Here is a 46,049-nt window from a genome sequence, read left to right as displayed (position 1 = left end):
GGGTCTGTAAATTAAACTCTGTCTGATGTTTCAATTCCTCTGGGGCTAGCCCCAGAGGAATTGGCGTTTATGTCCAGCGGTATCCGGTCTCCAAATTTAATATAAAATTGCTGAATCGTAAGGCTCCAATTATGCAAAGGAGCGGTCCATTTCTTCTCAATGTTTCGTGTGGCCAGGTAGACTAGCTTTAGCAGCGACATATCAGTGGTGAAAGCACCCTTGGTTTTGGTAACTTTCCGGATTTGCCGATGGAAGCCCTCTACGGCATTAGTGGTGTAAATAATCTTCCTAATGGGTTCTGTATACTCAAAATACTGGGATAGCTGTTCCCAGTTACGCTGCCAACTTTCAATAACTACAGGATATTTATTACCCCATTTCCCTTCCAGGTTCAATAGCTCATCTTCGGCTACATCTTTAGTGACAGCCCTATAGACCTTTTTCAGGTCTTTCATAAACTCTTTTTGATCTTTAGAGGCAATATACTTCAATGAATTACGGATTTGGTGTACAATACAAAGCTGAACCTGAGCCTTTGGATAAACGCTTAAGATGGCTTGTGTAAAGCCTTTGAGATTATCTGTACAGGCTATTAAGATATCCTGTAATCCACGGTTATGAAGGTCGGTTAAAACCTGTAGCCAGAAATTAGCACCTTCGCTCTCAGAGATATACATCCCCAGGATTTCCTTTTTCCCTTCTTTGGTAATACCCAGGATGTTATAAAGTGCTTTGTGGGCAATCTTTCCATCCACTTTAACTTTATAATGCATGGCATCAAGCCAAACAATACAGTAAAGGGGTTCTAAAGGACGACTTTGCCAGGCTTTGATATCAGGAATGATCTGATCGGTGATCTGGCTTAAAACCGTATGGGAAATATCGGTATCGTACATTTCTTTGATATGACCCGAGATGTCACGGTAGCTCATTCCAAGTCCATAAAGACCGATAATTTTTTCTGAAAGATTATCAGCCAGAATCGTCTGTCGCTTTTTAACCAGTTCCGGTTGGAAGCTACTTTGACGGTCTTCAGGGGTTTCAATGTCAAAAGAGCCAAAGCCACTTTTAAGCTTTTTCTTTCCCTTGCCATTGCGTTTATTCCCTTTGGAGCGTTCATCACTACTTAGATGAGAGTCCATCTCTGCCTGAAGGGCCTTCTCAATAACGTTCTTGAGCATCGGTGCAAAAGCACCGTCTGCACCAAAAAGGCTTTTGCCTGACATGAACTGGTCAAGCACCTTTTTCTCGAATTCTTGTTGTTCTTTTGTTGCCATAATTCTGTATGAATGAAATTAATAAATAATTCAATTCAGACAGAGTTTATTTTACACTCTCCTCAAAATCTCAAAATACTCACTTTATAACAATAGCCTATAAAAAGTTTTTAAGTCTAACTTAATTTCTGTGCTATGAACCCTTTCAATATATTTATCGAAAATTATAAGACTGCTACGGCCGGTTTTCCAATTTTAGCTAAAATTTTCATTTTGCTAATTCTTGCCTGGATTGTAATTGCTGCTATTTTTGCAGTTTTGGGAACATTAAACCTTATATTTTAAAGCTAAAGATATAGTATATAGCTTGCGTACCAGAAGACAGGCTTACTATGTATATTTTTCTGGCCTTAGTGCCTTCGTGAAAACCTGTATTCCCAATTATAGGTTTTTTAGTTTTGGGAATGCTTATCCCTAAATTTTTTTAAACCTACGGCTTGCCCATTTAACCTAAGCCTATATTCCATATTTTAAATTATAAACAACTATTTTTTAGGCTTATATCAAATTTTGAATGTTTCATTACCAAAAAAACACACCTTGTATCATTACTAGCTATTTCACATAGATTGCATCTTAACTTTAGGATATAATTAAAAACAAGCTTGTACCTAAACTGTTTATAAATCCTAAAATTAATTGTTATGAAAACACTAATCGTTATTTTGATGCTTGTGAGCTTTAACTTTAATAGCCACGCACAGCTAATTACAGAACTAGAAGAAACAAGAATAGACTATTCACCTCTTATTTATATAGAAACCAATAATCCTGATGAATATCTTTATAAAATAGAGGATGATCACACTATTGATTTTTTGAAAAACCCTATGGCATTTATGGAATCTTACTTTGATATCTCTCAATTTATAGAGCAGGTAAGGTATAAAGATTATGATTCTTATTTAGTGCGTTTTTCCACAGATAAAGGATTTCTTGAAGCAAACTACTCTAAAGATGGAGCGTTAAAGCGAACAAGGCAGCATTTTAAAAATATTGCGTTGCCTCTTGCGGTTAGAAATGAGTTGTGGAGGCAAACCAAGGGCTGGAGCATGGTTAAGAATTCTTATGTGGCCAAAGGTAATGGCCGTTTATTAGATAAAGAGCTTTACCGAATTAAAGTGGTGCAAAATGACAAAACTAAAATTATTAAAATTGATCCCAAAGAGTTGAATAAAGAGCCTGTTGCAGGTATGTAAGGGCTTTCAACCTATTCGATAATCCAGGCTTTATGTCCTTAAAACTTGTCTTCAATACAAAAAATCCATGTAATGCCTAAAAGGCTTGTTAGAAGGAAATAGCTGGAATAATGCCTGTAAAGTTATGATTTGGTTAAATAGAAAACTAAAAATCCTTTACAGGCATTTGCTATGTGTTTACTCTATATTCTTAATATTATACTCTTATACCTGCAGGTTTACTTTATAGCACATATTAGTTAGTTTACATCAAAATATAAAATACCTACAGCTAGAAATGTTCGTTTTACTGCATCAAAATATTTGTTTTCAGCTGTTTATATGTTGGAAAATCGGGGTCATCAGGAAAAATATTTATAAATTACATAGGTAAAGCCTTTAATGTAAAAATTATGAAAGCACTTATAGTAGATGACGAAGAACTGGCAAGAAAAAGAGTGCTTAACCTGCTTGCCGAAGTAGAGGAAATTCAGGTTTTGGGAGAATGCACAAACGGGAAGTCTGCTATAACACAAATTAATAAACTCAAACCAGAATTAGTTTTTCTTGATATTAATATGAAAGATATGAATGGTTTTGAAGTATTAAATAAGCTTCGTGTAATCCCCAAACCTGTAGTTGTTTTTGTAACTGCTTATGATAATTATGCCACAAAGGCTTTTGATGTAGATGCGTTCGACTTTCTCTTAAAACCATTTAGGGACGAGCGTTTTTTTAAAACCATAAAAAAGGTATTGCATATTTCGAAAAATGAAGCCCAGGAAAATTTTGAGAAACGTTTACAAACTTTGTTTCAGGTTTATAAAAAAGACCAGGCAAATACGAGTATTCCATTAAAATTGCCGGTAAGGCAGGGCAATAAAACAATTTTGTTAAAGCCCGAAGATATCAGTTATATATGCGCTTCCGGCTATTATGCCGAAATTTTCTCTAAAGACAACAAATATGTTCTTCGGGAGTCTTTAAATAACCTGAACGATTTTTTTAAAGACCATGCTTTTTTTAGAATTCATAGATCAGTAATTGTTAATCTAAATCATATCAAGGAGATTGTACATTCAGATTTTTCTGAAGTAGACGTAAGGATGAAAGACGATAAACTATTACGCATAAGTAAATCTCATAAAAAAGAATTATTCGAAAAACTTGGAATTTAAATACTTTGCTATGAGCCTTTCAACATTTAAAAATAAATATATAGATGGCAAGCTTATTTTGCTCTTAGCTGCATTTTATACTTTATTTAATTTTGTCTATTTGGGTAAATTGGCCTACATGCGTGCCTTTGTTTACAAAGAAATTGTAGAGTCCTGGCACGATATTATAGTTCACAACCTTCTTATGGATTGGTTTATAGTTATGGTTTATATGACTTTAATAGCCATAAGTACTAAACGTTTATTAGATAAAAATTACTCCTGGATAAAGATTTTTTTGCTTCATACCTTGTTTTCAATTTTAATAGGATTTGTAATTAGGTTTTTTTTCGACCTCTATGGAATTATATTGGGGCGCATGAGTTTTGCCGATTATAGCTTAAAGGCAAGTATAGACCGAATGATATTTGTAATAGATCTTAATTTCCTGATCTATTTTGCAATGATTTTTATTATTTACACCTATTACTATTTAAAGCAAGTTAAGGAAACCCAAAAACAAAAGGCATTGTTAGAGTCTCAGCTTACCAATACACGAATGAAAATGTTGTCTTCTCAACTCCAGCCACACTTTTTGTTCAACACTTTAAATTCAATTTCGGTATTGGTAGAGATGGATGCCAAAAAGGCTCAGGATACTATTGCAGATTTAAGCGATTTACTTCGGGAAATTTTATATAGCGGCGATAATTATAAAGTAACTTTAAAAAAGGAATTGAGAATGTTAGAATATTATTTGAACATTCTTATGCTAAGGTTTTCAGATCATTTAACCATTGAAAAAAAGATAGATGAAAAGCTCTTAGATCATTTAGTACCGTCTTTGCTCCTGCAACCTATAATAGAGAATTCTGTAAGGCACGGTTATTCATACCATAATACACATTTAAAGATTGTAATTAAGATATTTAAAGAAAAAAGCTACCTGGTACTTAGTGTTTATAATAATGGTAAGGCACTAACCAAAAAACAAGAAGCACTATTGGATAAAGGGATAGGGATTTCTAATACCCGGGATCGTTTAAAAACACTTTATGGAAAAAAGGCAACTTTTAAAATTCAAAATAAAAATTCAGGTGTGGAAACCTTAATTAGAATTCCGTTTTCCAAAACCTGATTTTAATTTTATGAGCGCCAGGCATGGTAATCTCAAAAAGTAAAGATAGGTTTAACTATTTTTTAAAGCTTGGTTTTCAAAGCTTAACCTGAATTTTATTAATTTAAGCAAAGATTTTAAAAAATAATAATTATGAAAAAAATACTCTTTTTAACCGGAGATTTTGCCGAGGATTACGAAACCATGGTGCCTTTTCAAATGTTGGTAATGCTTGGATATAATGTTCATACTGTTTGCCCGGAAAAGAAAATGGGGGATAAGGTAAAAACCGCTATTCACGATTTTGAAGGAGACCAAACTTACACTGAAAAGCCGGGCCATTTATTTGAGCTTAACTATAATTTTGATGATATAAATATAGAGGATTACGCGGGACTTGTAATGGCAGGTGGTCGCGCTCCAGAATATCTTAGGTTGAATAAAAAGGTAATAGAATACACCAAGTATTTTTTTGAAAAAGATAAGCCAGTTGCAGCCATTTGTCACGCTATTCAAATTCTTACAGTGGCAAATGTTTTAAAAGGAAGAACGCTTACAGCATATCCAACTATAGGGCCTGAAATTGAATTGGTAGGAGGTACGTATAAAGAAGTTGATCCTACTGAAGCAGTAGTAGATGGTAATTTAGTGACATCGCCTGCCTGGCCGGGGCATTCGGCTTTTATTAGGGAGTTTGTAAAACTTCTGGGAGCTAAAATTGAGATTTAAATAGTTATTTTCTATTCTCAAAGAACATCTAATTTAGTACGCTTATTTTCCAGCTGTAAACTCTCTGTATTGAAATACAATAAATGGCCTCTACTGTAGTATACTACCTATAGGGCCTTTTAAGTATTTATTTTAGATTCAATAAAGTTTTGAATGGTTTCAACAGGTGTTTTATAATTAAACCAATTGGTTTCCTTGTCTTTTTTAAACCAGGTTAATTGTCTTTTTGCAAATCTACGTGTGTTCTTTTTAATCTCTGAAATTGCAGTTTCCAGAGATTGGTTTCCTTCTAAATAAGCAAAAAGTTCTTTATAGCCAACCGTATTTAGAGCGTTTAATTCACGTTTTTGGAATAGGTTTTTAGCTTCTTCCATTAAACCTTCTTTTATCATAATATCTACCCGTTTGTTTATGCGGTCGTAGATGATATTACGGTCGGCATCAAGTCCTATGCTTATTGCGGTAAAATTACGGGTTTTCTTAGGTTGGTTTAGGTATGAGGAATAAGGTTTTTTGCTACTTATACAAACTTCCAGTGCCCTAATTAGGCGATGAGGATTTTCTATATCTACAATTTTAAAATAATCTGGATCCAGTTCTTGTAGTTTATTTTGTAAAGGAGTGAGGCCTTCTTTTTCAAATTTTAGGTTCAAATCTTTTCTAATTTCTGAAGAAACCTCGGGAAAATAATCTAAGCCTTCTAAAACACTTTTAGTGTAAAGGCCACTACCTCCCACCATAATTACGATATTTCGCTCCTTAAATAATTCATCTAACTTTTCAAGGGCTTCAGTCTCAAAATCTCCTACATTATAAGTGTCTTGAATAGAGATATGCTGAATAAAATGATGCTTAGCTGCTTCTAATTCCTCTTTCGAAGGAACGGCTGTACCAATGGTCATTTCTTTATAAAACTGCCTGGAATCTGCTGAAATTATTTCAGTAGCAAACCTATTTGCCAGTTCTATGGCCAAAGAGGTCTTACCAATGGCTGTGGGACCTACAATATTTAAAAGATAATTAGTGTTCATTAAGTGGTTTTCCGCAGTTATGGCAAAATTCGGCATTGTCTAAGTGTTTAGTTTCATTACAATGTGGGCAAGCCTGGGTGTTTTTAGGAATTTTACCTCTTTGCGAACGGGTGATTTCTGAAGTTACGATTCCTGTAGGAACTGCAATAATGCCATAACCTACTATCATTATAAATGATGCTATAAAACGACCCAGGGGGGTAATAGGATGAATATCTCCAAAACCCACTGTAGTAAGGGTTACAATAGCCCAATAAATGCTAAGGGGTATATTATCAAAACCGCCTTCTTTACCTTCAACTAAATGCATTACCGTACCCATTATAATACAGATTATAAGGACAGCAAATAAAAAAACAATAATTTTGGGCCTGCTATTACGCAGCGCCAGTAAAAGTCGGTTAGATTCACCTATATACCTGGTAACTTTTAGTACCCTAAATATTCTAAGTAACCTTAAAGCTCTAACAGCAAAAAGTAAATTGTGGCCTCCAAAAAGAAAGGCGAGATAGGTTGGTAGCGTTGAGAGTAAATCTACAATGCCGTAGAAACTAAAAATATAGTGTTTTGGTTTTTTTATAGAGATTATCCTAAGAATATATTCTACACTAAAAATAAAGGTGATAATCCACTCAGCTATATAGAAATGCCAGTAGTATTTTGTGTTAAGGGAGTCTACACTTTCTAGCATTACAAGCACTATACTTATGGCAATTACAACAAGTAAGGCTACATCAAAAAACTTTCCGGCCGGGGTGTCGGCTTCATAGATAATTTCGTGAAGCTTTGCTTTCCAGCCTGATTTTGGTTCTATTTTTGGCAAAAACTTAGTGATTTAGTAATTATTCAAATTTAAATAAATTAGTCAAGCCAGTCACTAATTTGGAGGTTATTTAGCCAATGGGTTTAGTGGAACTATTTTTAACCTGGAATTTCGGCGCAAATAGCTTTGGATAATGTGCTGGGAGTCCCGGTCGTTTTTCATGGGAGTAATTATAGACCTCACAATATCTATATTGTTAATTTGATGATTCAGGTTAAAATAGCCAATTCCCTTAAATTCACCATCTTCAACCAATAGAACGCTTTTTTCATCTACTTCGCGCCCACGATCTATAACAAGCATATTTTGATTCTTGTATGAGTGCTGGTCTATGAGGAGCTTAACTTTTTGATTATAAGTTTCAAAAGATTCTTCTTCAATGCAGGCACCTTTGCATTTTTCTATACTATAATTAAAACAATTTCCAGTACCTTTTTCCAGATGGCAAAGACGGCGACAAAGCTCATATTCTTCTACCCACTTTTCCAGAACATTTTTGGCCCTCTTTAATGAAGAAAAGCTGGTAATACTATTCTTTTTTCCCGCTCTTGCTATATATAGGTTTATATATCCATTTTCATTGGTAGAATGATAAAGTGCGTGACTAAAGATATTCTTTTTTAGCGCTTTGTTATATTTAGGCTTGTTTTGCTTTATCTCCCGGTTTTCCTTTAAAAGTGCGGCGAGTTCGTTCCCTGTAGCTTCATAGCTTACCGAAGTAACTTCGTTTTGCATTTGCCTTGCTTTGCGATGTTCGCTGGTAAAATGCTGGGTAACCCTTTTTTTAATGTTTTTACTTTTCCCAATATATATAATATCACCTTCGGCGTTATGAAAGTAATAAATACCCGTGATGCCGGGTAAGTCTTCCAAAATGTAAACCAGTCGTGTATCTACCTGCCTTTTAGGTTCTAACTTTACAGCGTCTTTTAAAATGTTCTTCTCTACGTCTTTGTCTAATAACATTTTGAAAAGCTTTACCGTAGCCTGGGCATCTCCGCTAGCTCTATGCCGGTCGCTTAATGGAATTCCCAAGGCCCTAACCAGTTTCCCCAGGCTGTAGGACTCCTGACCCGGAATAAGCTTTTTGGAAAGTTCAACCGTACAAAGCGACTTTCTTTCAAAATTAAAACCTAATCTTTTAAATTCGGTACGAAGTATACGATAGTCAAATTTTGAATTATGTGCTACTAAAACACAATCTTCGGTTATTTCTACAATGCGTTTAGCAACCTCATAAAATTTTGGGGCATTGCGAAGCATATCGTTGTTTATACCGGTGAGGTTAACCACAAAAGGCTGAATGGCTTTTTCGGGATTAACAAGGCTTATAAACTGGTCTACTATTTTTAAACCATCAAACTTATAAATAGCAATTTCGGTAATTCCTTCTTCGTTATATTTACCTCCGGTAGTTTCTATGTCTACAACTGCGTACAAAAAATATGCTTCTGTTTTAATTAATTTCTAGCTCCAAAAATATGGCTTCCTATGCGCACCATATTGCTTCCTGAATTTATGGCAATTTGGTAATCGCCGCTCATCCCCATGGAAAGTATTTTCATATCTGTATAGCGTTCCTTAAAATCTTTAAAAACCGATTTGAGGTGATCGAACTCTTTTTTTACCTGTGCCTCATCATCTGTAAAAGTAGCCATTCCCATGAGTCCTTTTACTTTTACATGATCTAGTTTTTTAAATTCATCTGAATCTAAAATCTCTTTAGCTTTTTCAGCCGAAATTCCATATTTGGTATCCTCTTCTGCAATTTTAATTTGCAACAGGCAATCTATGCACCGACCATTTTTGTCGGCTTCTTTATGAATTTCTTTCAATAATTTTAAACTATCTACTGCGTGGATTAAAGCCACATAGGGCGCCATGTATTTTACTTTGTTTCGCTGCACATGCCCCACCATATGCCATTTAATATCCTTAGGAAGTTTTTCCCATTTTTCTGTCATTTCCTGAATCTTATTCTCACCAAAATCTCTTTGGCCCGCTTCATAAGCTTCTAAAATATCGTCTACGGGCTTGGTTTTTGAGATAGCAATAAGCTTTACATCTTCGGGTAAATCTTCCTGAAACTTTTTTATGTTATCTGAAATGTTCATGCAACTATTTTTTGTTGATTTCAAACTCGTAAATGGTTAATCCGTTTAATAATTTGGGTTCAATATAAGTGCTTTTTGGTGGCATAGTTAAACCTTCATCTGCGGTTTCTTTAATTTCTTCTATACTTAACGGAAGCATTCCAAAACCTACGGCAAACTCTCCTTTATCTATACGGGTTTTAATTTCTATAAGATCATTTTTACCGTGAATATAAGAAATACGCTTGTCATTTCTTAAATCCTGGATTCCTAAAATTGGCTGAAGCACTTTTTTATAAAGAATGTAAGGGTCTAATTTACTTAAGGAATTATCAAATTCATAGTTTGTTTTGCGCAAATAAAGGGAATAAAATTCCCCATCTAAATACATATTAAAATGATGTTTGTGCATGGGTTTATAAACTTCCATACCGTGATTTTCAATTCGGAAATATTGATCTAACTCAATAAGGAACTCTTCTTTGGTATGCCCGTTTAAATCTGTTATTAACCTACTAAACTCATGAATCTTTAAATTGCTTTCTGAAATTAGATAGCTCATAAAATAGTTGTAAGCTTCTTTTCCCGTATGGTTCTCATTGGCCTTTTTGGACTCCTGGGCCAGCAAGTAGGAAGAGGCGCTTCTATGATGCCCATCGGCAATATACAGATGGGGCATTTTATCAAACTCTTCTTTAATTTGCGCTACTAAATTTTCCTCATCAATTTTCCATAAATAATGAATTTCCCGGTTGGCAGTGGCAAATTCATATTCGGCACGAGTTTTCATAACCTTGTTAATTACTTCATCTATCCTGGTGTTGTCCTTATAGGTTAAGAGTACCGGTTCGGTATTAAAGCCTACCACTTTAAGGTAATCTTTGAACATTGTCTCTCGATGGGCAATGGTTTCTTCGTGTTTTTTAATAAGGTTATTTTGATAATCTTCAGCACTGGCGGCAGCAATAATTCCGCAGCAACTATTTTCCCTGCTTACTATTTTATAAAGATAATAGGCTGGTTTTTCATCTTTTATAAACGAATTTTCTTCTTTAAACTCTAAATAACGATTTTTTACCATTTCAAATCGCTGTCCACCGGTAATCTCGTGCTGGAATTTATAACCCGGATTTAAAATGTGTAAAAAAGAATAGGGATTATACTGTAAGATAGCCCTTATTTCAGCTTCGGTATAATCTTCAAAAGATTTTGTAGCTACAAGTCCGGCTTTTGCCCGTTGCGGTCTAACTGCTCTAAATGGAAGTATTTTGGTCAAAAGTAAATATTGAAATTCTACTTATTTAATGGGGCTTAAATAAAATCTAAATTCGTCAAGCTAAACTGCCCGTCCGGTCTGGTGGGCCTGTTTTAGCTTGACGATTAAAAATTAATAGAAAACCCCATTAATTGGTTGCTTTATTTTATAATTATTTCCTCAAGAAATATTAGCACTTAGCTAAATTGTGAAGAAACTTTTTCGGCTTTTTTGCTTTCAGAATAATCATAAAAGCCTTCTCCCGATTTTACGCCAAGCTTTCCTGCCATTACCATATTGGTTAATAAAGGGCAGGGTGCATATTTTGGATTTTTAAAGCCATCATACATTACTTCCAGGATAGAATGGCAAACATCCAGGCCAATAAAATCGGCTAGTTGAAGTGGTCCCATGGGGTGTGCCATACCTAGTTTCATTACGGTATCAATTTCTTTAACCCCGGCAACATTATTGTAAAAAGTTTCAATAGCCTCGTTTATCATTGGCATTAAAATACGGTTGGCCACAAAACCCGGATAATCGTTTGCTTCAACAGGAACTTTATTTAAGCTTTCAGAAAGCTCCATGATACTTTTAGTAACCTGGTCGCTGGTATTGTAACCGCGAATAATTTCAACCAATTTCATAATAGGGACCGGATTCATAAAGTGCATTCCAATAACACGTTCCGGGTTGGAAACTACCGATGCGATTTTTGTGATAGAAATTGAAGAAGTATTACTCGCTAAAATTGTTTTCGCCGAACAGTTTTCGTCTAATTGTTTAAAGATTTTAAGTTTAAGGCCCTCATTTTCTGTAGCAGCCTCTACAACAAGATCTATTTCTTTTACACCTTCAGCAATATCAGTGAATGTAGTGATGTTGTTAAGCGTTGCTTCTTTGGTGGCTTCGCTTATTTTTTCTTTAGAAACCATTCGGTCTAAATTCCCCGAAATAGTTTTCATTCCTTTATTTAGGTTTTCTTCAGAAATGTCTATAAGCTTTACCATATAGCCAAATTGGGCAAAGGTATGGGCTATTCCATTACCCATAGTGCCTGCTCCTATTACTGCAATATTCTTCATTTTGTGTGGTTTTATATGAATTGTAGTTTATTTTAAGCAACTAAAAATTTACTCGATAATTCGGGTTTATTCCAATAGTTATCGGAACTCCGACGCTTGCCTCGAAATCAAAAAACTTTGCATTTCATGCCTGGTTGGCTTGCCACGAACTAATTTACTTGCTAAATTTTTCAATTACTCCATTGGCAACCCGAAGGGCTTCGGCAGCCTGTTCTAGAGTTACTACCGGGGTAGTATTATTATGTATAGCATCGGCAAAGGTTTCTAACTCGTCTAATATGGCGTTGTTTGGGGAAACCTCAGGATTATCAAAATAGATTTGTTTTTTTACGCCTTCGGCATTTTGTAAGATCATAGCATAATCATCAGGTGTTTCCGGGGCATCCTTCATTTTTACAATTTCGCATTTCTTTTCTAGAAAGTCAACCGAAATATAAGCGTCTCGCTGGAAAAACCTTGATTTACGCATATTTTTCATTGAAATTCGGCTGGCAGTTAAATTGGCTACGCAACCGTTTTCAAATTCTATCCTGGCATTGGCAATATCGGGGGTATCGCTAATTACTGAAACCCCGCTGGCATTAATGTTTTTTACTTTAGATTTTACCACGCTTAGAACCGCATCAATATCATGAATCATTAAATCCAGAACCACGGGAACATCTGTTCCGCGAGGGTTAAATTCTGCAAGGCGGTGGGCTTCAATAAACATAGGGTTTTCAATTTTTGAAGCTACGGCCCTAAACGCCGGGTTAAAACGCTCTACATGCCCAACCTGGCCTTTTACACCATGTTTTTTTGCTAATGCAATAAGTTCTTCGGCTTCGGCAAACGTATTGGTGATGGGTTTCTCTATAAAAAGGTGCTTCCCTGCTGTAATGGTTTTTTTAGCTACTTCAAAATGGGAAAGGGTAGGAGTAACAACATCTACTACATCTACTGATGCGATGAGGTCTTCTATGGTATCAAATTTTTTATAACCAAATTCCGCTGTGATCTTTTTAGCGTTTTCTGAGCTGGCATCATAGAAACCTACCAGTTCATACTTTTTAGATTGATTGAGTAATTTTAGATGTATTTTGCCAAGGTGTCCCGCACCAAGTACGCCAACTTTCAACATATTTTTTAGCATTTTTCACAAAAATAGTATTTTGATAGCAAATAGGTTAGCAATAAGGCGGTGAATCTCTCCCGATTTCAATTGGTAACTTTGACTTCTATTGAGTACTTTTGCACGTTAAACGAGAAATTAAGTGATTCAGGACAATTTTAGACATAAAGGAAAGAGGCAGCAATTGGTGAAAATCGTTAAGAAGAAGGGGATTACCGATAAAGCGGTTTTAGGTGCCATTGGGAAAATACCCAGACACTTGTTTATGGATAGTAGTTTTGAAGATCACGCATACCAGGACAAGGCTTTTCCTATTGCTGCAGACCAAACTATCTCACAACCTTACACGGTTGCATTTCAAACTGAAAAATTACAAATTGAAAAGGGTGAGAAGGTTTTGGAGATTGGAACAGGAAGTGGTTATCAAACCGCTGTTTTGTGTGAGTTGGGAGCCAGGGTTTATAGTATAGAACGTCAACGTGAGCTATACAGGAAAACAAAAATGTTCTTAAATAAAATAGGTTATCGTCCTAAACACCTAAGTTTTGGAGACGGCTACAAAGGAATGCCGGAATATGCACCTTTTGATAAAATTATAGTAACTGCGGGTGCTCCTTTTGTACCCAATGACCTTCTTGGGCAATTGAAGGTTGGGGGCAGAATGGTGATTCCGGTGGGAGAAGATGTACAAACGATGACGCTTTTTATAAGGAAATCTCCAACAGAATTTGATAAAACAGAGTTTGGACAGTTTAGATTTGTGCCCTTACTAGGAGATAAGAATTAATAGAGGTTTTTAAAAAGCTTTTCAATTTACCCTCATCCTAAATTCATTTCAGGATTTGAAATGACTTATTTTTTCCAGCTTAATAGATCCTGAAATGAGTTCAGTATGACGTAGTAAACTACCTTGGGCCAAGCCCACGAGGCATTTGTTGAAAAACAATTTTTAATTTCGAGGCAAGCCTCGGGGTATTATACCTTTTGGCGTTACCAATAAAAAAATCCGGTTTAAAATATTTTAAACCGGATTTTTTGTGTTTAAGCTTTTTTGCTTATTTCTTTTTCTGTTGTTGCTTTTTTTGTTGTTCTGCCTGCTCCATCATTTCCTGCATTTTCCTGGCAAATTTACCTTGTTTTTTAGGTTTTTTCTTGTTCTCCTGGATTTTTGCGTGAATCTTATCTTCATCAATAATTACATACTTAATCACCAACATAATACCTATAGTAATAAGGTTAGAGGTAAAGTAGTATAATGAAAGTCCACTGGCATAATTGTTAAAGAAGAACAACATCATTAGAGGAGACAGGTACATAATAAATTTCATATTGGGCATTCCCGGCTGTTGGGCCTGCTGCATACTTTGCCCCGTAGTCATCATCATATAAATAAAGATGGCAATAGATGCTAATATTGGGAATAAACTTACATGATCCCCGTAAAATGGTATATTAAACGGTAACTCAGCTATAGTGTCATAGCTTGATAAATCGTCTGCCCATAAAAATCCTTTTTGTCTTAACTGGAATGCACTTGGGAAGAACTGGAACAAGGCATAGAAAACCGGAATTTGCATTAAAGCCGGTAAACAACCGCTCATTGGGCTGGCTCCTGCTTTACTATACAACTTCATAGTTTCCTGTTGTTTTTTCATTGCATTGTCCTTATACTTTTCGTTAATCTCATTAATTTCAGGACGTAAAACCTTCATTTTAGCCTGGGATAGATAAGATTTATAAGTAACAGGAGAGAGTACAATTCTCACTACAATGGTCATAACAATAATTGCGATACCGTAGCTTGGTAAAACTCCGCTTAAAAAAGCAAAAAACGGAATAAATACATATTTATTAATCCATCCAAAGATACCCCAGCCTAAGGGTACAACTTCATCCAGGTTACGGTCGTAATCGTTTAAGATCTTATAATCTGTTGGCCCGTAATACCAATTCATATTATAATTAAGTTCCCCGCCTTTTAATTCTAAAGGTAATTGTGCCGCAAAATCTTTGGTATAAACCGTGTCTATCTCTTCGTCTTCTACAAGGTTTTTAGAAACAAATTTTCCACGGCTAAAAGGCGTGTCTGTTAATAAGATTGAAGAAAAGAAGTGTTGTTTAAAAGCTACATAGGTAATGTTCTCATCTTCCTGCTCTTCAAATTTACCGCTACCTAAATAATCATCGTTTCCATCATCATATTCGTAAATAAGATCGGTGTAGCGATTTTCGTATGAAATACTTTTTGCGTGGCGGTAACCTTTTAGCTGCCAGTTCATGTTAATATCACGAGAACTGTTTAAAACGCCGTTTAAGCCCTGTGACCTTATGCTGAAGTCCAACATGTATTCGCCAGGCTTTAAAACATATCTATATTCCAGAAATTCGTTTTCTGAAACCTTAAGCTTCATAGAGATAATTTTATTATCTCCACTTTCGGTTACTTCAGGTTCAAAATAAAGGTTTTCGGTGTCTAATGTTCTTCCATCGGTAGTGGTGAAATTAATGTTGAAAGAGGCATTTCCATCCTTAATTAAATAAACCGGAATAGAATCGAAGGTTTTGTAATTGGTTAACCTTGCTTCTGAAATATAACCACCTTTATTATCAATTTTAAGTTCTAAAACATCATTAGAAATTGTAGTGGTATTTTCTGTAGCCGATGGAAGGCTTGCCGAATAGCCAAAAGCACCTAAACGTTCACGCGCCTGTGCAAGTGCGGTAGAATCTGTATTGGAGCTTTGTAGTTCTTGCTGTTGTTGTTCTGGTACCTGATTGGAGTTTTTGGTTTCGGGCGTATCAACCTGTTCGGTTTCCTGCTGCGGATCTACTACTTCCTCTGAAGCACTATTGGTATATAACATCCAAATTAATATTCCACCAATAAGTATAAATCCTATTAAGGATTGAACATCAAATTTCTTTTCTTCCATGCTTTTCTAAACTATAACTTGCTTTTGGTCAATAAGTCGGCCATTATTTGTTTTATGCCAGACTGGCATTCTTTCTATTTTTTGAAAAATCGTAAGCTGCCTTAATAAATGCTATAAATAAAGGATGCGGTGTTGCAACTGTACTTTTGTATTCGGGATGATATTGTACACCTACAAACCAGGGGTGATCCTTTAATTCTATAACTTCTACAAGGCCTGTTTTGGGATTAATTCCGGTACTAAGCATCCCAGATTTTTCCAGCTCTTCCTTGTATTTGTTGTTATATTCATAACGATGGCGATGCCTTTCCTTAATTTCGGTTTTACCGTAAGCTTGTTGTATTTTTGAGCCTTCGGTAAGTAGGCAATCCCAGGCACCAAGTCGCATAGTTCCTCCTTTATGAGTCACTTCTTTTTGCTCTTCCATGAGATCTATTACCGGATGTTTTGTACTGGGATCCATTTCGGCAGAATTGGCAGTTTTTAACTTTAACACGTTTCTGGCAAATTCAATTACTGCCATTTGCATTCCCAGGCAAATACCTAAAAACGGTAATTTATGTTCCCGCGCATACTTTACAGCATCAATTTTACCTTCTATACCGCGTTCTCCAAAACCGGGAGCAACCAAAATTCCATCTAAGTTGGCAAATTTGTGATCTATGGTATTTTCATTGATAAATTCTGAATGTATGCTTTCAATATTTACTTTGACTTCATTTTCTGCACCTGCATGAATAAATGCTTCCAAAATAGATTTATAGGAATCCTGAAGCTCTACATATTTACCAATTAAACCAATAGTAATTTCGGCTTTAGGATTTTTATGTCTTTGCAAAAACTGGTTCCATCTATCTAAATTAGGTGCAACATCATCTGGTAAATGTAATTTCTTTAATGTTACGGTATCCAGGCCTTCTTTCAACATTAAATTAGGAACATCATAAATAGTAGCCGCATCAATACTTTGAATAACTGCTTCCTGCCTTACGTTACAGAAAATAGCCAGTTTTCGCCGAATATCATCAGAAAGTTCGTGTTCGGTTCTGCAAACCAAAATGTCTGCTTTAAGCCCGCTTTCCATTAAAGTTTTTACACTGTGCTGCGTTGGTTTGGTTTTAAGCTCTCCGGCAGCAGCAAGGTAAGGCACCAGGGTGAGATGGATAATTAGAGCATTTTCATCTCCTAATTCCCATTTTAATTGGCGCACGGCTTCAATATATGGTAAAGACTCAATATCGCCTACTGTACCTCCAATTTCAGTAATTACAATATCGTAATCTCCATTTTGCCCCAAAATTTGGATGCGGTCTTTTATCTCATTGGTAATATGTGGAACCACCTGTACGGTTTTTCCTAAAAATTCTCCGCGTCGTTCTTTTTCTATAACACTTTGGTAAATACGCCCGGTAGTAACATTGTTTGCCTGGGAAGTATTTACATTTAAAAAACGTTCGTAATGACCAAGGTCAAGATCTGTTTCTGCACCGTCTTCGGTAACATAGCATTCGCCATGTTCGTACGGGTTAAGTGTACCGGGATCTACGTTAATATAAGGGTCGAGTTTCTGAATCGTGGTTCTAAATCCGCGTGCTTGTAATAATTTTGCCAGTGAAGCTGCTATAATCCCTTTTCCAAGAGAAGAAGAAACGCCGCCGGTGACAAAAATATACTTGGTTTCGGCCATCTTTGAAGTGTTTGTTGCGTTGTTTTATTCAGGGCGCTAAATTACAAAGAAGAATAGAAAAGCCGATAATTTTAAACCTAATATTTTTAAAGTAAAAAGTAGCTAAATAACTATGGAAAATTTAAGGTTTTGGAAAATTTCTTCTAATATTCCTAAGCAATTGTTCCATTCCGTTAAGTTTAAGATCAAAGACTTCACTCATTTGTTTTCCAAGCTTTCCTTCAGGAAAGCCTTTTTGACGATACCAAACCAAATAATATTCGGGAATATCGCTTAAATAATATCCTTTGTATTTTCCAAAATGCATTTTGGCGTGAGCAAGTTCTAAAAGCGATTTGTGATTAGGTTGAATATTCATTTATAAAGACTCCAGTAATGGTTGCAGTTCGGTAAATTTATTTTTATTTAGGGGTTTTTCAATATATTTTATTACCGAATCATATTCCTTAGCCTTGTTTTTATCTATTGCGCTGGTACTTGAGGTAAGAATAATTATTTTATGTCTTTGTGCTTTAGATTTTAGATGGTCCAGGAACTCCCACCCATTCATTTCTGGCATATTTAAATCTAAAAAAATTAGTACATTTTGTTTTCCTCTTAGATAGGCCAATGCTTTTTCGGGGTTTGTAAAATCTAAAACATTTTTATTAAATCCTTCAATCTCTAAGAGTTTTCTTGTTATAAAATTTGCTATAGGTTGGTCATCTACCAGTATAATGGTACTCATAACGCTTTAGTTTTTAGTTGGTTGGTTTGGGGTGCTTTCATTTTAATAATCCCTTCTTAAGGAAGTGATTTTATTATTATCTTATTTATAATATCAATTTAATATTCGTTGTAAGGTAATCATAAGTTCAATTTTTGTAGAGAACCTAAGGAGACTTTGGGTGTACTCATATATTGATATAAAGTAATAAGATTTTTAGGCTTTAAAACGCTGTACAAATGAAACTAAAATTTTAATAGGTTGATTTGAATATATAGAATTATTTTCTTCAGCTTGTAAGGCCAAATAAAAATTTGAAACAGTGGTAATTAAAAACTATGAATTTAAAAAACTAGAATCAATATTGAAAAATTTTTTCGCCTAAAGTCCTACTGTCCCCGCCATATGGAGAATACTGAGACATGAACAAGTTCGGAAAGCTCAAAATTGCAAAAGGTTAAAATCTTGATAATTGTTAAGACATTAATAGTCTTGATTTTGGTTTTTTTTATCTTCCATATCTGAAAATTAACACTGATAAAAATCCATAACTATGCCTATAGTAGGTTCCATAATAAAAAGTCTTATAGATCTTCGCGATACAATTGTTTCTGAGCCGGAAGCGGAAGAGGCACAGCAGGAGGTGCTTGTTAAATTACTTAAAAAAGCGAAAGATACTCAGTTTGGGAAGCACTACGATTTTGAAAATTTATTAAAAACAAAGGATATTAAAAAAGCTTTTGCAGAGCGAGTTCCTTATTTTGATTATAATAAGTTGAATGCAGAGTGGTGGTATAAACTTCATGAAGGTGAAAATGATGTTACCTGGCCTGGAAGACCACCGTATTTCGCAGTTAGTTCTGGAACTACCGGAAAATCCAGCAAACGTATCCCTGTGACCGATGAAATGTTGGAATCTATTAGAAAAGCGGGTATTAAGCAGGTGAGTGCTTTAAGTAATTTTGACCTTCCACCAGATTTTTTTGAAAAGGAGATTATGATGCTGGGGAGTTCTACAGATCTGGAAAAGGAAGGCGATCATGAAGAAGGAGAAATTAGTGGAATTAGTGCCAGTAATATTCCTTTTTGGTTTAGGGGGTACTATAAACCCGGTGAAGAAATCTCTAAAATTGAAGAATGGGACGAGCGGGTACAAAAAATAGCCGAAAATGCTAAAAATTGGGATATAGGAGCTTTAAGTGGAATTCCTTCCTGGTTAGAATTAATGATGAAAAAGGTTATTGAATATAATAACCTGGATACTATTCATGACATTTGGCCAAATTTACAGGTATATGCTTCGGGTGGTGTTGCCTTTGAGCCTTATGAAAAAAGCTTTAATGCTTTACTGGCTCGACCCATTACTGTAATTGATACTTATTTGGCCTCAGAAGGTTTTTTAGCGGTACAGGCAAGGCCAGAGACCAACGCCATGAAGCTTATTTTGGACAACGGAATTTATTTTGAGTTTGTGCCATTTAAAGCCGAATATATCAATCAGGATGGTTCTATAGTAGACCATGCACCGGTGATTTCTATAGAAGAGGTTGAAGAAGAGAAAGATTATGTATTATTAATTAGTACTGTTTCCGGAGCCTGGAGGTATTTAATTGGGGATACTATAAAATTCACCGATGTAAAACGAAAAGAAATCCGTATAACCGGGAGAACAAAATTCTTTTTAAATGTAGTAGGTTCTCAGCTTTCGGTGAATAAAATGAACGATGCCGTAAAGGAGCTGGAAAATAAATTCGATATAAGAATCCCGGAATTTACCCTGGCAGCGGTTAGAATTAACGGTGAGTTTTATCACCATTGGTACCTAGGGACCGAAGCCAATATTGAAGAAAACAATTTGGAAAAAGCTTTAGATGAATCTTTAAAAAATGCCAATAAGAATTATAAGGTAGCCCGTTCTAAGGCTTTAAAAGGGGTAAAGGTTACAAAGGTTGATCCCGATATATTTCCCGAGTGGAGTGCTGCCAATAAGAAAAAAGGCGGACAGGTAAAAATGGAAAAGGTAATGGATGAAGAGAAGTTTGCCAGGTTTGAGAAATTTGTAAAGGAGAAGAGCCTTTAATCTTCATCTATTTCATCAATAAGTGCCATGATTTCTTCCTGTGAAAGATAAAGTCTTTTTATTCGGGCTTTGTAAGTATCTGCAAGGTGGGTATGGTTTAAGATAAAATCTTTTGTTGCGATAATATACTTCCCAAGGCCGTGGTTTACCGCATAGGTGTCTGCGGCCCTTTCGGCTTCCTGTATATATTTTTTTGAAGTCAGGTATTTAATACCAAACCAAAGCATATTTATTGCGCTACGATCCCGATAGTCCATAATATGTCCTAATTCGTGGCCAATCCAACCAATTAAGACTTCTGAAGGTACATTTTTTACATCAAAAACCACGTCTTCAATCTCTATTTGTTCACTAATCAATACAAAGTAGGATCGTTTATTTTTGTTCTTTAATAATCCTGAAATTTTTGGTTGTGCCTGCATAAAAGACTTTTGAATCTCTTTTTTAAATTTGAATTCAATAGGAGTGTTTTTTAATTCGGGGTAATGTGAAAGTGCAATGTAGGTTTCCCTCCAAATTTCATCGGGTACTATCTTATTTTCAAATTTTAAAGTATCTTTTTGTTTCATTTTATTCTGCGCATAGAGATTATTCCAATTTAATAGGCTTATTAAAATTGAAATTATTATTGTAACATAAGTTTTAGACCAAAGTATCAAATTTAATTTCTTTAAAATCTAACTAAAATATACCAAGCTTATAGGCTTATGCCAAAAAAGAGATTATAAAATAAACATAAAAAAAGGCTGCCCGGAAAAGGCAGCCTTTTTTGCTTAATTCTAATATTATTAGAAATTATCCTTGCATTAACTTTTGTAGTCTTTGTTGTAATTCAGTATCGGTTTGAAGCGCTATAGCTATCTTTTCATACCGTGCTACTTCAAGCCCCTGTTCTTCAATAGCTCCTTCCATCTCTTTTTGGAACTTACCTTGCATGCTTTCAATTTCCGCTATTACAGCTTTATGCTTCTTTTTTTCTTCGGCGGTGGCATCACCTTCGGTATTTGGGTCTAAAGAAGCCTGGTGAATTTCATTAAAACGTTTTATATCAAACCCGCTGTCTTCAACCTTTTTTGCCATTTGTTGTTGTGCTTTTTGGTTTACCATCCTAATTCTTTGGTAAGCATCGGCAAATTTAGAAAGCTCTTCGTCGCTAACATCTACTTCTACAGCTTGCTGCTGTTGTTGCGGTAATTGCTGGGTTTGAGCAAAAACACTTGCTGTACTAAAAAGGGCAAAAGCAAATAATAAACCTGCAATTTTCTTTGACTTAATCATAATTGTTGTTTATAGTTTTAGAATAGTTCGCAATCTATAAATACGTAATTGTGATTCAAAAAATATAGATGATTAATTCTGGTTTTTTACAGAAGCTTAACGCAAATTAGATAGGATGTTAAATTTCAATGCTTTTAATTTTTTAATTCACTATTAGGCATTCCTTATAAGATTAATTAATAATTCTTTGCCTTAGGCGTTTACCAATTATTATTCAAATCTTCTTGCCGGGATGACTTCCAGTCTAATAGGTTCGCCAATATCTTCTTCTATTTTCTTTTTAATTTCCCTTATTTCATCCCCTTTTAGATTATCTGAGCTTACAAGCGTAAGTGAAATATTAAGTGGCGTGCTAAATCTTACTTTTACATTTCTAATAACAAGTTCGTTAAGGGTTGCACCTTCTAAACTTCTGGTAATATTTGCTTCCTTTTGAATTCGGTTAAAAGAAAGTGATAGGGGGATCATTACCATTCCAATTAAGATTAAAGTATAGATTAAACCTAATTTAGCTCTTTTAAATGGAGCAAACCCAAGTACCAGAAAGGTGATTCCCGCAAACATAATAATACCGGCCAGGTTGGTTAGGTATAGTAAAAATGCTCCCGAGAAAACCTGCCAGTCCCACCAGCCAACTCCTATACCGGCAACCGCCAGTGGAGGTACTAAGGCAACGGCAATAGCAACACCTGCCAAACTTTTTGCAATACCTTCTTTGGCATGGGCATAGGCAGCAGCTACTCCCGATGCGACAGCAATTCCCATATCTAGTAGAGTAGGGGAAAGCCTTGCGTCTATTTCAGAAGTGATTAGTTTAATTGGTATAATTAAACTTACCCCGGCTGAAAATAATAAAGAAACGCCTGTTCCTATCAGAATAGTAATGACTCCTTGTTTTAGCATCCTTTTGTCATACCTAGCCATACCCATAGCAAAAGAAACAATGGGGGAAATAATTGGAGCCAGGATCATTGCACCAATTATTACGGGAGAAGAGTCTCCAAAAAGCCCAAATGTTGCGATTAGGGTAGATAAAATCATCATTACTACATAAACAGAAGTAGTTTTTGAGTTCTCTCGTAATACCTTAAATAATTCCTGAAACTCCTCGGTAGTAGCCCTTGGGTAGATAGGAAGGCTGCGTTTGGTCAACTCTTCGCGTTTTTCTCCGGTTGGCAGGGTATTTATCTTAATACTTTTTTTAAGATTAACTTCATCTTTCTCTGAGGTATACTTACTGGACTGGGTTAAGCACAATGATTCTGGCTCGACCCGAAAAGTTATGAGTTCTGCCTGGTCTTTTTCGCCATCTACTGTAAATTCAATAGTAGACTTATCTTTTATGCTAAGTTTGTTAATTTTTATTCTTCCTATAAACGAGGGTGTTTTATCCAGCTGCCTTCCGAAGGGAACTAAACTGCGTAATAAAAACCAGATTAACTGTACGAGATTGGTAGGAGAAATAATAAGTGCATTAAACATGCCATCGTTTAAAGAGCTCTCGGAAACCAACCTTCTGGCCACTACAGAGCTAAGAGCGTGCTCTACGACAACTATTCCTAATGCCGATGTGTGTATTACCTTCTCATCTTCAGAGGATATTTCATAAGAGTTATGGGATAAAGAAGATAAACGTCTTATATTCCTATAAAAAGATAGAACCTCCCGAAATACATTGTTATTTTGATGTTCTTCGGTAAAAATAAATACATTGCCAATATTAACCGATTGAAATACGGGTGTTTCATTACAGAAGAGCATATCCAGTTTGTGCACCTCTTCATTATTTAAAATTTCCTCGATAACTTTTTCGGGGTCATTTGAAATACCTAAACCTTTAGTGGTATAGGTGTTTTCCGGATGCGGTAAAATAGCAATTTTTAGGTTTTGTTCTGCTGCTTTTGGTAAAAACTCCCTTAAGTGCTCATCGCTTAAATAGGTAACTATAGTAGCTTTATCATCTAGCTTTAAATCTGTTTCAGGATAACTTAAAATTTCTTTTTCGGTATTTTCCAACAATGGAAAAATATCCTCTTCCATTTTCTCTCTATCCTTCGGATTATATAATATATATAGCATAGTTGGTTATTGGGATTGCAAAGCCAAGTTACGGTTTTTTGAAATCGGTACTAAATGTTTAACCTGAGTTTTGGATTAAGTTTACAACGAATTTGGCCTTATTTGGTTTTGCTCCAAAATGGAGCTTAAATACTCATAGAATATCGGCAAGATGATTTATTTGATAATTAAAATTTATCCCGATAGTTGTCGTAGCCTCAAGGCTTGGCTCGAAAAAAATTTCTAATTAATGCCTTATACGAGGTAATTTACTCTATATTACTTTAAATATCCTGTAGCACTTTAAAGATTTTTTTTGGAAAGATGTTCTTTATGACTATTTTCAAAAAAAAAATAAGAATGAAAAATCTAAGTTCGGCTGTAATCATATTATTTGCAGCTACATCTCCTGAAAATCCTGATAAGCTTAAAAAGGATCATGATACTATTAGAGTGAAAGATTTAAAGGTCTCAGTGCCATTTTATAGAGATATTTTAGGGCTGGAGCAAATAGATAATGCCGGACTTGGAGATCACATAAAGTGGTTTAAGTTAGATAATGAAGTGCAGGTACATTTGGTGGAGAGTGATATTGTTGTAGAGAAAAATAAAGGTGTGCACTCGGCATTTGATACTCAAAACCTCACGAAATTTATGGAATTCCTAAAAGCTAACAATATTGCTTTTGAAAATGGAGATGGTGAAAAAAACACCTTTACCGATAGACCAGACGGAGTTCGACAAATTTATTTTCAAGACCCCGATGGCTATTGGATTGAGGTAAATGACAATAAATTACCCTAAAATCTACACAGGAAATTGTTTTAAACTTTCAAACAAGCCTGGGGTATGTAATCCAGGTTTGCTTTTAAAGCTTAGTGTTTTACAGCATATTCTTCTTTAAGTAAACCTAACTCCTCTATGGTTTTTAAAACGCCATTTTCATTATTGGAGTAAGTAGTTATGTATTTACTGGCATTAATAATTTCTGGATGTGCGTTTTTCATTGCGTAGCTGTATTTCGCGTTTTGCATCATTTCCAGGTCGTTAAGATAGTCGCCAAAAACCAGGGTTTCCTCGGGTGATATATTCAAATCTTTTTGGATTCCACTTATGGCGTTTCCTTTATTTGCGGTTAGTGAGGTAATATCTATAAAAACCTGGGCTGCAATGGCCACTTTATATTCGTTTTCATGTTCTTTAAAATGAGGGTAGGTGTGTTCTTCAACACCATTAAAGTTACATAAAGTTACTTTTAGAATAGTGTCATCTACTTCAGTGAGGTCTTCAACTTTTTCAATTTTTTTGTAAAATTTATTTATTTCGTTATAAAAGCTATCGTCTTTAGTTTCTATATAGGCAGATTTTTTTCCGCAAAGCACCAGGTAAGTTTCAGGAAGTTCTCTTCCTTTTCTAATAAAATCTAGAGCAGCAGACTTTTCGAGGGAATTCACATAAAGATCTTTTCCTTTATAAACCACGTGCGTTCCATTTTCAGCAAAAAAGAGCATTCGGTCTTTTATTCTATCGAATTTGCTTTCCAGGTTATAAAATTGACGTCCACTAGCTACCGAGAACATAACTCCTTTTTTATGAAGCAATTCTTCTATTTCCCAAAAATCGGGGTGAATTTCATGTTGATCGTTCAACAAGGTTCCGTCCATATCGGTAATAATCAATTTTATCATAGCCTTAATTTAAGCTGCAAATATAAGGGATTACTAATGTAGAGTAGTTAAGAAAACATCAAATGTACTTTTAGCGGTATAAGTTTTTATGATATATAATGAAGCAAAACTAAGATGGAAAGTAAGCCCGGATTTATTGATTGAAAAATAGTATCTATCTCCTTAAAAAAGTATTGCATCTACAATCCCACCTACAAGGGCTATAAAAACTGCCAGCCATAAAGAGGGGAGAAAGCCTTCGGTTTTAAAATCAGAACTAAACTGATCTGCAATTTCAATAATAATGGCGTAGGCAATAACCCGGGTTATAAAGCCCAATCCCAGGAAGTAAAAAATACCAAAAGTAGCTACATTTAGTAGTAGAGTGAGCACCCAACTTAAAAGAAAACTGAGTAAGCCTATAATAATTGCTACAATAATTGCCGTTTTAAAGCCTTTAAGCTTTACTTTAGGCATTATATTGGCAGCAGCAAGAAGCACTAAGGCATCAATTATAATATGAACTACCCATTGCATCATGTGTTAGGTGTTTTAATTAATATAATAAAGGTATAAAAAAAACGCCAAAAAATTACTCAAATCGGTTTTCTAATGATGTAGGTTTTTGTTTGATAAGAAGCTCCCAAATAGCTTTAAAATTAGCCAGTTGTTCCCTGCGTTTAATAGTTTCTGAAGAGGTATAAGCAACAGGAGTAGCTTCAAAACCTTTGTAATTTGCCCCCAGTTTTTTAGCGATATAAATACTTCTGGGTAAATGGAATTTTTGGGTAATTACAATAGCATCTTCAGTATTAAAAACTATACTGGCCCTATACATACTATCATAAGTGTCAAATCCAGAATGATCTAAGGTAATAGCTCTGGAAGGAACCCCTTTTTTGAGAAGATAATTTTTTATTGCATTAACTTCATCGTAATCATTAGTTCTATGATCGCCACTTATTAAGAAATTTTCAATTTTATTAAGCTTGTAAAGTTTATAGGCGGTTTCTACGCGATCTTTTAAAATAGGTGACAATTTACCATCGGCATGTACACTTGCGCCCAGGATTATTCCTGTTTTAGCTTCCGGTAATTCGGTGATTTCAGAATAAATGAGGTTTGAAGTTTCCTTTTTAATATAAGCTTCCAATCCAAATATAATGAGGATACTTAGCACTACAAAAAATGTAAACCCAAGGATTATTTTTTTTAAAAGCTTCATAGGCTTCACCTGTTATGACACGAAGATAAAAAATAATAGTTTACCTATATGTTTAATTTATTGTAGATACTTTAAGCAATGAAGGTGAATGTTTACCTTTGGCGTTATTAAAAGAATTTTTAAGAGATGACAAATATTAAAGCTTTACAATGGCGTTATGCCACTAAAAAGTTTAATCCAGAGAAAATACTTTCTTCTGAAAAAATAGCTATTCTAAAAGAAGCTTTTAACCTTACGGCAACTTCTTATGGTCTGCAACCTTTAAAATTGGTAATAGTTAGGGATAAAGAGCTTCAGGAGAAACTGAAAAGTGCTTCCTGGGGGCAACAGCAGCTAAATACCGCTTCGCATGTGTTGGTAATTTGTATAGAAAAGAAAGTTGATAAACATTTTATAGAACAATATTTTAAACGAGTAAAACAAATACGCGAGACCCCAGATGAAATTTTAGATCCTTTTAAAAAGTCTTTGGTGGCCAGCTTTGAGTCTAAAGCAGAGGAAGAAATTCACGCCTGGGCATTAAATCAGGCTTATTTAAGTTTGGGGACGCTACTTACTGTTTGTGCTACCGAAGAGATAGACGCCTGTCCCATGGAAGGTTTTGAGCCCGAAAAATATGATAAGCTTCTAAATTTAGACGCCCATAATTTAAAATCGGTTTTGGCTTTACCGGTAGGGTATCGCGCAGAAGACGACATGTTCTCAGATTTTAAAAAAGTACGTAGGCCTTTAGAAGATGTAATTATTGAAATGAATTAATAATTGGCATATCGAGTAATTTCCAGCCCATAACCAATCATACCCACACGTTTTGTGTGTTGGCTGTTAGAAAGTAACTTGATTTTGTGAATTTCTAAATCGTGCAAAATCTGAGCTCCAATACCAAAGTCTTTATTGTCCATATTTATAGGCGGAGCTTTTACTTCGCCTTTTTTCTGCCTTTCTTTTAGTTCGGCAAGTCTGGGCAATAAATTTAGGGATTGTACAGCAGGATTAATGAAAACAATAGCACCTCGACCTTCTTCATTAATGGCCTTAAACATGTTATCTAACTTTTTATCGGCATTATTGGTAAGGGTGCCAAGAATATCGTTGTTGACTAAAGTAGAATTCATGCGAACAAGAATTTCATCATCGGTCTTCCAGCTTCCTTTTGTTAATGCAAGGTGTACCTGGCCGTTTGTGGTTTGTCTATAGGCTCTTAACCTAAATTTCCCAAAGCGGGTTTCCAGGTCAAAATCTTCCTTTTTTTCAATAAGTGAGTCGTGTTGCATTCTGTAAGCAACCAGGGCTTCAATTGAAACAATTTTAAGATCAAATTTCTGAGCAACTTCCATTAACTGTGGCAGTCTTGCCATAGTTCCATCCTCATTCATAATCTCTACAATAACTCCAGCAGGTTCAAAACCGGCAAGTCTGGCAAAGTCTATAGCAGCTTCGGTATGGCCTGTTCTTCTTAATACACCGCCTTCTTTGGCTTTAAGTGGAAAAATGTGTCCGGGCCTGTTTAGGTCTGTAGGTTTTGTTTCGGGGTCTATGAGTGATTGGATAGTTTTAGCTCTATCTGAAGCTGAAATTCCTGTAGTAACACCTTTACCCTTTAAATCTACAGAGATGGTAAAGCCGGTTTCCATAGGATCGGTATTATTACTTACCATCATTTCCAGTTTCAGGTCTTTACAGCGTTTTTCGGTAATAGGGGCACAGATAAGTCCGCGACCGTGAGTAGCCATAAAATTAATCATTTCCGGGGTCACTTTATCGGCAGCTGCTACAAAGTCTCCTTCATTCTCTCTATCTTCATCATCTACCACAATTATTACCTTTCCTGCACGGATATCGTCTATAGCTTCTTTTATACTGTGAAGTTTAAGGTTGTTTTGGGTAGTCGTTTCCTGAACCATGTTGTGTGTTATTTTGACCTGCAAAGATATCTAATCTATTTTTCTTTTTGGCTTAATTATGCCGGCTTTTTTAAGCAGTTTTCTTATAGGCTCGGTAATATTATCGAAAGCAAACAAGCCCTGGTCTGTAGTAGCCCGGTAGGTGAGATAAACACCAAGTGGTAGCATAATGAGCGTGGATAGCCAGGTAGCAATAAACGGACTAATGCTACCGTCTTCAGCACTATTTTTAGCAAAAATTCCTATAAAATGATAGGTTAGAAAAAGTAGAATGGCAACCACCATAGGTAGGCCCATACCTCCTTTTCTAATAATGGCCCCCAGGGGTGCCCCTACAAAAAAGAGTACTATACAAGCAACGGCCAATACATATTTTTCATGCAGGGCTATTTCAAATTTGTTCAGTTTTTTCGTTGAATTTTTTAATTCAGATTTTTTAATGTTAAGGTGTGAGAGCGCCCCATTTACAGATCCAAGTGCTAAACTAACTATTTGTATTGCTTGGTAGGTATCATACTCTTCTAAAATGGTATTTTCAATCTCTTTAATAGAATCTGAAGGATTTAGGTTTACCTCAATATTATCAAAACTTGTACGCTGATACATATTGGCGGTAAGGGCTTTTTTCTTTGCATTGTGCGAAATGGCAAAAGAATCTATACTCTGGCGAAGTTCTGAAATATTAAGCATGCCCTGGGTATTATTATAACTTTCATCTTCCAGGTCTACATTGTTAAAATCAGAAAGATCCAGGTTAATGGTGTATTCTTCAAAATAGCTTTTCAGAAAAGGTTTATCCCTTCTTTTGGAATAATCTGAGGCTTGAACTTCATCGTAATAATTACCATCTTTTAAAACCAGGGAAAGCACGTCAGAATCTGTACTTCCTGCCAATTCTCCTTCCTTAGCCTTTATAACGGTAAAATTTCCGCTTCTATTGGCAGGTTTTTTATGGATAATGACATCGCTTAAATACCGGCCATTATCGCCACTTTTGTCTTCAACCTTAATATTTATGGTTCCCAAATCGTTAAAAACACCTTCGGTAATGGCCATTGCCGGTTTTAGCTTGGCGATATTTTTCCGAAGGTTAATAGATTTATATTCTGCTGCGGGGATAACATTATTAGCAAAAAAGAAAGCGGTTACACTTACCAGTAAAATAAAAACCGTTAAACCACGCATGGCCCGTTGCAGGGAAATCCCGGAAGATTTCATAGCTGCAAATTCATAATTTTCGGCAAAATTACCGAAGGTCATTATAGAGGTAAGCAGGATGGTAAGTGGTAAAACCAGTGGTACCAGTTTTGGAGAAAAATAGAGCAAAAATTTTAGGATAATTTCTGTATCTAAATCTTTTCCTGCCAGTTCACCTATATACAACCAAATGGTTTGGAGTACAAAGATGAACATTAGAATTATAAAAACTGAAAAGAAAGTTTTTAAGTAACTGGTGAGTATGTACCGGTCTAGTATTTTCAATTTAATCTAGTCTATTGATGTAAAAATCTTCGTATCGGGCTTCTTCAAAGGTAAACAGATTTTTAGCCAGTTCCTGGTTGGTTTTAAAGCTTTTTACAGTAATAGTTATTTGTGTGTTGTTAGCTTGTGTTTGTATAAGATTATAGATGTTTTTGGTTTGGCTATCTATTCCTAATAAGATATTCTTTACCTCGGCATCACTGTCTTTAGGTGTTAATTTTACATATTGAATATTGCGTCCATTTACATTTTTAGCAACGTCCATTTCATAATTATAACCTTCTTCATAAAAGCTAAACATTTTTGAGGGAGTTATATTATTTTCCTCTTCCTCTATATAAGTAGAGATGTTAATTTCTTCATCTTCGGGAATTATAGTGTAGATTTTCTTCCCGTCGAACATTTGGGTAGTTCCCATAAGGTTTAATAGATATTTCTCTCCTTTAATGCTAACATCACCTCGTGTTTCCTGATTTACATTAGCAGCATTGTTTTGAAGGCTATACTTGAAATCTATTACCATATTGTCGTAGGTTTTTACCTTTGAAGAGACTTCATTAAGTAGGGCTTCAGCCTTTTTAGAGTTCTGGGCCTGAAGGTTAAGGGTGAAAATAGCAAGTGTAATAAAAATTAAATTTTTCATTTTAGTATTTAAAGATGTGTTATTCTTCATTTAAAAATTGTTCTAAAGCAGCAAGATCGGTTATTAAAACCTGTCGGGCTTTACTACCTTCAAAAGGTCCTACAATCCCCGCTGCCTCTAATTGGTCTATTATTCGGCCGGCACGGTTGTAGCCCAGTTTTAATTTTCGTTGCAGCAAAGAAGCCGATCCTTGTTGAGCGGTAACGATCACTTCGGCAGCTTCTCTAAAGAGCTTATCTCTTTCGCTAACATCTATATCAACACCTGTGCCACTCTCATCTGCTTCATAAGCGGGAAGTTGATGTGCTTGTGCATAAGCTTTTTGAGAGCCTATAAACTCTGTTATTTTATCTACCTCGGGAGTGTCTACAAAGGCACACTGCAATCTTCTTAATTCATTTCCCTGTGTAAAGAGCATATCTCCACGACCAATAAGCTGGTCTGCTCCCTGGCCGTCTAAAATGGTTCGGGAATCTATTTTTGAAGTTACCCTAAAGGCGATTCTGGCCGGGAAGTTGGCTTTTATAATACCGGTAATAACATTTACCGAAGGCCTTTGTGTAGCAATAATCAAGTGAATACCAATGGCACGCGCCAATTGTGCCAAACGGGCAATAGGGGTTTCTACTTCTTTTCCAGCCGTCATAATTAAATCGGCAAATTCGTCTACTACCAACACAATATATGGTAGGAATTTATGGCCGTTCTCCGGATTTAATTTTCTGGCTTTAAATTTAATATTGTATTCTTTTATATTACGAACCATAGCATCTTTAAGGAGTTCGTAACGATCGTCCATTTCTATACAAAGTGAATTCAGTGTATTTATTACCTTGGTATTGTCGGTAATAATAGCATCTCCGGAATCTGGGAGTTTTGCCAAATAGTGTCTCTCTATTTTATTAAAAAGCGTAAGTTCTACTTTTTTTGGATCTACTAATACAAATTTTACTTCCGCGGGATGTTTACTGTAGAGTAGGGAGGTTAGTATAGCGTTTAAACCAACCGATTTACCTTGCCCGGTGGCACCTGCCATAAGCATATGCGGCATTTTGGCCAGGTCTACCACAAAAGTTTCGTTAGAAATGGTTTTTCCCAAAGCCATTGGCAATTCCATCTCGGCATTCTGGAATTTGGGAGAAGCAATTACCGAACGCATAGAAACAATGGTTGAGTTTTTATTGGGAACTTCAATACCAATAGTTCCTTTACCGGGAATTGGCGCAATTATCCTAATTCCCAATGCAGAAAGGGAAAGCGCAATATCGTCTTCCAGGTTTTTAATTTTGGAAATTCTAATCCCGGCTTCTGGTACAATTTCGTATAAAGTTACCGTGGGGCCAACCGTAGCCTTAATTTGAGCGATCTCAATTTTATAGTTTTTTAAGGTTTCTACAATACGATTTTTATGTTCTTCCAGTTCTTCCTGGTCTACGGTAATGCCACCTCCATAATCCTGAAGTAGCTCCAGGGTGGGAAACTTATAATTGCTTAGCTCCAGGGTAGGGTCGAACTCTCCAAAATCCTTCACTATTTTATTGCTAATCTTATCTTCTTCTATTTCTTCTTCTCTGGCTGTTTCCACTTCCATCGCTACCTCACCGGGATCTTCATTCTTTTCAGTTTTTAAAGAGGGAGAAGTAGTAGGGGCTTGTTCCTTAGGGGTGCTGGTTTCCAGTTTTATTTCGGTAGTAGTGTCTTCGTAAGTTTTTTCCTGTTTTGGGACTACTTTCTCTTTCCAGTCGGTTTCTTCATCGGTAGCCGATACCTCTGTTTTGTTTGTTTGAAATTCTTTGTTGAGACTTTCTTTTTTAGACTTTACAAAACCCCCAATTAGTTCGGGTGTTAATTTTAGCCTTAAACTTAAATAGGCGATAAATAAGAAGAATAACAGTAAAATGGTGCCGAAGAAGCCCAGGTAATCCTGAAGAAAGTCGTTCATTTCAAAACCAATTCTTCCGCCTAAAAGCGGATTTGTAGCAGCAAAAAAACCGAAGAAAATTGCTAACCAGAGCATAACTAAAATTCCCCAAAACCAGGATTCCCTTAATTTGGTAGATTTAATTCCAAGAAAAAGATGGAACCCGCTGTAGCTTACCAAAATTGAAAAAATAAAGGCAGCAATACCAAATCCCTGATACATAAAAAAGTCGCTAACTGAAGCTCCAAATTTACTAAGCCAGTTTTTGGTTTCTACTTCTCTATTAGTGAACTTACCAAGTGCGCTCTGGTCTACTTCCCAATTAAATAAAAAAGAAATAAACGCAACGCTTAAGGCCAGGCCGAACAACATAAAGAAGCTGCCTAAAACTACCTTTTGTTGCCTATTAAGTTTAAAGGAAAATTTAGTTGATTTTTTCCCGGTATTTGTTTTAGTCCTGGTTTTCTTTTTGGCCATAAATAATTGGAAGGATTTTGAGCAAAAATACAAATTAGCCCCATCTAAAGTAAAGAAATTTTACTTCAGTTTAGTCAGGCTTAGTCTATATGTTTAAACGGTCAAATCTAAGCAATTATTTTTTGAGAACTAAGTCTTATATTTTTTGAAATTTAAATTGCCGGCTTTGTGTAAGTTATTTCAGCAAATAAATTAAAATATATAGGGGAAATAGATAATTGCACCAATAATTACCGCGGTAATAGCTGCTATAAAAACGGCTCCCGCGGCAATATCCTTAATATGGCCAATTTTATTATGGAAATCTGGGTGTACAAAATCTGCCATTGCTTCAAGCGCAGAGTTTAAGCCTTCTGCCGTCATTATAAGACCAATAGCTAAAAACTGAAACATCCATTCGGTTTTAGTGATTTCAAAGAAGTAGCCGGCAACACACATAATAATGGCAATTACAAATTGCACCTGTATACTTTGCTCGTGTTTTAATAATAACCAGGCTCCTTTAATGGCATAACCGCCTCCTCTTATTCTCTTGCCCAGAAAACTATTGCGCATTATAAAAGGGTTTTTAACGCAGCAAGATAATCTGGTTCTTCTCCTATTTCCGGTACTTGTTGACTGTGAATCACAACCCCATTTTCATCTAGTACAATTACAACTCGTGATAGTAGTGCTTCAAATGCGCCATCTATAATTTCAAGGCCATAGTCTTTGCCGAAATTTCTATCTCTAAAATCCGATAGGTTTAGTACGTTTTCTAATCCTTCGTCATTTACAAAACGTTTTTGCGCAAAGGGTAAATCGCGGGAGATACACAAAACCACGGTATTTTTGAGCTCGGTAGCACGTTCATTAAATTTTCTAACCGAAGTTGCACATACACCGGTATCTATACTTGGAAAAATATTTAGAATAACGCGTTTTCCTTGAAAGTCGTTTAAAGTAGCAGTACTAAGGTCTGATTTTACCAGTTCAAAATGTGGAGCTCTTTCTCCTTTTTCGGGTAGGTTGCCATAGGTGTTTATTTTTTCACCTTTAAGTGTTATTTGCGACATGGGTTTTACTATTAAATTGGTTTGCTAAATTTAGAACATCTAGCATGGGGATTTACTAAAATTATCATAAAAACAAAGGGCTGTCTAAATTTAGACAGCCCTTTTAAATTATAGTAATAATGCGATTTTTAGCGGTCTATAGAACCCACTACTTTTTGCATAAAGTTGTTACAGGCATCTTTTTCAGGTGTTCCACCATCTATTGCTTGCTTAACTTCTACAGCACCGCATAAATTTGAGATCAATTCTCCTATCACATCCATTTCCTCGTCTTTTACTGAACGATGTTCAGAATAACTTTCAAGAACTTCTATGGTATGCTCCAGTTTTTGAGCCTCATTTTCGCGAGCTAAATGTTTAATTACTGGTAACTTCATTTACTAGGTCTTTTAGCGGTTCAAATTTGTTGGTTTGTACCTGATTTACGAAACTTCCATTTTTAAAAGTGGCGAAAGTTGGTAGGTTATCTACCTTTGCCAGTTTTCTGGATTCCGGATATTTCTCGGCATCTACCATTAAGAACGTTGCATTCTCATTTTCTGAAGCCAATTTCTTAAACTTAGGCTTCATCAATCGGCAGTTACCACACCATCCGGCCATATACTGTACCACCACGGTTTCGTTATCTGAAACTATCTCGTTTAAATTATCTTTTTCTAATTCTTTTATCATAGCAATTTCTTTCCCTTTTTTTTAATTCAAGCTTAAGTAAGAAGCAACACCATCTCTATTGGCATTCATTGCTTCTTTACCTTCTTCCCAGTTTGCAGGACATACTTCACCTTTTTCCTGTACGTGCGTATATGCATCTACAAGTCTTAAAAATTCAGCTACGTTTCTACCAAGAGGCATGTCGTTTACTCCTTCGTGGAAAATTTTACCTTCTTCATCAATAAGGTAAGTAGCGCGGTAAGTTACATTGTCTCCTTCTAAAGTAACATCTCCTGTCTCTTCATCATAAGATTCACCGGTAATATCTAAAATACCAAGACGAGAACTTAGGTTTCTGTTAGAATCTGCAAGAATTGGATATTTAACGCCTTCAATCCCACCATTGTCTTTTGGAGTATTTAACCAGGCGAAATGTACTTCAGGTGTATCGCAAGAAGCACCAACCACCATTACATTTCTTTTCTCAAATTCTTCTGCAGCTTTTTGAAAAGCGTGTAATTCTGTAGGGCAAACAAAGGTGAAATCTTTTGGGTACCAGAATAACAATACTTTTTTCTTGTTTTTCTGAGCTTCTTCCAAAATGTTTAATTGAAAGGTGTCACCCATTTCATCCATTGCATTTACGCTTAAATTTGGGAATTTTTTTCCTACTAAAGACATATTACTTCTATTTTTATTGGTTTAACTTTTTTTCTTATTTGAGTACAAATTTAGGGAATGATTCCGTAGAAAAAAGTTATTCAAATTTTAAAATCCTATTTAGTAATAGTTTTTGTTTATGCGTATTTAGTTTTTTAATAATTAAATCTTATTTATCCCTTTAAGCCCTATTATTGTTGAATTTTAAGCAGTTTGAGTTTTAGTTGATTGACTTAGCTCTTTAATTTTTATACCCAAAGCGGCAAAAAGTAAAGTCATAAACGGACTCAAATAATTAAAAAAGGCATATCCTGCATAATTTAATGTAGGCACGCCTAAAACTCCACTATGATATGCGCCACAGGTATTCCAGGGAATTAGTACTGAAGTAACAGTTCCCGAATCTTCTAAGGCTCTACTTAAATTTTCTGGGGCCAGGCCTTTGTCGCGGTAAGCTTTAGCAAACATTTTTCCGGGAACCACTATAGCTAAATATTGGTCTGAAGCGGTTGCATTTAAGGCTAAACAGCTAAAAACCGTACTGGCAAATAAGCCGAAGGTGGTATGAAACAAATTCAATAACGCCCTGCTTATTCTTGCCAGCGCTCCAATGGCTTCCATAATTCCACCAAAAACCATAGCGCAAATAATTAACCAGATTGTTCCAAGCATTCCCGCCATCCCTCCGGAAGAAAATAGGTCATTTAGGTTTTTATTGTCGGTTTCTACCGCAGTATCTACGGTAATGGCATTCATTACCCCACGATAACCACTAACAAAATCTAAATCTGTAGTGCCTGCAATTTGCGCAACTATGCCCGGTTGAAAGAGTAGGGCAGCAATAGCCCCTAAGAGGGTTCCCAATAAAAGAGCGATTAAAGGGGAGGTTTTTTTAACGATTAAGGCAATTACAATGGCTGGAACGAGGAAAAGCCAGGGAGTAATTTTAAAAGATTTTTCTATTGAAGCCAGGATAGCAGAAGTATCAGTAGTCCCTGATGTTTCCAAATTAAGTCCTATAATTATAAAAATAAGTATGGTTATGCTTATGGTTGGAATTGTGGTTATGGTCATATACCTAATATGGGTAAACAAATCGGTTCCTGCCATTGCAGGTGCCAGGTTTGTAGTGTCGCTTAAAGGCGATAGTTTATCTCCAAAATAAGCTCCGGAAAGAATGGCCCCGGCAGTCATTCCTACCGAAATCCCTAAAGCTTCTGCTATACCTATTAAGGCAATACCCACGGTTGCAGAGGTGGTCCAGCTACTTCCTGTAGCCACCGAAATAACAGCACAAATAATTACACAGGCTGCTAAAAATATGGTAGGATTTAATATTTGGAGACCGTAATAAATCATGGTAGGTATAATGCCTGAAATAAGCCAGGTCCCTGCCAGGGCGCCTACCATTAAAAGAATAAGAATAGCTCCCGCCGTACTTTGGATGTTACCGGCAACTTCGTCTATCATTTTCTCATATTTTACCTTGTTGAAATATCCAACAACGGCAGCTACAGCACCACCCAATAACAGGATAAATTGATTGGAGCCACTTAAGGAGTCGTCGCCAAAAACAAAAACATTAAAAGCAAGCATAATAATAAGCGCAAAAACAGGGATTAATGCAGGCCAAATGCCAAGTTCTTTATTGGTAGAAATTTGTTCAGTTTGAGACGAGTCCAGATTTTCCATTAAGATATGAAATATAAGATGAAACCTTTTTACGAGGTTTTAGTTGAAATTATATTAATTAAATTTTAATTTTCGCTGGTAATTTTACGATTTTACACGAAAATGAGCAAGTTTTCCTTAAAACTATAATTTAATTAAAATTTATAGCCCAGTCCAAGTTGCACACCAAATGAAGTGAGTTTTTGATGATTGCTTTCTTCTTCAAAAGGAATAACGGCATACCTTCTAAAGTTTGGATTTATAAAAATACTAAACTTGTTAAATGCATATTGTGCACCCAGGCCAAAGCCTACACCAATTCCCACTTGTGGATCTACAGATTCACTTTCTGATCCCTGAAAATCCATCACGGGGCCGCCATTCACGAAAAAATAATCTAAAAAACGAAAGTTGGCAAAAATGGGTATAGAGGTAGTTTGTAATTCTTCGGTGCGCGTAGTTTGCCCGGGCATAGGCGCCGAGGTTATTAATACTTCTCCCCGCCAGTAATTGAGCCCGGTTTCCAGGGCTATATTATCGGTTACATCAAGCAAATACCTAAACCCAAATTCATACGTGTTTTCAATATCATAACTGGCAGCTCCATCAAGATTATCTTCTGTGAACAAATCACTACCGGTAAATCCATAGTATAGTCGTATCTCATTTTGGGTTTGAGAAAAAGCAGTAAAGCAAAAAAGTATAAAAAACAGGAGGAGTAGAAGTTTCTTCAAAGTTTTATTTTTTTGTGAATATACAAAAAAGAAAAAGTTCGAAAATACAGTCATTGATTATCAACTGTACATTCGAACTTTCAGGTAACTTCTGTGAGTGTTCTATTTTAAAATGCCTACTTCCTGCATACAGGATTTCATCATTTTATAAGTGCGTTCTATATCGTTGTCTAAACCAATAGAAAATCGAATTAAACCATTGCTTAAGCCCATTTTTTCCTGTTCGTCTATTGGAATTTCAGAAGAAGTGGAACTTCCGGGTGCACTAAAAAGTGTTTTATAAAAACCTAAGCTTACGGCCAGATAGCCCAGGTTTTTTTCTTGCATCAGTTCCATTAGTTCGTTGGCTTTTTCAAGGCTACCAACATCTATGGTCAATAAACCTCCAAATCCATAATCGGGATTCATCATTTTTTTAAAGGTTTCGTGGCCGGGATGACTTTTTAATCCGGGGTAAACGGTTCTTAATCCATCTTCCTGAAATTTTTCAGCCAAAAACATAGCATTTTTGCTATGTTGTTTAATCCTAATGTGTAGAGTTCTTAAGTTCTTTAAAACTGAAGCAGCTCGCATACTATCCATCGTTGGTCCCAACAGCATATTTGCACCATCATTTACACTGCGAAGTGCATTGATGAAATCCTGTGTTCCGCAGGTTACTCCGCCAACCGTATCGCTGCTGCCATTTATAAATTTAGTTAAGCTATGTACTACCACGTCGGCACCCAATTCTTTCGGACTAATGGAAAGTGGGGAAAATGTATTATCTACCACAAAACTCAGTTTATGTTTTTTGGCAATTTTAGCAAGGACTTCAATATTGGCCACCTCCAACAAGGGATTGCTTACCGATTCGCAGTACAGGACTTTTGTGTCTTTGGTAATGGCAGCTTCAACCTGTTCGGGATTGGTAATATCTACAAAGGAGGTTTGAATATTAAACTTCGGAATAAAATTTTTTAAGAATGCATAAGTGCCACCATATACCGTTCTGCTGGAAACAATATGGTCACCGGCCTGGCACAATTGAAGTAGGGTAGAGGTGATAGCTCCCATGCCACTAGCCGCTACATTCGCGGTTTCAGTACCCTCCATAGCGGCAAGCGCTTCGCCTAAATATAAATTTGATGGTGAAGAATGCCTGGAATATAGGTAACAACCCTCAGCATTTCCTTCAAAAGTATCGAACATGGTTTTTGCTGAAAGAAAAGTATAGGTAGAAGAATCAGAGATAGAAGGATTTACGCCTCCATATTCTCCAAAGTATTGAAGATCCTGAATTTTATCGGCAGGTTTATATTTCATCTTTATGTTATTTTAAATTCCTATAAAAATATACTTATAAAGAATTAAAATCAATTTAAAATTATATAATTAGTAAATAAAACTGTTTAAATTGAGTTGTTTAGAATTAAATTCTATATTTAATTTAAATTTCCAATACTTTAGAAAATTTTTCATTTAAAGTCCAGATAAATTTCAGCGAAAATATAGCTCTATCGATTTTATAGTATTAATGCTCCAACATAAATCAACAATGAATTTAGACCAGAAAGACCTTCAAATATTAAAACACCTGCAGCAGGATAGTAAAATGACTAATAAAGAAATTGCCAACAAGTTGCAGCTTTCGGTTACCGCGGTTTTTGAACGTATAAAGCGACTTGAAAGGGAGGGGGTGATTTCAAAATACGTAGCGCTTGTTGCTCCTCAAAAGGTAGCAAAGAATTTTATGGTTTTCTGCCAAATAAAACTTATTCAGCATTCCCGGTCTTATCTCACCAAGTTTGAAGCTGAGGTCACTAAACTTACCGAAGTTTTGGAATGTTATCACGTTAGTGGAGAATATGATTATATTTTAAAAGTTCTTGTAAAAGACATGGAAGCCTATCGGGAATTTATGGTGACAAAGCTTACTAATTTAGACCATATTGGCAGTACCCAAAGCACCTTTGTAATTAGTCCTGTAAAAAATACAACTGCAATAAACCTTTGATTTCTAAATTTTAGAATGTATAATTCCTTCATTGGTCATTGATTTGAATAGTTGTACTTTTGTGTTTACTTTATTAGAAAAATAATACAAAAATTAAAATTATGAGTAAATATGATGTTGCAGTTATAGGTTCTGGCCCCGGAGGCTATGTGGCCGCTATACGCTGCGCACAACTGGGAATGAAAACTGCTATCATAGAAAAATATTCAACTTTGGGAGGAACCTGTCTTAACGTAGGGTGTATTCCAAGTAAAGCATTGTTGGATTCTTCTCACCATTACCACGATGCTGTAAAACATTTCGAAGAGCACGGGATAGATATTCCGGGAGAGGTAAAAGTAAACCTTGAGAAAATGATGGAGCGTAAATCTTCAGTGGTAAGTCAAACTTGTGATGGGGTGAAGTTCCTGATGGATAAAAATAAAATAGATGTTTTTGAAGGTGTAGGTTCTTTTAAGGATAAAACCCATATCAATATTACAAAAAACGATGGGGAAACCGAAACCATTGAGGCGGCTAAAACCATTATTGCCACAGGCTCAAAACCGGCTAACCTTCCGTTTATCGAGTTGGATAAAGAACGAGTGATTACTTCTACTGAAGCTTTAAAATTAAAAGAAATTCCTAAACACATGGTCGTGATTGGCGGTGGTGTAATTGGTTTGGAACTAGGCCAGGTTTACCGTCGTTTGGGAGCCGAGGTTACCGTAGTAGAGTTTTTAGATAGAATTATTCCTACTATGGATGCTGCGCTTTCAAAAGAGCTTCAAAAGGTGCTTAAAAAGCAAGGTGTAAAATTCCATACGTCTACTAAGGTGAAATCGGTAGAGCGTAAGGGAGATGAGATTATTATAAAGGCAGATGATAAAAAGGATAAGGAAATTGAAATAAAAGCAGATTACTGCCTTGTTTCTGTTGGACGTAAGCCTTTTACCGACGGATTAAATGCTGATGCTGCCGGAGTAAAAGTTGATGATAAAGGCAGAATTGAAGTAAACGAACACTTGCAAACCAATGTAGATAATATCTATGCTATTGGCGATGTGGTAAAAGGTGCGATGCTGGCCCATAAGGCCGAAGAGGAAGGAACTTTTGTTGCTGAAACTATTGCGGGACAAAAACCACATATTGATTACAATTTAATTCCGGGTGTTGTTTATACCTGGCCTGAAGTTGCCGCAGTAGGAAAAACCGAAGAACAACTTAAGGAAGAAGGTGTGAAGTATAAGGAAGGAAAATTCCCAATGCGCGCCCTTGGACGTTCCAGGGCAAGTGGCGATATAGACGGATTTGTGAAAATTCTTGCCGATGAAAAAACCGATGAGGTTTTAGGCGTACATATGATTGGTGCACGTACCGCCGATCTTATTGCTGAAGCTGTTGTTGCAATGGAATACAGAGCATCTGCAGAAGATATTGCCAGAATGAGCCACGCACATCCAACCTATGCTGAAGCCGTTAAGGAAGCTGCTCTTGCCGCTACCGAAAATCGTGCGCTTCATGTGTAAGTAGAATTTAATAGTTATATAAAAACGGCTGTTTGGTTTTTTCAAACAGCCGTTTTCTATTTTATCCACTGAGATTTAAATAAACCCTTTGGCCTGGTAAGAAATCTCATTCTGAACTCGTTTCAGGGTCTAAGCTTAGTAAACCTCCCAACTTTTATATGAATTAGGTAAAATAAAAGTAGCTTTTAAATGAGAATCTACACTTCCAATTTTTTTAATTCTTTATAGTTATTATTTAATCTTCGCAGTAGAATTCCATAAATAACCCGGTAAAATAGCCATATTAATCCAAGAAACACAGCAAGTCCTCCAATCATTATTACTGCAAACATTAACCATTGTAAAGGAGTAAAACTGTACTTTTCGATATCTTCTACTGTAGTGCTTGAAATATGATAATCCATCATAAAATAAGTGTAGATTAAAGCAACTAATGCTGTAGAAATCAAAATATAACCTATATAGTACTTTACGGTTTTTCTGGTTCGTAAAATATTTTTCATTAACTGAGCTGCATTATCTGTAGAAGATATTTTTCGGTAGTTTTTATAGAAGCAAAAAATAAAGAAAAAAGTAATGCCGTAATTAATTACATAGGTGGCTACGGTAAATTCTTTTAGATGAATACGCTCCATTTCCTCCCAATATTCATGGTCTGCCATAAAAACCGTAATAAGTGCCCAGAATAAAAATTCAATAATACTAATTACAAAAATCCATTTTACTATAGAAGAAGATCGCTTCCATAGCATTTGGTATATTTGGTTATAGGAAAGATGGGGTAAGCTGCTTTCCCGTTTTTTCCAGTCTTTTTTTAATAAATCCAATCCATCCATTATTCACTACGGATTTAAAATGTTCTTTAATTTTGTTTTTACCCTATTCATCTTCACTCTTGCATTTACTTCAGTAATACCAAGGGTTTCAGAAATGTCCCTGTAGTTTTTATCTTCCAGATATAAAAAAACAAGTGCCTTTTCAATATCATTTAATTCCTGAATTGCGGCATACATTACTTTTAATTGTTGCTCGGTTTCATCGTCATATTCTTCTGCTTTAATCTTAAAATCTACCGTATCAAAATCTTGTGTAGGTATACTTCTTTTTTTCTTTCGGTATAACGTAATAGCAGTGTTAAGTGCCACCCGGTACATCCAGGTACTAAATTTTGCTTCGCTCCTAAATTTTGGGTAAGCTTTCCAGAGCTGAATGGTTATTTCCTGAAAAAGATCGTTATGCGCATCTTGATTATTCGTATAAATACGGCAAATTTTATGTGCAATATTCTGGTGCCTTTCCAGGTTGGTTACAAATTGATGTTCTAATTCCTTGTTCACAATAATTGGTTAGCAACTTATATGTAGCGCAAGTACCTGCAATGTTACAAAAAAGTATAAATTCGCGTTAATGACACTTTATTTTTTCCACTAAAGAATCAGAAAACTTAAATTTGAAGGCACTACCGCGATAATTGTGGTATTTTATAATCTCTAATTATTGGAGAAAAACCAAGTTTTATGAATATTCCAAGAACAAATTTACCTCGAGTCGTTATTATTGGTGGCGGTTTTGCAGGAATGGCCATGGTAAGAAAATTGATTGGCGAGGACGTACAAACTGTAATTCTAGATCGGCATAATTACCATACATTTCAACCTTTGCTTTATCAGGTTTCTACCTCCGGTTTAGAACCCGATTCTATTGCGTACCCGATGCGTAAAATTACACGAAACAGCAAGAAATGCCTTTTTAGGATGGCTGAGGTAAAATCTATAAATCCTGAAAAAAGCCTTATTGAAACTTCTATTGGAGATTTAATTTACGATTACCTGATAATCGCAACGGGATCTAAGACCAATTTCTTTGGAAATGAAAGTATTGAGAAAAACGGAATGTGGATGAAAACGGTTCCACAGGCCCTAAATATTCGTAGTTTGATCCTGGAGAATTTGGAACAGGCGGTAATTACCGATGATCCTGAATTAAGAAAAGCACTGCTAAATTTTGTGCTAGTGGGTGCCGGACCAACCGGGGTAGAATTAAGCGGTGCCATAGCCGAACTTAAAAACCATATTGTCCCTAACGATTATCCCGATATTAATCCTAATGAAATGAATATTCATCTTTTAGAGGGACTGGACAGGGTTTTACCCCCAATGAGCGAAAAATCTTCTAAGAAAGCTCATAAGTTTTTGGAAGAACTCGGTGTGAAAGTTCATTTAAATACTATGGTAAAGGAATATGATGGGCATTTGGTAACCACCAATACCGATCTTAAATTAAAAACAGAGACTTTTATTTGGGCAGCCGGGGTAACAGGGGCACCGGTTAAAGGTTTAAAGGCCGGGGCATTGGTAGAAAAGGCCAATAGATATGAGGTGAACGCTTTTAATCAAATTAAAGGATACGAAAATATTTTTGCCATAGGTGATATTGCTTTAATGCAAACCAAAGATTATCCAAAGGGGCACCCAATGGTTGCTCAGCCGGCAATTCAGCAGGGAAAACACCTGGCCGCTAATATTATGAATATTGTGAATGGTAAAACCCTGGAACCTTTTAAATATAAAGATAAAGGGACTATGGCCACGGTAGGAAGAAATAGGGCAGTAGTAGATTTAGATAAAGGCTCTTTTGGCGGCTTTATGGCTTGGTTTATCTGGATGTTTGTGCACCTTTGGTTTCTTATTGGCTTTAGAAATCGTTTGGTGACTTTCTTTAACTGGCTATATAATTATTGGAATTATGATAAAGCGGCCCGACTAATTATTAGGCCTTTTAAAGGCTATGAAAAACAAATGAAATTAGATAAAGAAGAGATATAAAAAGAAAAAAGAGAAAGAGACTGTTTGAGAATTTTTTAAAAACGTCATCCTGAATTTATTTCAGAGCCTGCCCCGATTCTTTATCGGGGATCTAATATGATGATAATTAAAGAACATGTTAGAAGCTGAAACAAGTTCAGCTTGACGAGAATAAACTTTTTCAAACAATCTCTTTTCCTTAGCCTGACTTTCCTCAATTTAATTTATTCCGAAAGCTTATTAATTGGCCTTTTCAATTATCTCATTTTCTTAATTTCTTTATTGTAATCTTCGGCAAGGGAAAGCTTTTGGTTATCGGTTAGCGCTTTTCCGGCCATTTGAAAAACTTCCTGTTCTTCTTCATCTAAATGATGAATTACCTTATGCTCCAATTCTTTTGCGATTTTAAGCCAGTTGGAAGCATCCATCTCTGTGTCTTCCAGTTGTTCTATAAGCTCATCCATCTCGTGATGTTCAGCTACACTGTGTCTGGCTTTTTCCTGGGTAAGGTCTTTTTTTATTAAAGGAATATAAAAATGCCTTTCTTCGGCATCTGCATGAATCTTTAACTCGTGTTTTAATTGTTCAAAAATCTTTTTACGCTCTTGGGTATCGCCGTGGGTTTCTACTAACTTGGCAACAAGATGTCGCTGTATTTCATGCTCCTGTCGTAAAGCTTCAAAAATATTCATAATTTAGGTATTGGTTGAAGTCCTAAATTATTGATTTATATGTTAAGAAATATGTAAACCATGTTTTTTGATTAACAGTTTAAATCGATTCTAAAGAAATGACAGTTCAGGTTCGTTTTTTTACAATTCAGAAATAATAATTAGTAGTATAAATTGCTTTAACCCATTTTAGTGTTCTAATTTAAAAATAGATGAAGTTTATTCTGAAAATATTAAAAATAAGTCTTGGGGTTGCGGTATTTATTATCTGTTTAGAATTAATTTTTGGCGGTTTTGAATTCGAGAAATTCCGGAATTTAGAAGTCTGGTTTATCTTCTTTACATACAGCTTTATACTCACTTTAATTAACGGACTTTACTTTTGGTGGTTTGGTGAAAAAATAACCTGGGAAGAAGCCACTTTAAAAAAAGTCCTGTTTGGAGCCTTGGGGTCTATTATTTTAACCTTAATTGGTTATTTCTTTTGCCGGGTTTTGCATTACGTGGTTTATAACGGAATCCCATTACAGGAGTTTTGGACAAATGAGAGAATAAATAATTACCTGTTTCCGCTACTTTTTACCACCATTATTTCCCTGTTTTTCCATCTTATATATTTCTATAAGGCTTTACAGGAAAAAAAGGTTAAAGAACAGAAAATTATTGCCGGGGCTGCTTCAGCCAAATTTGATGCACTTAAAAATCAATTAGATCCGCATTTTTTATTCAATAGTCTCAATGTGCTGGCTTCACTTATAGATGAAAATCCAGATCAGGCGCAACGATTTACAACCGGCTTGTCTAAAATTTATCGATATGTTCTGGAGCAAAAAAATAAAGAGTTAGTGAGTCTCGAGGAAGAATTAAAATTTGCCACTACGTATATGAAATTATTGAAAATGCGTTTCGAAAACAGTATTGAATTTGAAATACCCGAAAAAATTTCCAATGAAGAAGCCAAGGTGGTGCCTCTTTCCCTTCAGCTACTATTGGAAAATACCATTAAGCATAATATTGTAAGTGAAAACCGCCCTCTGAAAATAAAAATTTATGAACAAGACGAATTTCTTATAGTCGAGAACAATTATCAGAAGAAAGAAATACTGAGTAATAGAAAAGGCGTGGGCCTACAAAATATTGTAAATAGGTACAATGAAATTACGCAAAGAAAAGTATTAATAAATCAAACTGAAGAAATTTTTAGGGTAAAAATTCCTGTGTTAACCAAACAAATATCAATTATGGAAACAAACGAAATCGATAAGGAAAATGCTTATTTTAAAGCAAAGCAAAGAGTAAAAGAGATGAAAGAATTTTATGGGAATTTGATCTCTTATTGCGTGGTAATCCCATTTTTAATTTTTATAAATTATAGCACATAC

45 protein-coding genes (1 of these 45 only partly in view) are annotated in these 46,049 nt (G+C 35.6%); 12 read left to right on the top strand and 33 right to left on the bottom strand.

What is annotated here, in order from left to right:
* Positions 1-11: 11 nt before the first annotated feature.
* Complete coding sequence (locus I6U49_RS10255; protein ID WP_262894938.1) at positions 12-1,277, bottom strand: IS256 family transposase; 1,266 nt, start codon at positions 1,275-1,277, stop codon at positions 12-14.
* Between the two features lie 644 nt (positions 1,278-1,921).
* On the opposite strand from I6U49_RS10255, the gene I6U49_RS10250 reads away from it, so the two are divergent.
* The 4 genes from I6U49_RS10250 to I6U49_RS10235 all read left to right on the top strand — a co-directional run bounded on the left by I6U49_RS10250 (position 1,922) and on the right by I6U49_RS10235 (position 5,458).
* A complete protein-coding gene (locus I6U49_RS10250; protein ID WP_198628606.1) occupies positions 1,922-2,476 on the top strand; it encodes a hypothetical protein in 555 nt (184 codons plus the stop codon).
* Positions 2,477-2,868: 392 nt separating this feature from the next.
* Positions 2,869-3,633 (top strand): LytR/AlgR family response regulator transcription factor, encoded by a 765-nt coding sequence (locus tag I6U49_RS10245; RefSeq protein WP_198628605.1) that lies wholly within the window; start codon positions 2,869-2,871, stop codon positions 3,631-3,633.
* Between the two features lie 10 nt (positions 3,634-3,643).
* Positions 3,644-4,750: a sensor histidine kinase gene (locus I6U49_RS10240; protein ID WP_198628604.1), complete on the top strand. Its 1,107-nt coding sequence runs from the start codon at positions 3,644-3,646 to the stop codon at positions 4,748-4,750.
* Positions 4,751-4,882: 132 nt separating this feature from the next.
* Entirely contained in the window at positions 4,883-5,458 is a 576-nt protein-coding gene (locus I6U49_RS10235; RefSeq protein WP_232804688.1) for a DJ-1/PfpI family protein, read from the top strand.
* 119 nt (positions 5,459-5,577) lie between these two features.
* Here the strand turns inward: I6U49_RS10235 and miaA are convergent, their stop codons facing one another.
* The 7 genes from miaA to I6U49_RS10200 all read right to left on the bottom strand — a co-directional run bounded on the left by miaA (position 5,578) and on the right by I6U49_RS10200 (position 12,865).
* Positions 5,578-6,489: a tRNA (adenosine(37)-N6)-dimethylallyltransferase MiaA gene (miaA, locus tag I6U49_RS10230; protein ID WP_198628603.1), complete on the bottom strand. Its 912-nt coding sequence runs from the start codon at positions 6,487-6,489 to the stop codon at positions 5,578-5,580.
* The gene (locus I6U49_RS10225) at positions 6,479-7,312 is read right to left on the bottom strand and encodes an ion transporter (RefSeq protein ID WP_198628602.1); all 834 of its coding nucleotides are present in this window, start codon (positions 7,310-7,312) and stop codon (positions 6,479-6,481) included. The genes miaA and I6U49_RS10225 overlap by 11 nt, the downstream gene beginning before the upstream one ends.
* A gap of 66 nt (positions 7,313-7,378) precedes the next feature.
* Entirely contained in the window at positions 7,379-8,752 is a 1,374-nt protein-coding gene (locus I6U49_RS10220; protein WP_198628601.1) for an exonuclease domain-containing protein, read from the bottom strand.
* Between the two features lie 20 nt (positions 8,753-8,772).
* Positions 8,773-9,426 carry a YggS family pyridoxal phosphate-dependent enzyme gene (locus tag I6U49_RS10215; protein ID WP_198628600.1) on the bottom strand — a complete coding sequence of 218 codons (654 nt, stop codon included), beginning with the start codon at positions 9,424-9,426 and terminating at the stop codon, positions 8,773-8,775.
* A gap of 4 nt (positions 9,427-9,430) precedes the next feature.
* Entirely contained in the window at positions 9,431-10,681 is a 1,251-nt protein-coding gene (locus I6U49_RS10210; RefSeq protein ID WP_198628599.1) for a DUF1015 domain-containing protein, read from the bottom strand.
* A 176-nt stretch (positions 10,682-10,857) separates the two neighbouring features.
* Positions 10,858-11,745 (bottom strand): 3-hydroxyacyl-CoA dehydrogenase family protein, encoded by an 888-nt coding sequence (locus I6U49_RS10205; RefSeq protein WP_193710749.1) that lies wholly within the window; start codon positions 11,743-11,745, stop codon positions 10,858-10,860.
* A 154-nt stretch (positions 11,746-11,899) separates the two neighbouring features.
* Positions 11,900-12,865: a Gfo/Idh/MocA family protein gene (locus I6U49_RS10200; protein ID WP_198628598.1), complete on the bottom strand. Its 966-nt coding sequence runs from the start codon at positions 12,863-12,865 to the stop codon at positions 11,900-11,902.
* Between the two features lie 136 nt (positions 12,866-13,001).
* Here I6U49_RS10200 and I6U49_RS10195 point away from each other — a divergent pair, with 136 nt between their 5' ends.
* Positions 13,002-13,643: a protein-L-isoaspartate(D-aspartate) O-methyltransferase gene (locus I6U49_RS10195; RefSeq protein WP_193710900.1), complete on the top strand. Its 642-nt coding sequence runs from the start codon at positions 13,002-13,004 to the stop codon at positions 13,641-13,643.
* A gap of 268 nt (positions 13,644-13,911) precedes the next feature.
* Here the strand turns inward: I6U49_RS10195 and yidC are convergent, their stop codons facing one another.
* The 4 genes from yidC to I6U49_RS10175 form a co-directional block, all read right to left on the bottom strand.
* The gene (gene yidC, locus I6U49_RS10190) at positions 13,912-15,789 is read right to left on the bottom strand and encodes a membrane protein insertase YidC (protein WP_198628597.1); all 1,878 of its coding nucleotides are present in this window, start codon (positions 15,787-15,789) and stop codon (positions 13,912-13,914) included.
* 52 nt (positions 15,790-15,841) lie between these two features.
* Positions 15,842-17,476: a CTP synthase gene (locus tag I6U49_RS10185; RefSeq protein ID WP_198628596.1), complete on the bottom strand. Its 1,635-nt coding sequence runs from the start codon at positions 17,474-17,476 to the stop codon at positions 15,842-15,844.
* A gap of 121 nt (positions 17,477-17,597) precedes the next feature.
* Positions 17,598-17,834: a DUF3820 family protein gene (locus I6U49_RS10180; RefSeq protein ID WP_198628595.1), complete on the bottom strand. Its 237-nt coding sequence runs from the start codon at positions 17,832-17,834 to the stop codon at positions 17,598-17,600.
* Positions 17,835-18,203, bottom strand: coding sequence for a response regulator (locus I6U49_RS10175; protein WP_193710754.1), 369 nt, complete (start codon positions 18,201-18,203; stop codon positions 17,835-17,837).
* Between the two features lie 532 nt (positions 18,204-18,735).
* On the opposite strand from I6U49_RS10175, the gene I6U49_RS10170 reads away from it, so the two are divergent.
* Positions 18,736-20,262 (top strand): GH3 family domain-containing protein, encoded by a 1,527-nt coding sequence (locus tag I6U49_RS10170; RefSeq protein ID WP_198628594.1) that lies wholly within the window; start codon positions 18,736-18,738, stop codon positions 20,260-20,262.
* Here the strand turns inward: I6U49_RS10170 and I6U49_RS10165 are convergent.
* From I6U49_RS10165 to I6U49_RS10155, 3 genes are all read right to left on the bottom strand, one after another.
* Positions 20,259-20,831 (bottom strand): M48 family metalloprotease, encoded by a 573-nt coding sequence (locus I6U49_RS10165; protein WP_198628593.1) that lies wholly within the window; start codon positions 20,829-20,831, stop codon positions 20,259-20,261. The genes I6U49_RS10170 and I6U49_RS10165 overlap by 4 nt on opposite strands.
* A 226-nt stretch (positions 20,832-21,057) precedes the next feature.
* Entirely contained in the window at positions 21,058-21,540 is a 483-nt protein-coding gene (locus I6U49_RS10160) for a DUF4168 domain-containing protein (RefSeq protein ID WP_193710757.1), read from the bottom strand.
* 210 nt (positions 21,541-21,750) lie between these two features.
* A complete protein-coding gene (locus tag I6U49_RS10155) occupies positions 21,751-23,619 on the bottom strand; it encodes a TIGR00341 family protein (protein WP_198628592.1) in 1,869 nt (622 codons plus the stop codon).
* 339 nt (positions 23,620-23,958) lie between these two features.
* Here I6U49_RS10155 and I6U49_RS10150 point away from each other — a divergent pair, with 339 nt between their 5' ends.
* Entirely contained in the window at positions 23,959-24,402 is a 444-nt protein-coding gene (locus I6U49_RS10150; RefSeq protein ID WP_198628591.1) for a VOC family protein, read from the top strand.
* A 71-nt stretch (positions 24,403-24,473) separates the two neighbouring features.
* On the opposite strand, the gene I6U49_RS10145 is transcribed toward I6U49_RS10150, so the two are convergent.
* The 3 genes from I6U49_RS10145 to I6U49_RS10135 form a co-directional block, all read right to left on the bottom strand.
* Positions 24,474-25,286: a Cof-type HAD-IIB family hydrolase gene (locus tag I6U49_RS10145; RefSeq protein WP_198628590.1), complete on the bottom strand. Its 813-nt coding sequence runs from the start codon at positions 25,284-25,286 to the stop codon at positions 24,474-24,476.
* A gap of 162 nt (positions 25,287-25,448) precedes the next feature.
* A complete protein-coding gene (locus I6U49_RS10140; RefSeq protein ID WP_193710763.1) occupies positions 25,449-25,805 on the bottom strand; it encodes a phage holin family protein in 357 nt (118 codons plus the stop codon).
* Between the two features lie 52 nt (positions 25,806-25,857).
* A complete protein-coding gene (locus I6U49_RS10135; RefSeq protein ID WP_198628589.1) occupies positions 25,858-26,490 on the bottom strand; it encodes a SanA/YdcF family protein in 633 nt (210 codons plus the stop codon).
* A gap of 126 nt (positions 26,491-26,616) precedes the next feature.
* On the opposite strand from I6U49_RS10135, the gene I6U49_RS10130 reads away from it, so the two are divergent.
* Positions 26,617-27,249 (top strand): NAD(P)H-dependent oxidoreductase, encoded by a 633-nt coding sequence (locus tag I6U49_RS10130; protein ID WP_198628588.1) that lies wholly within the window; start codon positions 26,617-26,619, stop codon positions 27,247-27,249.
* On the opposite strand, the gene ribB is transcribed toward I6U49_RS10130, so the two are convergent.
* From ribB to I6U49_RS10070, 12 genes are all read right to left on the bottom strand, one after another.
* A complete protein-coding gene (ribB, locus tag I6U49_RS10125) occupies positions 27,246-28,394 on the bottom strand; it encodes a 3,4-dihydroxy-2-butanone-4-phosphate synthase (RefSeq protein WP_198628587.1) in 1,149 nt (382 codons plus the stop codon). The genes I6U49_RS10130 and ribB overlap by 4 nt on opposite strands.
* A 30-nt stretch (positions 28,395-28,424) precedes the next feature.
* Entirely contained in the window at positions 28,425-29,876 is a 1,452-nt protein-coding gene (locus I6U49_RS10120) for an LptF/LptG family permease (RefSeq protein ID WP_198628586.1), read from the bottom strand.
* Position 29,877: 1 nt separating this feature from the next.
* On the bottom strand, positions 29,878-30,519 hold the full coding sequence (locus I6U49_RS10115) for a LolA family protein (RefSeq protein WP_198628585.1): 642 nt from the start codon (positions 30,517-30,519) through the stop codon (positions 29,878-29,880).
* 19 nt (positions 30,520-30,538) lie between these two features.
* Positions 30,539-32,917, bottom strand: coding sequence for a DNA translocase FtsK (locus I6U49_RS10110; protein ID WP_198628584.1), 2,379 nt, complete (start codon positions 32,915-32,917; stop codon positions 30,539-30,541).
* A gap of 192 nt (positions 32,918-33,109) precedes the next feature.
* A complete protein-coding gene (locus tag I6U49_RS10105) occupies positions 33,110-33,472 on the bottom strand; it encodes a diacylglycerol kinase (protein ID WP_198628583.1) in 363 nt (120 codons plus the stop codon).
* Complete coding sequence (gene tpx, locus I6U49_RS10100; RefSeq protein WP_198628582.1) at positions 33,472-33,972, bottom strand: thiol peroxidase; 501 nt, start codon at positions 33,970-33,972, stop codon at positions 33,472-33,474. Before tpx ends, I6U49_RS10105 begins: the two co-directional genes overlap by 1 nt.
* A 128-nt stretch (positions 33,973-34,100) precedes the next feature.
* Positions 34,101-34,349 (bottom strand): DUF6952 family protein, encoded by a 249-nt coding sequence (locus I6U49_RS10095; protein ID WP_193710772.1) that lies wholly within the window; start codon positions 34,347-34,349, stop codon positions 34,101-34,103.
* Positions 34,330-34,644: a thioredoxin family protein gene (locus tag I6U49_RS10090; RefSeq protein ID WP_198628581.1), complete on the bottom strand. Its 315-nt coding sequence runs from the start codon at positions 34,642-34,644 to the stop codon at positions 34,330-34,332. Before I6U49_RS10090 ends, I6U49_RS10095 begins: the two co-directional genes overlap by 20 nt.
* A gap of 21 nt (positions 34,645-34,665) precedes the next feature.
* Positions 34,666-35,304: a peroxiredoxin gene (locus I6U49_RS10085; RefSeq protein ID WP_193710774.1), complete on the bottom strand. Its 639-nt coding sequence runs from the start codon at positions 35,302-35,304 to the stop codon at positions 34,666-34,668.
* Between the two features lie 183 nt (positions 35,305-35,487).
* Entirely contained in the window at positions 35,488-36,975 is a 1,488-nt protein-coding gene (gene nhaC / locus I6U49_RS10080; protein WP_198628580.1) for a Na+/H+ antiporter NhaC, read from the bottom strand.
* A gap of 134 nt (positions 36,976-37,109) precedes the next feature.
* Positions 37,110-37,688: an outer membrane beta-barrel protein gene (locus tag I6U49_RS10075; protein WP_198628579.1), complete on the bottom strand. Its 579-nt coding sequence runs from the start codon at positions 37,686-37,688 to the stop codon at positions 37,110-37,112.
* Positions 37,689-37,790: 102 nt separating this feature from the next.
* The gene (locus I6U49_RS10070) at positions 37,791-38,993 is read right to left on the bottom strand and encodes an aminotransferase class I/II-fold pyridoxal phosphate-dependent enzyme (protein ID WP_198628578.1); all 1,203 of its coding nucleotides are present in this window, start codon (positions 38,991-38,993) and stop codon (positions 37,791-37,793) included.
* A 232-nt stretch (positions 38,994-39,225) separates the two neighbouring features.
* On the opposite strand from I6U49_RS10070, the gene I6U49_RS10065 reads away from it, so the two are divergent.
* Together I6U49_RS10065 and lpdA are read left to right on the top strand one after the other, a co-directional pair.
* Complete coding sequence (locus tag I6U49_RS10065) at positions 39,226-39,684, top strand: Lrp/AsnC family transcriptional regulator (RefSeq protein WP_198628577.1); 459 nt, start codon at positions 39,226-39,228, stop codon at positions 39,682-39,684.
* Between the two features lie 101 nt (positions 39,685-39,785).
* A complete protein-coding gene (gene lpdA / locus I6U49_RS10060; protein ID WP_198628576.1) occupies positions 39,786-41,192 on the top strand; it encodes a dihydrolipoyl dehydrogenase in 1,407 nt (468 codons plus the stop codon).
* Between the two features lie 197 nt (positions 41,193-41,389).
* On the opposite strand, the gene I6U49_RS10055 is transcribed toward lpdA, so the two are convergent.
* Complete coding sequence (locus tag I6U49_RS10055; RefSeq protein WP_198628575.1) at positions 41,390-42,028, bottom strand: hypothetical protein; 639 nt, start codon at positions 42,026-42,028, stop codon at positions 41,390-41,392.
* Positions 42,029-42,034: 6 nt separating this feature from the next.
* Complete coding sequence (locus I6U49_RS10050; RefSeq protein ID WP_198628574.1) at positions 42,035-42,529, bottom strand: RNA polymerase sigma factor; 495 nt, start codon at positions 42,527-42,529, stop codon at positions 42,035-42,037.
* 180 nt (positions 42,530-42,709) lie between these two features.
* Here I6U49_RS10050 and I6U49_RS10045 point away from each other — a divergent pair, with 180 nt between their 5' ends.
* A complete protein-coding gene (locus tag I6U49_RS10045) occupies positions 42,710-44,017 on the top strand; it encodes an NAD(P)/FAD-dependent oxidoreductase (RefSeq protein WP_193710782.1) in 1,308 nt (435 codons plus the stop codon).
* 236 nt (positions 44,018-44,253) lie between these two features.
* On the opposite strand, the gene I6U49_RS10040 is transcribed toward I6U49_RS10045, so the two are convergent.
* Positions 44,254-44,688, bottom strand: coding sequence for a hemerythrin domain-containing protein (locus I6U49_RS10040; protein ID WP_193710783.1), 435 nt, complete (start codon positions 44,686-44,688; stop codon positions 44,254-44,256).
* Positions 44,689-44,879: 191 nt separating this feature from the next.
* Between I6U49_RS10040 and I6U49_RS10035 the strand changes: the two genes are divergently transcribed.
* On the top strand, positions 44,880-46,049 hold the 5' portion of the coding sequence (locus I6U49_RS10035; protein ID WP_198628573.1) for a 2TM domain-containing protein. The gene runs 156 nt beyond the window's last position; only the first 1,170 of its 1,326 coding nucleotides appear in the window; its start codon is at positions 44,880-44,882; the stop codon falls past the right edge of the window.

This window comes from Salegentibacter maritimus, assembly GCF_016236915.1.
GTDB lineage: Bacteria > Bacteroidota > Bacteroidia > Flavobacteriales > Flavobacteriaceae > Salegentibacter > Salegentibacter maritimus.
Note: the sequence above shows the minus strand (reverse complement) of the source record. Positions and strands in the feature narration are given on the sequence as shown.

Excerpts from the sequence above, each read along its gene's own strand:
- I6U49_RS10115 (WP_198628585.1), bottom strand. The coding sequence starts at position 30,519 with ATGAAAAATTTAATTTTTATTACACTTGCTATTTTCACCCTTAACCTT.
- I6U49_RS10170 (WP_198628594.1), top strand. The coding sequence starts at position 18,736 with ATGCCTATAGTAGGTTCCATAATAAAAAGTCTTATAGATCTTCGCGAT.
- I6U49_RS10110 (WP_198628584.1), bottom strand. The coding sequence starts at position 32,917 with ATGGCCAAAAAGAAAACCAGGACTAAAACAAATACCGGGAAAAAATCA.
- I6U49_RS10090 (WP_198628581.1), bottom strand. The coding sequence starts at position 34,644 with ATGATAAAAGAATTAGAAAAAGATAATTTAAACGAGATAGTTTCAGAT.
- yidC (WP_198628597.1), bottom strand. The coding sequence starts at position 15,789 with ATGGAAGAAAAGAAATTTGATGTTCAATCCTTAATAGGATTTATACTT.
- I6U49_RS10240 (WP_198628604.1), top strand. The coding sequence starts at position 3,644 with ATGAGCCTTTCAACATTTAAAAATAAATATATAGATGGCAAGCTTATT.
- I6U49_RS10040 (WP_193710783.1), bottom strand. The coding sequence starts at position 44,688 with ATGAATATTTTTGAAGCTTTACGACAGGAGCATGAAATACAGCGACAT.
- I6U49_RS10160 (WP_193710757.1), bottom strand. The coding sequence starts at position 21,540 with ATGATTAAGTCAAAGAAAATTGCAGGTTTATTATTTGCTTTTGCCCTT.
- I6U49_RS10065 (WP_198628577.1), top strand. The coding sequence starts at position 39,226 with ATGAATTTAGACCAGAAAGACCTTCAAATATTAAAACACCTGCAGCAG.
- I6U49_RS10055 (WP_198628575.1), bottom strand. The coding sequence starts at position 42,028 with ATGGATGGATTGGATTTATTAAAAAAAGACTGGAAAAAACGGGAAAGC.
- I6U49_RS10150 (WP_198628591.1), top strand. The coding sequence starts at position 23,959 with ATGAAAAATCTAAGTTCGGCTGTAATCATATTATTTGCAGCTACATCT.
- I6U49_RS10155 (WP_198628592.1), bottom strand. The coding sequence starts at position 23,619 with ATGCTATATATATTATATAATCCGAAGGATAGAGAGAAAATGGAAGAG.
- I6U49_RS10070 (WP_198628578.1), bottom strand. The coding sequence starts at position 38,993 with ATGAAATATAAACCTGCCGATAAAATTCAGGATCTTCAATACTTTGGA.
- I6U49_RS10175 (WP_193710754.1), bottom strand. The coding sequence starts at position 18,203 with ATGAGTACCATTATACTGGTAGATGACCAACCTATAGCAAATTTTATA.
- I6U49_RS10235 (WP_232804688.1), top strand. The coding sequence starts at position 4,883 with ATGAAAAAAATACTCTTTTTAACCGGAGATTTTGCCGAGGATTACGAA.
- I6U49_RS10185 (WP_198628596.1), bottom strand. The coding sequence starts at position 17,476 with ATGGCCGAAACCAAGTATATTTTTGTCACCGGCGGCGTTTCTTCTTCT.
- I6U49_RS10215 (WP_198628600.1), bottom strand. The coding sequence starts at position 9,426 with ATGAACATTTCAGATAACATAAAAAAGTTTCAGGAAGATTTACCCGAA.
- miaA (WP_198628603.1), bottom strand. The coding sequence starts at position 6,489 with ATGAACACTAATTATCTTTTAAATATTGTAGGTCCCACAGCCATTGGT.
- I6U49_RS10135 (WP_198628589.1), bottom strand. The coding sequence starts at position 26,490 with ATGAAGCTTTTAAAAAAAATAATCCTTGGGTTTACATTTTTTGTAGTG.
- nhaC (WP_198628580.1), bottom strand. The coding sequence starts at position 36,975 with ATGGAAAATCTGGACTCGTCTCAAACTGAACAAATTTCTACCAATAAA.
- lpdA (WP_198628576.1), top strand. The coding sequence starts at position 39,786 with ATGAGTAAATATGATGTTGCAGTTATAGGTTCTGGCCCCGGAGGCTAT.
- I6U49_RS10140 (WP_193710763.1), bottom strand. The coding sequence starts at position 25,805 with ATGATGCAATGGGTAGTTCATATTATAATTGATGCCTTAGTGCTTCTT.
- I6U49_RS10165 (WP_198628593.1), bottom strand. The coding sequence starts at position 20,831 with ATGAAACAAAAAGATACTTTAAAATTTGAAAATAAGATAGTACCCGAT.
- I6U49_RS10095 (WP_193710772.1), bottom strand. The coding sequence starts at position 34,349 with ATGAAGTTACCAGTAATTAAACATTTAGCTCGCGAAAATGAGGCTCAA.
- I6U49_RS10130 (WP_198628588.1), top strand. The coding sequence starts at position 26,617 with ATGACAAATATTAAAGCTTTACAATGGCGTTATGCCACTAAAAAGTTT.
- I6U49_RS10045 (WP_193710782.1), top strand. The coding sequence starts at position 42,710 with ATGAATATTCCAAGAACAAATTTACCTCGAGTCGTTATTATTGGTGGC.
- I6U49_RS10200 (WP_198628598.1), bottom strand. The coding sequence starts at position 12,865 with ATGTTGAAAGTTGGCGTACTTGGTGCGGGACACCTTGGCAAAATACAT.
- I6U49_RS10145 (WP_198628590.1), bottom strand. The coding sequence starts at position 25,286 with ATGATAAAATTGATTATTACCGATATGGACGGAACCTTGTTGAACGAT.
- I6U49_RS10180 (WP_198628595.1), bottom strand. The coding sequence starts at position 17,834 with ATGAATATTCAACCTAATCACAAATCGCTTTTAGAACTTGCTCACGCC.
- I6U49_RS10205 (WP_193710749.1), bottom strand. The coding sequence starts at position 11,745 with ATGAAGAATATTGCAGTAATAGGAGCAGGCACTATGGGTAATGGAATA.
- I6U49_RS10085 (WP_193710774.1), bottom strand. The coding sequence starts at position 35,304 with ATGTCTTTAGTAGGAAAAAAATTCCCAAATTTAAGCGTAAATGCAATG.
- tpx (WP_198628582.1), bottom strand. The coding sequence starts at position 33,972 with ATGTCGCAAATAACACTTAAAGGTGAAAAAATAAACACCTATGGCAAC.
- I6U49_RS10250 (WP_198628606.1), top strand. The coding sequence starts at position 1,922 with ATGAAAACACTAATCGTTATTTTGATGCTTGTGAGCTTTAACTTTAAT.
- I6U49_RS10255 (WP_262894938.1), bottom strand. The coding sequence starts at position 1,277 with ATGGCAACAAAAGAACAACAAGAATTCGAGAAAAAGGTGCTTGACCAG.
- I6U49_RS10245 (WP_198628605.1), top strand. The coding sequence starts at position 2,869 with ATGAAAGCACTTATAGTAGATGACGAAGAACTGGCAAGAAAAAGAGTG.
- I6U49_RS10105 (WP_198628583.1), bottom strand. The coding sequence starts at position 33,472 with ATGCGCAATAGTTTTCTGGGCAAGAGAATAAGAGGAGGCGGTTATGCC.
- ribB (WP_198628587.1), bottom strand. The coding sequence starts at position 28,394 with ATGGTTCAGGAAACGACTACCCAAAACAACCTTAAACTTCACAGTATA.